General features: G+C 37.7%; 44 protein-coding genes (1 of these 44 running past the window's edge). 27 read left to right on the top strand and 17 right to left on the bottom strand.

What is annotated here, in order from left to right; genetic code table 11:
- The 20 genes from acnA to rmf all read left to right on the top strand — a co-directional run.
- Positions 1-2,004: aconitate hydratase AcnA (acnA, locus tag ACSHXM_RS01830; RefSeq protein WP_435687017.1), on the top strand; the 2,004-nt coding region annotated here is incomplete at its 5' end.
- A 13-nt stretch (positions 2,005-2,017) separates the two neighbouring features.
- A complete protein-coding gene (gene prpF / locus ACSHXM_RS01835; RefSeq protein ID WP_435687018.1) occupies positions 2,018-3,208 on the top strand; it encodes a 2-methylaconitate cis-trans isomerase PrpF in 1,191 nt (396 codons plus the stop codon).
- A 2-nt stretch (positions 3,209-3,210) separates the two neighbouring features.
- Positions 3,211-3,441 carry a cysteine-rich CWC family protein gene (locus ACSHXM_RS01840; RefSeq protein WP_435687074.1) on the top strand — a complete coding sequence of 77 codons (231 nt, stop codon included), beginning with the start codon at positions 3,211-3,213 and terminating at the stop codon, positions 3,439-3,441.
- A gap of 119 nt (positions 3,442-3,560) precedes the next feature.
- Positions 3,561-4,208, top strand: coding sequence for an SIMPL domain-containing protein (locus tag ACSHXM_RS01845; RefSeq protein ID WP_435687019.1), 648 nt, complete (start codon positions 3,561-3,563; stop codon positions 4,206-4,208).
- Positions 4,209-4,248: 40 nt separating this feature from the next.
- A complete protein-coding gene (locus ACSHXM_RS01850) occupies positions 4,249-4,728 on the top strand; it encodes a GAF domain-containing protein (protein ID WP_435687020.1) in 480 nt (159 codons plus the stop codon).
- A complete protein-coding gene (locus ACSHXM_RS01855; RefSeq protein WP_435687021.1) occupies positions 4,729-5,016 on the top strand; it encodes a hypothetical protein in 288 nt (95 codons plus the stop codon).
- A 22-nt stretch (positions 5,017-5,038) separates the two neighbouring features.
- Positions 5,039-5,671 carry an RNA chaperone ProQ gene (proQ, locus tag ACSHXM_RS01860; RefSeq protein WP_435687022.1) on the top strand — a complete coding sequence of 211 codons (633 nt, stop codon included), beginning with the start codon at positions 5,039-5,041 and terminating at the stop codon, positions 5,669-5,671.
- Positions 5,672-5,675: 4 nt separating this feature from the next.
- On the top strand, positions 5,676-7,721 hold the full coding sequence (gene prc / locus ACSHXM_RS01865) for a carboxy terminal-processing peptidase (protein ID WP_435687023.1): 2,046 nt from the start codon (positions 5,676-5,678) through the stop codon (positions 7,719-7,721).
- Between the two features lie 70 nt (positions 7,722-7,791).
- Positions 7,792-9,129 carry a sodium-dependent transporter gene (locus ACSHXM_RS01870; protein ID WP_435687024.1) on the top strand — a complete coding sequence of 446 codons (1,338 nt, stop codon included), beginning with the start codon at positions 7,792-7,794 and terminating at the stop codon, positions 9,127-9,129.
- A gap of 29 nt (positions 9,130-9,158) precedes the next feature.
- Positions 9,159-10,637 carry a Na+/H+ antiporter NhaC gene (nhaC, locus tag ACSHXM_RS01875; RefSeq protein WP_435687025.1) on the top strand — a complete coding sequence of 493 codons (1,479 nt, stop codon included), beginning with the start codon at positions 9,159-9,161 and terminating at the stop codon, positions 10,635-10,637.
- Between the two features lie 62 nt (positions 10,638-10,699).
- Positions 10,700-13,291: an aminopeptidase N gene (pepN, locus tag ACSHXM_RS01880; protein ID WP_435687026.1), complete on the top strand. Its 2,592-nt coding sequence runs from the start codon at positions 10,700-10,702 to the stop codon at positions 13,289-13,291.
- Positions 13,292-13,317: 26 nt separating this feature from the next.
- The gene (locus tag ACSHXM_RS01885; protein WP_435687027.1) at positions 13,318-13,539 is read left to right on the top strand and encodes a DUF2835 family protein; all 222 of its coding nucleotides are present in this window, start codon (positions 13,318-13,320) and stop codon (positions 13,537-13,539) included.
- Positions 13,540-13,911: 372 nt separating this feature from the next.
- Positions 13,912-18,750 (top strand): NAD-glutamate dehydrogenase, encoded by a 4,839-nt coding sequence (locus ACSHXM_RS01890; protein WP_435687028.1) that lies wholly within the window; start codon positions 13,912-13,914, stop codon positions 18,748-18,750.
- 65 nt (positions 18,751-18,815) lie between these two features.
- Positions 18,816-19,823, top strand: a complete 1,008-nt coding sequence (pyrD, locus tag ACSHXM_RS01895; protein WP_435687029.1) for a quinone-dependent dihydroorotate dehydrogenase — start codon at positions 18,816-18,818, stop codon at positions 19,821-19,823.
- A gap of 103 nt (positions 19,824-19,926) precedes the next feature.
- The gene (locus tag ACSHXM_RS01900; protein WP_435687030.1) at positions 19,927-20,460 is read left to right on the top strand and encodes a cell division protein ZapC domain-containing protein; all 534 of its coding nucleotides are present in this window, start codon (positions 19,927-19,929) and stop codon (positions 20,458-20,460) included.
- A gap of 119 nt (positions 20,461-20,579) precedes the next feature.
- Positions 20,580-22,679 carry a bifunctional 23S rRNA (guanine(2069)-N(7))-methyltransferase RlmK/23S rRNA (guanine(2445)-N(2))-methyltransferase RlmL gene (rlmKL, locus tag ACSHXM_RS01905; protein ID WP_435687031.1) on the top strand — a complete coding sequence of 700 codons (2,100 nt, stop codon included), beginning with the start codon at positions 20,580-20,582 and terminating at the stop codon, positions 22,677-22,679.
- Between the two features lie 4 nt (positions 22,680-22,683).
- The gene (locus ACSHXM_RS01910) at positions 22,684-22,914 is read left to right on the top strand and encodes a glutaredoxin family protein (RefSeq protein ID WP_435687032.1); all 231 of its coding nucleotides are present in this window, start codon (positions 22,684-22,686) and stop codon (positions 22,912-22,914) included.
- The gene (uup, locus tag ACSHXM_RS01915; RefSeq protein WP_435687033.1) at positions 22,911-24,812 is read left to right on the top strand and encodes an ATP-binding cassette ATPase Uup; all 1,902 of its coding nucleotides are present in this window, start codon (positions 22,911-22,913) and stop codon (positions 24,810-24,812) included. The genes ACSHXM_RS01910 and uup overlap by 4 nt, the downstream gene beginning before the upstream one ends.
- Before the next feature lie 24 nt (positions 24,813-24,836).
- Positions 24,837-26,564 carry a DUF3466 family protein gene (locus ACSHXM_RS01920; protein WP_435687034.1) on the top strand — a complete coding sequence of 576 codons (1,728 nt, stop codon included), beginning with the start codon at positions 24,837-24,839 and terminating at the stop codon, positions 26,562-26,564.
- Between the two features lie 277 nt (positions 26,565-26,841).
- Entirely contained in the window at positions 26,842-27,018 is a 177-nt protein-coding gene (gene rmf / locus ACSHXM_RS01925) for a ribosome modulation factor (RefSeq protein WP_435687035.1), read from the top strand.
- 52 nt (positions 27,019-27,070) lie between these two features.
- On the opposite strand, the gene fabA is transcribed toward rmf, so the two are convergent.
- Complete coding sequence (fabA, locus tag ACSHXM_RS01930; protein WP_235310645.1) at positions 27,071-27,589, bottom strand: 3-hydroxyacyl-[acyl-carrier-protein] dehydratase FabA; 519 nt, start codon at positions 27,587-27,589, stop codon at positions 27,071-27,073.
- Between the two features lie 196 nt (positions 27,590-27,785).
- Here fabA and ACSHXM_RS01935 point away from each other — a divergent pair, with 196 nt between their 5' ends.
- The gene (locus ACSHXM_RS01935; RefSeq protein ID WP_435687075.1) at positions 27,786-27,965 is read left to right on the top strand and encodes a hypothetical protein; all 180 of its coding nucleotides are present in this window, start codon (positions 27,786-27,788) and stop codon (positions 27,963-27,965) included.
- A gap of 8 nt (positions 27,966-27,973) precedes the next feature.
- Positions 27,974-28,693 (top strand): heparan-alpha-glucosaminide N-acetyltransferase, encoded by a 720-nt coding sequence (locus ACSHXM_RS01940; RefSeq protein WP_435687036.1) that lies wholly within the window; start codon positions 27,974-27,976, stop codon positions 28,691-28,693.
- A 45-nt stretch (positions 28,694-28,738) separates the two neighbouring features.
- On the opposite strand, the gene ACSHXM_RS01945 is transcribed toward ACSHXM_RS01940, so the two are convergent.
- The 5 genes from ACSHXM_RS01945 to ACSHXM_RS01965 form a co-directional block, all read right to left on the bottom strand.
- Positions 28,739-29,791, bottom strand: coding sequence for an SMP-30/gluconolactonase/LRE family protein (locus ACSHXM_RS01945; RefSeq protein WP_435687037.1), 1,053 nt, complete (start codon positions 29,789-29,791; stop codon positions 28,739-28,741).
- Between the two features lie 74 nt (positions 29,792-29,865).
- Positions 29,866-31,194, bottom strand: coding sequence for an MFS transporter (locus tag ACSHXM_RS01950; RefSeq protein ID WP_435687038.1), 1,329 nt, complete (start codon positions 31,192-31,194; stop codon positions 29,866-29,868).
- A gap of 52 nt (positions 31,195-31,246) precedes the next feature.
- The gene (locus tag ACSHXM_RS01955) at positions 31,247-32,401 is read right to left on the bottom strand and encodes a mandelate racemase/muconate lactonizing enzyme family protein (RefSeq protein WP_435687039.1); all 1,155 of its coding nucleotides are present in this window, start codon (positions 32,399-32,401) and stop codon (positions 31,247-31,249) included.
- Positions 32,402-32,413: 12 nt separating this feature from the next.
- Entirely contained in the window at positions 32,414-33,082 is a 669-nt protein-coding gene (locus ACSHXM_RS01960; RefSeq protein ID WP_435687040.1) for a GntR family transcriptional regulator, read from the bottom strand.
- Positions 33,083-33,354: 272 nt separating this feature from the next.
- Positions 33,355-34,647 (bottom strand): NAD(P)/FAD-dependent oxidoreductase, encoded by a 1,293-nt coding sequence (locus tag ACSHXM_RS01965; RefSeq protein WP_435687041.1) that lies wholly within the window; start codon positions 34,645-34,647, stop codon positions 33,355-33,357.
- Positions 34,648-34,962: 315 nt separating this feature from the next.
- Between ACSHXM_RS01965 and ACSHXM_RS01970 the strand changes: the two genes are divergently transcribed.
- From ACSHXM_RS01970 to ACSHXM_RS01980, 3 genes are all read left to right on the top strand, one after another.
- Positions 34,963-35,175 carry a hypothetical protein gene (locus ACSHXM_RS01970; RefSeq protein WP_435687042.1) on the top strand — a complete coding sequence of 71 codons (213 nt, stop codon included), beginning with the start codon at positions 34,963-34,965 and terminating at the stop codon, positions 35,173-35,175.
- A gap of 160 nt (positions 35,176-35,335) precedes the next feature.
- Entirely contained in the window at positions 35,336-36,175 is an 840-nt protein-coding gene (locus ACSHXM_RS01975) for a universal stress protein (RefSeq protein ID WP_435687043.1), read from the top strand.
- Positions 36,176-36,396: 221 nt separating this feature from the next.
- Complete coding sequence (locus ACSHXM_RS01980) at positions 36,397-37,692, top strand: tyrosine-type recombinase/integrase (RefSeq protein WP_435687044.1); 1,296 nt, start codon at positions 36,397-36,399, stop codon at positions 37,690-37,692.
- Positions 37,693-37,698: 6 nt separating this feature from the next.
- On the opposite strand, the gene ACSHXM_RS01985 is transcribed toward ACSHXM_RS01980, so the two are convergent.
- The 10 genes from ACSHXM_RS01985 to smc form a co-directional block, all read right to left on the bottom strand.
- Complete coding sequence (locus tag ACSHXM_RS01985) at positions 37,699-39,033, bottom strand: cytochrome P450 (protein WP_435687045.1); 1,335 nt, start codon at positions 39,031-39,033, stop codon at positions 37,699-37,701.
- A gap of 11 nt (positions 39,034-39,044) precedes the next feature.
- Entirely contained in the window at positions 39,045-41,138 is a 2,094-nt protein-coding gene (locus ACSHXM_RS01990; protein ID WP_435687046.1) for a di-heme-cytochrome C peroxidase, read from the bottom strand.
- Positions 41,139-41,422: 284 nt separating this feature from the next.
- Positions 41,423-43,030 (bottom strand): FAD-dependent oxidoreductase, encoded by a 1,608-nt coding sequence (locus tag ACSHXM_RS01995; protein WP_435687047.1) that lies wholly within the window; start codon positions 43,028-43,030, stop codon positions 41,423-41,425.
- Positions 43,030-44,535, bottom strand: coding sequence for a glycerol kinase GlpK (gene glpK, locus ACSHXM_RS02000; RefSeq protein WP_435687048.1), 1,506 nt, complete (start codon positions 44,533-44,535; stop codon positions 43,030-43,032). The genes ACSHXM_RS01995 and glpK overlap by 1 nt, the downstream gene beginning before the upstream one ends.
- A gap of 122 nt (positions 44,536-44,657) precedes the next feature.
- Positions 44,658-46,109: a DUF7133 domain-containing protein gene (locus ACSHXM_RS02005; protein ID WP_435687049.1), complete on the bottom strand. Its 1,452-nt coding sequence runs from the start codon at positions 46,107-46,109 to the stop codon at positions 44,658-44,660.
- Positions 46,110-46,120: 11 nt separating this feature from the next.
- Positions 46,121-47,437: a c-type cytochrome gene (locus ACSHXM_RS02010; protein ID WP_435687050.1), complete on the bottom strand. Its 1,317-nt coding sequence runs from the start codon at positions 47,435-47,437 to the stop codon at positions 46,121-46,123.
- 181 nt (positions 47,438-47,618) lie between these two features.
- Entirely contained in the window at positions 47,619-47,951 is a 333-nt protein-coding gene (locus ACSHXM_RS02015; RefSeq protein WP_435687051.1) for a DUF3392 domain-containing protein, read from the bottom strand.
- Complete coding sequence (ligA, locus tag ACSHXM_RS02020; RefSeq protein ID WP_435687052.1) at positions 47,952-49,991, bottom strand: NAD-dependent DNA ligase LigA; 2,040 nt, start codon at positions 49,989-49,991, stop codon at positions 47,952-47,954.
- Between the two features lie 85 nt (positions 49,992-50,076).
- Positions 50,077-51,525, bottom strand: coding sequence for a cell division protein ZipA (gene zipA, locus ACSHXM_RS02025; RefSeq protein ID WP_435687053.1), 1,449 nt, complete (start codon positions 51,523-51,525; stop codon positions 50,077-50,079).
- Between the two features lie 32 nt (positions 51,526-51,557).
- A complete protein-coding gene (gene smc / locus ACSHXM_RS02030) occupies positions 51,558-55,049 on the bottom strand; it encodes a chromosome segregation protein SMC (RefSeq protein WP_435687054.1) in 3,492 nt (1,163 codons plus the stop codon).
- A gap of 192 nt (positions 55,050-55,241) precedes the next feature.
- Here smc and cysZ point away from each other — a divergent pair, with 192 nt between their 5' ends.
- The gene (gene cysZ, locus ACSHXM_RS02035) at positions 55,242-55,967 is read left to right on the top strand and encodes a sulfate transporter CysZ (RefSeq protein WP_435687055.1); all 726 of its coding nucleotides are present in this window, start codon (positions 55,242-55,244) and stop codon (positions 55,965-55,967) included.
- A 32-nt stretch (positions 55,968-55,999) separates the two neighbouring features.
- Here the strand turns inward: cysZ and ACSHXM_RS02040 are convergent, their stop codons facing one another.
- On the bottom strand, positions 56,000-57,058 hold the full coding sequence (locus ACSHXM_RS02040; RefSeq protein WP_435687056.1) for a 2-dehydropantoate 2-reductase: 1,059 nt from the start codon (positions 57,056-57,058) through the stop codon (positions 56,000-56,002).
- A 218-nt stretch (positions 57,059-57,276) separates the two neighbouring features.
- Here ACSHXM_RS02040 and ACSHXM_RS02045 point away from each other — a divergent pair, with 218 nt between their 5' ends.
- Positions 57,277-57,671: the 5' portion of an endo-1,4-beta-xylanase gene (locus tag ACSHXM_RS02045; RefSeq protein WP_435687057.1), read on the top strand. Its footprint extends 1,834 nt past the window's final position; only the first 395 of its 2,229 coding nucleotides appear in the window; the start codon lies at positions 57,277-57,279; its stop codon lies off the right edge, out of view.

A 57,671-nucleotide genomic window follows, 5' to 3' on the forward strand; every position in this document is an offset into this window, starting at 1 on the left:
AGTCATACTCCTCATATCAATTCACTAGGTGTAATTGCTATTGGGGTAGGCGGCCTGGAAGCTGAAACTGTGATGTTAGGCCGACCATCAATGATGCGCATGCCGAATATCGTAGGTGTAAAAATTGTTGGTCAGCGAAAAGAAGGGATTACAGCCACTGACATCGTTTTAGCCATTACCGAATATTTGCGAGAATCAAAAGTTGTGTCTGCCTACTTAGAGTTTTTTGGTGAAGGTGTAAAGAATTTAAGTATAGGTGATAGAGCAACAATTTCTAATATGACGCCAGAATACGGCGCCACGGCAAGTATGTTTTATATTGATGAACAGACCCTAGATTATCTTAAAATGACGGGTAGAGAGCCGGCGCAAATTAAGTTAGTTGAAACCTATGCGAAACAAACCGGATTGTGGGCAGAACAGTTGGCTGGTGTTGAATACCACCGAGTTTTAGAGTTTGATTTATCTTCAGTAAGCCGAAATGTAGCGGGTCCATCAACCCCTCATAGTAGAATAGCGACAAAAGATTTGGTTAATAAAGGGCTTGCGCCAATTAGTCAAAAAATAAATGACGTTGAAAAAGGAAATAAATTACCTGATGGTGCGGTTATCATAGCCGCGATCACAAGTTGCACAAATACGAGTAATCCTAGAAACGTTATTGCCGCTGGTTTATTAGCGCGAAATGCAAACAAGTTGGGTTTAACAAAAAAAGCATGGGTTAAGTCTTCTTTTGCTCCAGGTTCAAAGGTAGCAGAGTTGTATTTGCAACAAGCCGGCCTTCTTACAGAAATGGAAACGTTGGGCTTTGGTATAGTGGGTTTTGCCTGCACCACTTGTAATGGTATGAGTGGTGCCTTAGACCCAGAAATTCAGCAGAAAGTTATTCAACAAAATGTGAATACAAGTGCGGTGTTATCAGGCAATAGGAATTTTGATGGACGTATTCATCCTTACGTTAAACAAGCTTTTTTAGCCTCGCCCCCGTTAGTAATTGCCTATGCAATTGCAGGAACTGTTCGGTTTGACATTGAAAACCATATTTTAGGAACAGGACCTAAAGGTGAAAACATTACTCTAAAAGACATTTGGCCTAGTGATAGTGAAATAGACGAGCTTGTTAACACTTGTGTTAAACCCAAGCATTTTCAAAAGGTATATACACCTATGTTTGATATCGCTTCTTTTGAGCCTGCAGAAAGCCCATTATATAACTGGCGTCCATCGAGTACTTACATAAGAAAACCTCCTTATTGGCAAGGGGCGTTAGCACAAAAACGTAACATGCAAAATATGCGCGCCTTAGCAATATTGGGAGATAACATAACGACGGATCATTTATCTCCTTCTAATGCAATTATGTTAGATAGTGCTGCAGGTGAATATTTGCACAAAATGGGTCTAAAAGAAGAAGATTTTAATTCTTATGCCACCCACAGAGGTGATCATCATACGGCGCAAAGAGCAACATTCGCCAATCCTAAATTAATCAATGAAATGGTGGTAGAAAACGGCTTGGTAAAACAAGGTTCTTTCGCAAGACTGGAGCCTGAATCAAAGATTATGAGGATGTGGGAGACAATCGAAACTTATATGCAACGTAAACAACCTTTAATCATTATTGCAGGGGCTGACTATGGTCAAGGCTCATCTAGAGATTGGGCAGCTAAGGGAGTCCGACTAGCGGGAGTGGAAGTTATAGTTGCTGAGAGTTTTGAACGTATCCATAGAACCAACTTAGTTGGTATGGGAATATTACCTTTAGCGTTCCCACCTGGTATCAGTAGAAAAACCTTAGGATTAACCGGATCTGAAACTTTTAATGTGTCTGGCAATTGTTTAGCCGGCGAAACGATGTTGTTGAATTTTGTTAGAGAAAATGGAGAGTCAGTTGAAGTGCATATGACCTGTAGACTAGACACTGATGATGAGGTGAAGGTCTATAAGGCTGGCGGCGTATTGCAAGGGTTTGCCAAAGACTTTTTAGCTTCAAACCCTCATTAAAGCTCAAATGAATATGAATAATTATCAACAACAAAAAATTAACGCGACATATATGCGTGGTGGCACCAGTAAAGGTGTATTTTTTAATAAATGTGATCTTCCCGTTGAAGCTCAAACTGCGGGCGAAGAAAGAAACAATATTGTATTACGAGTGTTAGGCAGCCCTGATCCCTATGGAAAACAAGTTGATGGTATGGGAGGAGCAACCTCAAGTACCAGCAAAGTGGCAATTGTTTCCAAAAGCAAAAGAGAAGGCCATGATGTAGACTATTTATTTGGTCAAGTTTCTATAGGCAAGCCTCTCGTGGATTGGAGTGGTAACTGTGGTAATTTAACAGCCGCAGTAGGTGCCTTTGCCATCAATCATGGCCTAATTGATCAAGATTTAGATACCACAACTCGAATAGTCAAAGTAAGAATTTGGCAAGTTAATATCCAAAAAACTATTATTGCCAATGTGCCAGTCTGTAATGGGCGTCTAGTTGAATGTGGTGACTTTGAATTGGACGGCGTAACCTTTCCTAGTGCTAAAATTAACATTGAATTTATCCAGCCAGTGGATGTAAATGACGCACTGTTTCCAACGGGCAATAAATTAGAGCGATTAGAAGTGCCCGAACTTGGCAGTTTTGATGTGACTATGATTAATGCGGGTATTCCGACCATTTTTATTAAAGCCAGTGACCTAGGTTATTTAGGCACAGAGTTACAGGACGATATCAACAATTCATCACAGGCCCTTGAACAATTTGAAACAATTCGAGCCTATGGTGCACTAAAAATGGGGCTAATCAAAAATTTACGAGAAGCCGCTACTCAACAACATACTCCCAAAATAGCTATGATTGCAGAACCGCAAACTTATGACGCTTCAAGTGGTAAAAAGATTTTAAAAGAACACATTGATTTATCGGTTAGAGCCTTGTCCATGGGAAAGCTGCATCACGCCATGATGGGGACAGCAGCAGTCGCTGTTGCAGCTGCTAATTCTGTACCTGGAACCTTAGTCAATTTAATGTCTAAAGGGGAAAACTCTAACGTAACCTTTGGTCATCCTTCAGGTACGTTGAAAGTCGCGGCGAATACATCGTTAGTAAAAGAAAACTGGACAGTTAACAAAGTAGTGATGAGTAGAAGTGCTCGAATACTGATGGAAGGGCAGGTACGTATACCTAGTTCATATCAATTGGTGGATAAAGTTTGACTGTGAAGCTAGTTGTAGAAACCAATCCACTCACTTGTCCTTTTTGTCACCAGGCCAATTACTGTTCGAATAATGAGAACAGAGCTTGCTGGTGTTTTAATACTAAGGTGCCACAAGAATTAATCGAACTTTTACCTAACAGTGTAATAAACAAAAGCTGTATTTGTAGTAAATGTGTGGATAATTTTCGTGAATCTCCTTCCTTATTTAAAAGCACTTATTCGCCTCAGTAACAGTCGTTTACATCTTGTTAAGGGAATATTCAGTAAACAGGTTTACTATTAGTGTTTTATAATTTGGATGAGAACTTTTTATGACTAAATTCTATTCTATATGTTTAGTAGCCTTGTTAATGACTAATACTAGCTTTGCTAGCAGTGACGTTAGACAAATTTCAGTTACAGGGATAGGAAGTGTTGCCAGTACCCCTGACACATTTAATTTTACCGTTCAGCTAGAAGAAAAAGGTAAACTAGCAGGTGAATTAAACAAAACTATAGAGCGCAAAACACTAAACATTGTAGAAAAATTGCTAAATTTAGGAATAGAGAAAAAGTCTATTCAAGCATTACACGTTAGATTTACCCCTTGGGTAGAATACAAAAGAGAAGGCAACGAACATAAAGGAGTGGTACTAACTCGAAAAATAACAGTTACTTTAGATAACTTGGATATATATGGAAAATCTATAGATACCTTACTTAATATTGGTATTACGCGAATTGACGGGTTTAGTGCTTCTAATAGCCAAGGTAATGCATTATACGAAAAGGCGTTAGAGCTAGCTTTGTTAAATGCCAAAACTAAGGCTTCAAAAATGGCACTAACATTAGGCTTGAACTTAGACCAAGTCATGACCATATCAGAACAATCGAGTCATCAAGTTATGCCAGTACAAATGGAAAGCCTGAGAATGAATTCAGCTAAATCATCGAGTTATCAACCTGGTGAGATGCAAACACAAGCAAAAGTGTCTGTTGTGTTTAGGCTAGTTGATTAAAAATTACAATATTTATCATAAATTAGGGATCTACGATTTAATGTCGCAGAATAAAATTACACATTACAACGAGTTGACTCAACAAATTGAATCGTTGATTTGTGGAGAGACAGATTACATTGCCAATATGGCAAATATAAGTGCATTACTTTATTGGCATCTAAAAGACGTTAACTGGGCTGGATTTTATTTGGCTAAAGGAAACGAATTGGTACTTGGGCCATTCCATGGACAACCAGCCTGTATTCGTATTCCAATGGGCAAAGGCGTTTGTGGCACAGCGGCTGCAGAGCAAAAAATACAGCTAGTCGAAGATGTTCACCAGTTTTCTGGGCACATAGCCTGTGATGCCAAGTCCAACTCAGAAATAGTCTTACCGATATTGATAAATGGAAAACTATTTGCAGTTTTGGATATCGATAGTCCTAAAATTGCTCGTTTCGATTCTGATGATCAACAAGGGTTATCTAAAATAGTCGACATATTTCAAAAATCATTTGAATCTGGAGAAAATTCTTAAATGAAAAATATGGTTGATATTCAAGTGGCTTTAGCCACAATTGAAGATATGGAATTTTGGGAAGATAGGGCTGAAGAAGCAACAGATCGACTCAATATTTTGTTACACCTGCTTTACGATCAAGCTGATGAAGATATAAATTCAACGAGTTTAGAGAATATGATCCAGTTTATTTGGGAAAATTGGCGAGAAGATAGCCATTTACTCGATATAGATGAAGATGATTTGTATGACTGGGTTGACCAACTTCTAGCAACTTGGGATGATGAGCAACAAGAACCTCTTTAAACAAACAAAACTAGAAGACTTAATGGACAATCCACAAAAATTTTCAAACAGTAAAGAAGTAATTAACTTCTTAGTCGAGACCTTTCCCGCTTGTTTCAGCAGCAAAGGTGATGCAAAACCACTAAAAATTGGTATTTTCCAAGATTTAGCCGTTCGCCTAGAAAACGAAGAGCGAGTTAGCAAAACGTTATTACGTTCTTCGCTGCGTCATTACACTAATAGTTGGCGTTATCTGCATAGCATTAAAAAAGGTGCTGAACGAGTTGATCTTGATGGCAAAAATATAGCCGTGATTGAAGATGAACATGTTGAACATGCCAAAAAGCAGCTAGACGAAAGCAAAGCGAAAGTAGCTGAAAAGCGCAAAGAGCAAAAACAACAAGCAAATAAAAAAGCTAAGAAAGATATTCCCAAATTTAAAACAACTAAGAAAGTTGATAAAAAAGAGCAGCCTAAAGCTAAACTTCCTCCAGCTGAGAAGTTGAACGATGAACAAGTAAAAGTAGGAACCGCCGTCACGGTTAAAGTTGGCAAAACTCCAATGCCAGCGACAATTACTGATGTTGCAAAAGATGGTATTCAAGTCCAACTAGATAGCGGCATGGTAGTTAAGGTTCAATTAGACAACTTAAGGTTGGCTCGTACAAAGAGGTAATTAAATGATTAGATCAATGCGTGTATCAGTGTTAGCAGCATTAATGGTAACTAGCCCAAATTTAGTAGCCATTGAAAGCAGTACTAGTAGTAAAGAATTGCCTGTACTCAAACAAGAGTCACAACATATAGCTTCTGCGAAAAGGATTTCTTCGCAATTTTTACGAGCACACTATAAACAAGTTGATCTTAATGATGAATTGTCTCACAAAATCTTTGAACGTTTTATACGCTCATTAGATTTTAATAGAAATGTCTTTACCGCTAAAGACATTTCAAGTTTCTCTAAGTTTAAAGACAAATTTGATGACGCTATAGAACGCGGAGACTTGTCAATTGCCTATGAAATTTACCAAGTTAATATGCAAAAACGTGCCGAACGTTATGAATATGCTCTTAGTTTATTAGATAAGTCCTTTGATTTTGAACAAGCTAACGACAAGTTTATCTATGATAGAGAAGAGGCCGATTGGGCCAAAAATACTGCTGAATTAGATGAATTGTGGCGTCAAAGAGTTAAATATGATGCTTTAAATTTAAAGTTAGCGGGTAAAGACTGGGAAAAAACGCAAGAGTTATTAACCAAACGTTATAATCGCGCCATCAAAAGGTTAACTCAAACAACCAGTGAAGACGTCTTTCAAACCGTCATGCATTCTTTTGCACGCAGTATAGAAGCACATACTAGTTATTTGTCACCAAGAAATGCAGAACGTTTTAAAATGGAGATGAATCTTTCATTTGAAGGGATCGGTGCTGTTTTATTAAGCGAAGATGACTATACGGTAATACGTAGTGTCGTTCCTGGCGGTCCTGCAGAATCATCTGGTAAAATCAAACCAGAAGATAAGATCGTTGGTGTAGCTCAAGATGATGACGAATTTGTTGACGTTATAGGTTGGCGTTTGGATGAAGTCGTTGAACTGATTAAAGGGCCAAAAGGAAGTGTGGTTAAGCTACAAATGGTTAAAGGTTCTTCGGAATCAACGGTTCCAGAAGTGGTTACCTTAACCAGAGATAAGATTAAGTTAGAAGATAGAGCAGCAAAATCCGAAGTTTATGTACCGAAAGATGGACCCAACAAAGATCGTAAATTGGGAGTTATTTCCATTCCTTCTTTTTATAATAATCTACATCAAGACGTCAAAAAAGAAATTGCCACTCTTAATGAACAAAATGTACAAGGTTTAATTATCGATCTTAGAGGTAATGGCGGAGGGTCATTGACTGAAGCGACCTTATTGTCAGGCTTGTTTATTGATAAAGGACCTGTAGTACAAATTCGAGATGGGGCAGGCCGTATACGTTTAGAAAAAGACGTCGATGGAAAAGTATACTACGATGGTTCTTTAACGGTATTGGTCGACCGATACAGTGCGTCAGCTTCAGAAATTTTTGCAGCGGCGATGCAGGACTATAAGCGAGGTGTGGTTATTGGGGAACAAACCTTTGGTAAAGGAACAGTACAACAACATAGACCTTTAGGCAGAATCTACGACTTGTATGAAAACCCGTTAGGAAGCGTACAATTTACCATTGCTAAGTTTTATCGTATTAACGGTGGAAGTACACAACATAAAGGAGTTATTCCTGACATTTTGTTCCCATCTGTTATCGACCCCAAAGAGTGGGGCGAAAGCCAAGAAGAAAATGCCCTACCTTGGGATAGTATTGTTCGTGCGAATTATACAACCTTTGGTGAAAATAATGATGTGATTAAAAGTCTGACCGACAAACATCAAAGCAGAATTAAAAATGAGTTTAATTACATTTATGAAGATATAGAGCGTTTTAACGTTAAGAAAGAAGACAAAACTATTTCTTTAGTTGAATCTGAAAGATTAAAAGAAAAGAAAGAAAATGAATTGCGCTCACTAACCCGAGTAAACGAAAGATTGGGGCGACTTGGGCTTCCTAAAGTAGAAAGTTTAGAGGATGATCTACCGGAAGAACTAGAAGAGTTAGACCCATTTTTAGATGAAGCGGCCAATATTACCTATGATGTGTTAGCTGCTGGTAAATACGCAATAAATAACGAACAAAAACGTTAATATCATTAATACAGGCAGTGCCAATTAAACAGGCACTGCTGCTCCTATAAAAATAATAAAAGGGCTGCTTATGAATGCTCGCGGTGAATTTTCGTCTCGATTAGGGTTTGTATTAGCTGCTGCAGGGTCTGCGGTAGGGTTAGGCAATATTTGGGGGTTTCCTACCCAAGTCGCAAGTAATGGTGGCGCGGCGTTTGTCTTAGCCTACATTGTATTGGCCTTTTTATTGGCTTACCCCGTATTAATGGCTGAATTAATAATTGGTCGTGCAACACGTTCAAACATGGTTTCCGCTCTAGGTAAAATTTCTGGCAATTTCACAGGCAAAGCCACTGGTATTTGGGGATTTGTGACTGTATCTCTTATTTTGTCGTTTTATGCCTTGGTAGCGGGCTGGATGTTGTCCCACTTTGTACAAACCATTACAGATATGCTTAGACAAGAATCTTGGTCCACCTGGCTAGTAACGTCTTCAGTGACTCGTGATGTTGTATTTTCAGCTATTTTCCTTACTTTAACCGCCTTAATTGTTACAGGTGGTGTGAGCAAAGGCATCGAAAAATGGTCTGTTCGATTAATGCCAGCATTATTTATTATCATCGGCCTTCTTATTGCTTACGTATCTATGCTCGATGGCGCTTCTGATGGTTGGAGTGCTTATGTGTTGCCTAATTTCAGTTTACTCATGGATCCAGAACTTTTAGTTGACGCTATGGGGCAAGCATTTTTCTCTATGTCTTTGGGCGTAGGGACTATGTTAGTTTATGGATCTTATGTGAGCCAAAAAGAAAACCTCCCCACATTGGGCGCGTCTGTTGCCTTAGTGGATATCGGTGTTGCTGTATTAGCCGGAATGTTAATTATTCCAGCTATGTATGTAGCCTTACACAACGGCATTGAGATTTTTACTGAGTCTGGTGATTTAATAGAAGGGCCTAACTTAATATTTGCTGTATTGCCTTCTTTGTTTGAATCCATGGGTAGTATTGGTGTTTATATAGCATTTGTATTTTTTGCTCTAATGTTAATCGCGGCCTTAACTTCATCGATATCTATGTTAGAAGTACCCGTAGCTTATGTTGTTGAAAGCCATGAGATTGAGCGTAAGCCAGCTGTTTGGATTCTGACAGTTATTGTATTTTTAATAAGCTCAACAATCGCTTTAAATTTTGAACAGTTATTTGGTTTGGTTATTGATTTAACGACTAAGTACAGTCAACCGTTATTAGGTTTGGTTTTATGTATATTTGCAGGTTGGGTTTGGAAACGAAACGAAATTTTAAAAGAGTTACTTCAAGGTAATGAAAATGCCGAGCAAGGGATATTTTGGAAGGTTTGGCCATGGTATGTGAAGTTTGTTTGTCCGGTAGTCATTGCGGTTATGTTTTATTTTAAAATAGCTAGTTAATCAAATAATAAGCTAAGCAGGAAAACAATATGTCGACAGAAAAACAATATAAAGAAGCTTCTTTATTGGATGCCATTATTCCGATTGTAATTTTAATTATTTTATTGGGATCTTCTGTATACCTGTTTGGAGACAACTCTTCATTTGGACCAAATCAAATTGCATTGTTAGTTTCAATGGGCATTGCAGCCATTATTGGTATGAAGAATGGTTACAGTTGGGAAGTCATCGAACAGGGCATCATTAAAGGTATTTCACGATCTTTAGGTGCTATGTTGATTTTGCTTGCCGTAGGCTCATTAATTGGAACTTGGATGTTAGCGGGGACTGTACCCACCCTCATTTATTATGGTTTAGATCTTTTAAATCCATCCATGTTTTATGCGGCTACTTGTTTGATTTGTGCCGTCGTTGCTATGAGCATTGGAAGTTCTTGGACTACAGCCGCTACCGTTGGTGTTGCACTAATGGGGGTTTCAATTGGAATGGGAATGTCAGAAGCAATTACAGCCGGAGCTGTTGTATCTGGCGCCTACTTTGGCGATAAAATATCTCCTTTATCAGAAACGACAAACCTAGCCCCCGCGATAGCTGGCACCAATCTTTTTGAACATATCCAATATATGTTGTGGACTACAGTTCCCAGTATTGTAATTACACTTACATTGTTTGTGTTTATTGGTTTTGGGGCTGAACATTCTGACTCAGCTAGTAAAATAGCTGAAATGCAAACCTTGTTACAGCAAGAGTTCAATCTCGGCATTCATATGTTAATCCCCTTGTTTGTTTTGTTAACTCTTGCTGTTAAAAAAGTGCCAGCTTTCCCATCTGTTTCTATTGGTGCTCTTTTAGGTGGCGTTTGGGCCGCCATATTTCAACCCGAATTAATTGCAGACTTCGCAGATGAAAGTATTGCATCAATTCAAGGCACTATTATTGTCATTTGGTCGGCGTTGTTTGATGGAGTTTCATTTTCAACACCTAGCGATACGTTAAATGATTTATTAAGTCGTGGCGGTATGTCGAGCATGCTAAATACAATTTGGTTAATTATGTGCGCCATGACATTTGGGGCTGTTTTAGAAAAAGTTGGCTTACTTAAACGCGCAGTTAAGGCATTTTTAAAAGGCGCTCATTCAGCTGGCGATATGGTTACCAGAACAATTTTCACATGTCTTGGTACCAATATTATTACTGCAGACCAATACATATCGATTGTTATGCCAGGTCGTATGTATAAAGAAGAGTTTGAAAAACGAGGGCTAGATCAACTTAATTTATCACGTAGTTTAGAAGATGGAGGAACCTTAACTTCTCCTCTAATACCTTGGAACACCTGTGGGGTATATATGCATGGCGTGTTAGCGGTAAACCCATTTGATTATATTTTCTATGCTTTTTTCAATCTAATTAATCCAATCTTAGCGATAATATATGCTTATTTAGGCATTAAAATTTTACGTATTCCGGTGCCAGAGCACCTTTCAAGCGAAAAAACTAATGTGTAGCAATACCCCTTTAGTTTAATAATTCAGTTACTAAGTACTTAGATATTCATTTTGAGAAAAATATGCAAATAGATAATCCAACGGTCAAACGCAGAGAAGACTACAAAGCCCCCGACTTTTTAATAGAAACCGTTGATTTGCATTTTAGTCTAGATGCCCATGAAACCTTAGTGACTTGTAAGACAGCGGTTACGCGTAATGGAAAACATCAAAGACCACTGGTACTTGATGGAGAACAATTGGAGCTATTGGCTGTTGACCTAAATAACCAAGCATGGACAGATTATAGCCAGGACGAAAATTCTTTAACTATTAACACACTAGAAAACCAGTTTGAGTTAACTATAAAAAATAAAATTGACCCAAAGGGAAACTCTAGCCTTGAAGGTCTTTATCAATCAAGTGGCGCGTTTTGCACCCAATGTGAAGCGGAAGGTTTCAGAAAGATAACTTACTTTTTAGATAGACCAGATGTTTTGGCCATCTATAACGTGACTATCGTTGCAGACAAAGGAGCTTATCCATACCTTTTGTCAAATGGAAACAAGGTTGATTCAGGTGAGTTAAATAATAATAGACATTGGGTTAAATGGTCAGACCCATTCAAAAAACCTTGTTACCTTTTCGCCTTAGTTGCAGGAGACTTTGACCTATTAGAGGACACCTTTACCACTCAATCTAATCGACAAGTTAAACTAGAGTTATTTGTTGATAAAGGTAAGGCTGAGCGGGGGGATCATGCTTTATCATCCCTTAAGAAATCTATGGCCTGGGATGAGACCGAATTTGGCCTAGAGTATGACCTAGACATATATATGATAGTCGCAGTGGATTTCTTCAACATGGGAGCTATGGAGAATAAAGGACTAAACGTATTTAACAGTAAGTTCGTTTTGGCTAATAATCAAACGGCTACTGACGAAGACTTTTTTAATATTGAAGCCGTGATAGGACACGAATATTTCCACAATTGGACCGGTAATCGTATTACCTGCAGAGATTGGTTTCAGTTGAGTTTAAAAGAAGGGTTAACCGTATTTAGAGATCAGCAATTTAGTAATGACATGTCTTCACCTATAGTGAATCGAATTAAAAATGTCAGGATCATGCGAGAACATCAGTTTGCAGAAGATGCCAGTGCTATGTCGCACCCCATAAGACCTGATGAAGTTATAGAGATGAACAATTTTTATACAGTCACAGTTTATGATAAGGGAGCTGAAGTAATCCGCATGTTAAATACCATGCTCGGTAAAGAAGGTTTTAGAGCGGGAATGGATTTGTACTTTGAGCGCTTTGATGGTCAAGCTGTAACCTGTGATGATTTTGTACAATGTATGCAAGATGCAAATAATAAGGACTTAACTCAATTTAGACTTTGGTACAGTCAATCAGGCACCCCAATACTTAGTGTGACAGACAAATTTGATAAAACTTCGGGTACCTATGACATTACGTTTACTCAAGTCACTAAACCTACGTTTGACCAAAAAGACAAACAAAGTTTAGTGATACCGATGAAGTTTAGTTTGTTATTGAGCGATGGTAATAACAAGGTTGAAGAGAAAGTCATTAAGCTACATCAAGAGAGTCAAACATTAGAATTTAGCGGCTTGAATGACAAGCCTGTGCCTTCCTTATTACATGATTTTTGCGCGCCTGTGAAACTAATTTATGATTATGGTACCCAAGATTTAGTGCGTTTAATGCTAGGGTCACCAGATGAATTTACCCGTTGGGATGCGAGTCAAAGACTTTTTAGCCAATGTATACACGGTCTTGGGAGTTTAAACAAAGAAGAGCAGCTTAAGTTAATAAACAATACCCTTGCCGTATTTGAAAATGTAATAAACGATAAATCTATGGGGTTGGCTTTAAAAGCTGAATTATTGACAATTCCTAGTTTTGAAAGCTTGTTTCAACAAGTTGACATGGTCGACGTCGAAGAACTTCGCCAAAATCGAGTCAAGCTATTAACCAATTTTGCACACAGGTATCAATTAGAATGGCTAGACGTGTTCAAAAATATCCAGATAGCAGAATATGAATATAATATTGAACAAGTTGAGAAAAGAAAATTACGTAACCTAGCGTTAAAATATATATCAGCTGCTAATCACCCAGAGTCACAACATTTACTCACGCAGCAATTTTTAACGGCTGATAATATGACGGATACACTTGGTGCACTTAATGCCGCACAGCATGGTAAGTTGTCTTTGTTTGATGAGTTAATGACTAAATTCGAACAAAAATGGCATTCAGATTCACTTGTTTTAGACAAGTGGTTTGCCCTGCAGGCCAACACTGATAGGCCAGATATTTTAGCTATTCTAGAAATGTTAAAAGGTCATGACCAATACACAATCAATAATCCTAATAGAGTAAGAGCGTTAATTGGTAGTTTTGCATTTTATAATGTGTCGGGATTCCACAACTTAGACGGCAGTGGTTATAAGTTTGTAGCCGATTACCTTATTCAACTTAATGACATTAACCCACAAGTGGCCTCGCGGATCATTACGCCGTTAATTCAATGGCAAAAGGTTGATGCAACACGACAAAAACTCATGCAACACCAACTCATGCGTATCGGTAATACAAAAGGGCTGAGTAAAGACTTGTATGAGAAAATTACGAAAAGTTTGCCTTAATTAGGTAGGCTAGATCGACAATTAATATGCAGTCTTATTTTTTTACACTGTCGGTGAAGTATGATTTCTGTGAACAATTTTACCAACCAGGTATTAATACAGTAGTAATAACCTCTGACGATGGAAAACGCATTCAACTTCCCGTTACGAATCTAAGGCCTCATGTTAGCCCAATCGGAATTCAAGGACGCTTCCGGTTAATAATTGATGATTCAAATAAAATTAAAAGTTTCGAGAAAATTACTTAACACTGCTCGCTCACCTAAATTACAGACAAAAAAATACAAATATTCCTAAGTGCTTAATGTTTAGTCATTGGCCCATCACAGTCAGCCCATCGTTAAAAAATAATGTTTCGCATATTTATTTAAAAACATGTCAATAAACAGTCCATTCATGGGTCTTAATCTTACCTTATTGCATAAGTATGTATTTTGTAAAAAATATGTTAATAAGCTCTATTAATATGTGTCATTTTTAGCGAGAATAACTTTCAATAGTTAAAAACTGTATATATCTCAGTATATTGACTAACCTAATTATGATCGTTTCTAAAACACTAAAGTGTAAATGGACTTTCAAATTCTACTATTAATGCGTTAATCAAGAATGGGTGACACATGACGGTTGCAGATAACCAACATTCAGTTTTACTTGAAAATGTTTATAAATTGATTAGTAAAAAAGTTGAAGCCTCTCAGGTTGAACGAGTAACTAATTTTTCCAAAATATTATTTAGAAATATTTCCAATGATGACTTAGATAATCGAAATGCTAGTGATTTATATGGCACAACGTTAAGTTTGTGGAACGAGTTTGTAGAATACTCTAGTAAAGAGGCTTTTATCCGGGCATTTAATCCAGATATAAGCAAACATGGATGGCAGTCAACACATACCATAATTGAAATAATCGTCACAGATATGCCATTTTTAGTTGATTCAGTGCGTATGGCTCTAAACCGCCTAGGTATTACGGCTCATTTATTAATACATTGTCCAATTAGTTTAACCCGTGATAAAAATCGTAAGTTTAGAGACTTTGAGCTTGCTACAAGCAAGAAAAAGGAACTTGAACGCCAAACTGTATTTATGATTGAAGTGGATCGTCAAACCTCTAAAAAACAGTTAGATAGACTCAGTTCTGAGTTAATGTCAGTTGTAAACGATGTCTCGTTAGTCGTAGATGACTGGAAATCCATGAGTGACAAACTTGATAAAAGTATTGACCAGTTTAAAAGTAATCCTTGCCCTGCAACACAGCAAGAGAAACAACAAACTGAAAAGTTTCTAAATTGGCTTAATAATCACAATTTCACTTTGATGGGATACAGAAGTTACCAAGCTAAAGGTATTGAAGGCGATTACCGGTGGGTGGCGGATAATAATTCTAGTTTGGGTTTAATGAAAAACTCTATTACCGATCGAGAAAGAGTTCTATCAAACATTCCTACTTCTGCTCGCGAAGAGGCATTAAGTGTTAATCCTTTAATGCTGACTAAAACGAGCAGTCCATCTCGGGTTCACCGACCAGCCTACCTTGACTATGTTGGGATTAAGCGATTTGATAAACAAGGTAATGTCATAGGTGAAGACCGCTTTATAGGACTATATTCAGCGTCATTTTATAATAGTAGTGCTACCCAATTACCAGTTTTAGAAGAAAAAATAACTGCAATATCCAAGATGTCAGGTTTTGAACCAGGCACACACGGCCATAAAACATTTTTAAACATTATTGAAACCTACCCAAGGGACGAGTTATTGCAAGGCAGTGTTAAAGAACTGGCTCAGATCGTGTTGGGTATATTTCAAATGCAAGAGCGAGGCTTCTCAAAACTGTTTGTACGAAAAGACGTGTTTGGACGTTTTATATCTTGTTTGGTATTTGTTCCTAGAGAGAGATACAACACGCAGTTAAGGAAAGATACACAAGCTTTGCTGCAGAAGTCTTTTGCTAGTGATAAAAAAGTCGAGTTTACTACCTATTTTTCAGAATCTGTATATGCGAGAACGCATTACATTGCCAGAGTGAATAACAATAACGCGGAATATAATGTGAAGGAAATTGAAAAGAACATCATTGAACTAAGCAAAAGTTGGGATGACCAATTACAAGCAGCCATAAGAGCTAACCATGGGGAGGCTAAAGGAAAACGCCTAGAACAGCGATATGTAAACGCTTTTTCAAGTAGTTATAAAGAATGTAATTTACCTACAGCCGCGTTAGTAGATATTGACAAGTTAGAGGTACTTTGTAATGAAACCTCTCTTAATATGCTGTTTTATCGTCCTCAAGAGGAAGGCCCTGACAGTAAGCGAGTTAAACTAAAATTATTCCATAAAAACGAACCCATACATTTGTCCGCTGTTTTACCCATGCTTGAAAATTTCGGGTTGCGGGTAATCGATGAAAGTCCGTATCAGGTATCTTCAGCAGACAATGAAGTAAATTGGATTATGGATTTTTCAATGCTTCATAACACTAGTAACGATATGGATATGGAGGAGGCGCAATCACTGTTCCAAAATGCGTTTTCGAAGGTTTGGTATGGTGCCCTTGAAGATGATCCCTTTAATAGATTGGTGTTAGGTGCTGGGTTAACCGGGCGAAATGTTACCGTGCTGCGCTCCTATGCCAAATACATGCGTCAAATTGGTAGTTCATTTAGCCGAGACTATATTGCAAATACACTCGCCAACTACCCAAATATCGCGACAGATTTAGTTTCATTATTTGGTCAAAAGTTTGATCCTAAGTTAAAGAGAAATGTTAAGGCTGAAAAGTCTATTCTTGGCAATATTAAACAACAACTAGATAACGTATCTAACCTGGATGACGATAGAATTATCCGCCGTTATTTAGATTTAATTCAAGCCACGTTAAGAACAAACTTTTATCAGAATGACCAAGACGGTGCTGAAAAGTCCTATGTGTCTTATAAGTTGTTACCTGAACTTGTTCCAGAAATGCCATTGCCACGACCAAAATTTGAAATATTTGTTTATTCACCAAGAATTGAAGGTGTGCATCTAAGAGGAGGTAAGGTAGCTAGAGGTGGATTACGTTGGTCAGATAGACAAGAAGATTTCAGAACCGAAGTTTTGGGTTTAGTTAAAGCACAACAAGTTAAGAATACGGTTATTGTGCCTGTTGGTGCAAAGGGTGGCTTTGTTTGTAAAAATCTTCACCAAGCTAAAACCCGAGAAGAATTTCAAAAAGAAGGCCAAGAGTGTTACAAAATTTTCATCCGAAGTTTATTAGATATCACAGACAATATAGTCGATGGAAAAGTTGTTCATCCAAAAGACGTCGTACGTTTAGATGAAGATGACGCCTATCTGGTTGTCGCTGCAGACAAAGGTACAGCAACATTTTCTGACATTGCGAATGGTATTTCCGATGAGTTTAATTTTTGGTTAGGTGATGCTTTCGCGTCAGGTGGCAGTATTGGTTATGACCACAAAAAAATGGGAATTACAGCCAGAGGTGCCTGGGAATCTGTAAAACGTCATTTCAGAGAAATGGGCAAAGATTGTCAAACTACAGATTTTACCTGTGTGGCAGTTGGTGATATGGCTGGTGATGTCTTCGGTAATGGCATGTTGTTATCGAAACATACACAACTGGTATGTGCGTTTAACCATCTACATATATTCTTTGATCCTAATCCCAATGTACAAACAAGTCATAAGGAACGCAGTCGATTATTTGAAAACCCAACCTTAAGTTGGGATGACTACGACCGTTCAATTATTTCTAAAGGAGGAGATATTTTTAGTCGCTCTGCTAAATCTATTACGCTAACCCCCGAAATGAAAAAATGGTTAGGTACTAAACAATCAAGCATGACTCCAAACGAATTGATTCACAATGTATTAAAAATGCCAGTTGATCTAATTTGGAATGGTGGGATTGGAACCTATGTTAAAAGTACCAAAGAGACCCATGCTGAAGTCGGTGATAGAGCTAACGACGATGTAAGAGTTAACGGTAATGAGTTAACTGCAAAGATTATCGGTGAGGGCGGTAACTTAGGTACTACGCAGCTTGGAAGAATTGAATTTTCAGCGAACGGTGGCCGAGTAAATACTGATTTCATTGATAATGTGGGTGGAGTGGATTGTTCGGACAACGAAGTTAATATCAAGATTTTACTTAATTCACTTGTTAATGCTGGGGACTTAACGGTCAAACAAAGAAATCAATTACTCTATGACATGACCGATGAAGTGGGGGATTTAGTAATACAAGATTGCTATCGTCAAACAGAATCCATTTCAATTTCTGAATTAGGTGGTGTAAGCCAACTTAAAGAACAATTAAGGTTTATTCATGGCTTAGAAAGAGAGGGGTATCTAAACAGAGAGTTAGAATTTATTCCTAATGATGATGAAATATCTGATCGCCTAGTTAACTCCAAAGGGTTAACTAGACCAGAGCTTTCTGTCTTAATTGCTTATGGAAAAATGGTAATGAAAGAGGACCTAAACATTCCTCAAATTACCGATAATAAATTCCATGGAAAATTATTAATTGAAGCTTTCCCAGCTCGTTTACAAAATAAATTTGCTAAACAAATGCAAGATCATCCATTACGTAGTGAGATTATTGCCACAAAATTAACGAATAACATCATTAATGATATGGGCATGAATTATGTATTTAGGATTAAAGAAGAAACTGGGGCTAGTGTAGACGAGATCGCAGCGAGTTATGCTGTAGTAAAAGGTATCTTTGATATGGACACGCTTTGGGCTGAGGTAGAGTCTTTAGATAATAAAGTATCATCAGACGTTCAACTGCATATGTTAGATAGTATGCGCAGAACATTACGTAGAGCATCACGTTGGTATTTAAGACATGGTGACAAGACAACTGATTTACAAAAGTCTATTGATAGTTTTAGCAAAAGTTACCAAGACCTATTTTCAAATATAAAGCGTTACCTAGTGGAAGATGAATTTAAGCAACTAGACCAAGCTTGCAAAGATTTAACAAAACAAGGGGTTCCAAAAGCCATCGCTTTAAAAGTTGCGGCTTTAGGAAATATGTTCCCTTGTATGGACTTGGCGCAAATAGCGGAAACTGAACAAAAAGAAATCTCTTTGGTATCAAGTTTGTACTTTACACTTGGCTCTAAGCTTGAATTACATTGGTTCTTAGAACAAATAGATAAACAAGCAGTGAGTAACCATTGGCAGGCTTTAGCTCGCGCATCTTATCGTGAAGAGTTAGATTGGCAACAAAGAGCCCTCACAACAGTGTTACTTGCATCAGCTGGTAAAGCTAAAGATCCAGCTATTATTATAAAAAATTGGATGGACAATAATAAAACACTACTCGATCGCTGGTATCATATGATGTCTGAGTTTAAAACCAGTAGCACCCATGAGTTTGCAAAGTTTTCAGTCGCCTTGCGAGAACTGATGTTATTAAGCATCAATGCAAGTAACTGATACAAACCATAATTCAATGGCCCTGGGATAAGTCCGGGGCTTTTTTTTGTTTAAGAGAAATAAATATGTATTCCGTAATTCAAAAATTATTATTTACCCAAGATGCAGAATGGAGTCATGACTTCAGCATTAATTGGTTAAGACGTAGTCAGCACAATTTACTTAATAATATCTACAAACAGCAAATAGTAGATAAGCCAGTAGAGGTGTTTGGGATTAAGTTTAAAAACCCAGTTGGGCTGGCCGCAGGTTTAGATAAAAATGGGGAATGTATAGACGCGTTTGCAGCAATGGGATTTGGTTTTATTGAAATAGGCACCGTCACGCCTAAACCTCAACCGGGTAATGAAAAGCCTAGAATGTTTAGATTACCAGCAGGGCAGGCGATAATAAACCGTATGGGTTTTAACAACAAAGGGGTCGATAACTTAGTTGAAAATGTAAAGAAGTCCAAATACTCAGGAGTGCTTGGAATTAACATTGGTAAAAACAAAGATACCCCTGAAGAAAACGCATTAGAAGATTATCTAATTTGCCTAAATAAAGTATACAACCATGCGAGTTATATCACGGTAAATATTTCTTCTCCTAATACACCTGGCTTACGAAATTTACAACACGGTGATGCCTTAGACACTTTACTAATCGGTCTTAAAAAACAACAAAGAGTGCTGGAAAAGCAATACAAAAAGTATGTTCCGATTCTAGTTAAGATCGCACCAGATCTTACCGACGAAGAAATTGTCGACATGTCGAATTCTTTGATCAAAGCCGAGATCGACGGAGTCATTGCGACGAATACAACATTAGATAGAGATCTCGTTGCCGGCCAAGAATTTTGTGACCAAGCTGGAGGGTTAAGTGGTGAAGTATTGTGCGCTAAAAGCCAGGCGGTTGTTAGTAAGCTGTGCGATCACATTGCAGGCAGAATGCCCGTTATAGGCGTAGGGGGTATTCACTCCGGATCAAGTGCTAAAGCGCGGATCGAGGCTGGATCCAGTTTGATCCAAGTTTATTCTTCGTTGATCTATAAAGGGCCAAAACTGATCAAAGAGATCGTGGATTTCATATAATGATCCTGCATTGATCTGGAAATTTTAGACTAAATAAGTATGTGCATTAGACACTCATTTTATAAAAACATGTGTTAACTTTTAATTAGGTTTAATCTATTTAATGAGTGCTATGTTGCAGCCCATGTCAAGTTGGTTTTGGTTCACTGAAAATAGTCAACTTATGTTGTCTATGGGATCGGAGTGGCAATGCACAACTGCTTATGGACAAAAACAAATTGTCGATTTACCTGATTCAAAAGAACTATTTAACCTGAGAGATACCGAATGGTATTTATCTATGGAAAACAGTTTACAAGACAGCGGAACAAACTTATCAGATGCACAAATAACACACATCCTAATAAACGCCACTGCAGCTCTACGGTTTCATAAACCAGTATCACCAAAAAGTTGGTTTTTACATCAAGTGGAAAACTTTGGCGTTCATCATAAATTAGCCCGTATTAGTAACGACTTAAATAGTGGAGTAGTTTTAGTCCTGTTAGATGACGGAGTATTAGCTACTTGTATGTTGATATCTAATCAACTGATGTTAAATGAAACTAAGGTCATTAATAAGTTTGAACTGATAAAACTTGCCAATAACCGCCTCGAACCTTATTTTGCTAGCCAAGATTGCCAACTATCAGCTTAATAGGACTCTTTGCACAACAATTTATTTTTAATAATTTTATTCAATCATTTATGTAATAAACAAGCGCTTAGCTTGAATTTACCGTATAATCGCGCCCGTTTTTAACTGCGAGTAATACTATGTTTGAATTTTTAATTACCACTTCAAAAGGAATGGATTCTCTTTTATTGGAAGAGATTGCACAAATTTGTCCTGATGTGGCTCTGAAGAACAAACCTGGTCAAGTATTATTCACCGGTAAGTTAGAAGATGCTTATCAAGTTTGTTTATGGTCTCGTTTGGCCAATCGCGTACTTATTAAACTCGCAGAGGGTGAGGTTAATACCGCAGAAGATGTTTACCATATTGCAGACAAAGTGAATTGGCCTACTCAATTTGCCATGTCTAATACATTTATGGTTGATTTTAATGGTACCAATCAAAGTATAAACAACACTCAATTTGGTGCGTTAAAAGTAAAAGACGCGATAGTGGATCAATTCACAACCTTTTTCGACCAAAGACCTTCCGTTAGCAAATTGTCTCCAGATATTAGAATTCAAGCTCGTATGTGGCGAAGTATACTAGGTATTTACATTGATTTAAGTGGCCAAAGTTTACACCAAAGACATTATCGCCTAAAAACGGGTTTAGCACCTGTTAAAGAACATTTAGCAAGTGCGATGTTAATTAGAAGCGGTTGGAGTAAGCAAAAACACGCTACATTAATCGATCCTATGTGTGGCGCCGGAACCATTGCCATCGAAGCGGCAATGATGGCGGCGAACATCGCACCGGGAATAAAGAGAACAGCATGGGGATTTGATAGTTGGAAACAACACGATTCAGAGCTTTGGAACAACCTACAGTCCAAAGCTGAACAAGAATCAACTCAACCACAATGTGTCATTAAAGCAAACGACATTGATGGTGCAGTGCTGTCTATAGCCCGAGAAAACGCTGAGACTGCAGGTGTAAGCCAGTTTATTGAGTTTACCCAACAAAATGCATGTGAGTTAACACCTGGTGATGTAACGACAGGATATCTTGTCAGTAATCCACCTTATGGTGAACGCCTGAGTGATACAAAGCAGTTAGTTCCTATGTTTCAAAAATTAGGTATCCAACTAAAACAAAGTTTTAAAGAATGGCATATGTCTTTGTTAACCTCAGATCGTAATCTATTACGTGAAATGAAGTTAACTTCTAATAAAGAATACAAGTTAATGAACGGTAAACTAGAATGTTTACTGGTTAACTACCAACTTGATGAAAAGAATTGCCAAATAAGGGAAATAAAACCGTTATCAAACGATTTTATTAATCGTTTTTCTAAGAATGTACAAAAAACCAATAAATGGTTAAAGAAACAAAATACCAATTGTTACCGAATATATGATGCTGACTTACCTGAGTACAATGTTGCTATTGACCAGTATGCAGATCACCTAGTGGTACAAGAATACTCAGCACCTAAGGATGTGCCAGAACATAAGGCAAAAAAACGTGTTAATGAAATCATGCAATCTCTGGTACAAGTGACAGGTCTTGATTCTGACAAAATAGTTTTGAAAGTAAGAGAGCAACAAAAAGGCAAAAACCAGTATCAAAAAGTTTCTCAACGTAAAGAGCGTATAGAAGTGTTTGAGAACGGTGCTAAATTTCAAGTGAACTTGTTTGACTACTTAGATACGGGTCTATTTTTAGACCACCGAATAACTCGTCAAATGATTCAACAAAAGGCTAAACAAAAAGACGTCTTAAACTTATTTGCCTATACAGGTAGTGTTTCTGTACATGCTGCCCTAGGCGGCGCTAAATCAGTGACTACGGTCGACATGTCGAATACTTATATTGATTGGGCTAAAGACAACTTCAGTTGCAATAATTTGCGTGGAGCTTACGAATTTATTCAAGCCGATTGCTTAACCTGGCTTAAACAACATCAAGGTCATTATGATTTAATCTTTATTGATCCTCCGTCTTTTTCAAATTCTAAACGAATGGAGTCGACTTGGGATGTTCAGCGAGATCATGTTGCATTAATTGCAGATGCCGTTAAGTGCCTGAATAAAGGAGGTGAAGTGATATTTTCTAATAACCTTCGCCAATTTAAGATTGATACGGCTCAGGTTGAAGCATTAGGTTTGGCTATAAAGGATATCTCTAGACAAACTTTACCAGAAGATTTTAAACGTAACCCTAAAATTCATCATTGCTGGTCTTTGGTAAAACTATAATCTTATGAATATTATTTTGTATTCAGGTAAAGATTGTTGTTTATGTGACCAAGCTGAAGACCTAATCAATGGTTTGAACAATAACACCATTATTTTAAACAAGGTTGATGTTCGTTCTACGAGCGATTTATATCACCTATATGGCGCTCGTATACCGGTAGTGTTTCGAAGTGATACACAACAAGAATTACCTTGGCCATTTGATAGTCACCAATTAAAAGAGTTTTTATTTTGAGTTTAATGCAGTTAAAAAATGCCAGTATTATATTAGGCCATCCTCCTTTATTAAATGGTATCGAGTTAGTCATCCATCCAGGCGAACGTTTGTGTTTAGTTGGTAGAAACGGCTCTGGGAAATCCACTTTACTTAAAGTAATTGAAGGCGATATTAAGTTAGATGATGGTCAACGTATCGTTAACAACGATGTGAAGATTTCTCGATTACCTCAAGACCCGCCTTCAAGCGTAGAAAGTACTTTATTTGACTATGTTGCAGAAGGACTTGCCGAAGTAGGGCAATATCTAAAAGCCTATTTTCATACGGCTGATTTGGTGGCAGAAGACCCGTCAGACGCTAACTTAAACAAACTAGAGCAATTACAGCACAAAATTGACCATCACAACGGATGGCAGTTTGAGCAGCGTATTCAACAAGTACTCACAAAATTACAATTAGATCCCCATCAGCAATTAAGTAATTTGTCTGGCGGCTGGAGAAGAAAAGCTGCACTTGCAAGAGCCATGGCAAGTGACCCAGATATATTACTCCTAGATGAACCGACCAACCACCTAGACATTGATATGATCAAATGGCTAGAAGAAGCCGTTAAAGGGTATGAAGGTGCAGTTGTCTTTGTTAGCCACGATAGAGCATTTATTAGAAGCGTAGCCAGCAGGATTGTAGACTTAGACAGAGGAAACCTTGTTAGTTATCCAGGAGACTACCAAGCTTATTTAGATCAAAAAGCTCACGACCTTGAAGTTGAAGAGAGTCAAAATGCCTTGTTTGATAAAAAACTTAGCCAAGAAGAAACCTGGATAAGGCAAGGTATTAAAGCACGACGTACCAGAAATGAGGGTAGGGTGCGTGCACTCAAAGCTTTGCGAGTAGAACGTTCACAAAGAGCCAATAAATTAGGTAGAGCAAAAGTTACTGTTAGTGAAGCTAAAAGTTCTGGAAAAATCATTTTTGAAACAGAAGATTTGCACTACGTTATTGAAGATAAACTGATTGTAAAATCCTTAACCAGTACCATTTTACGTGGTGAAAAATTGGGATTAGTTGGCCCAAATGGGTGTGGTAAAAGTACCCTGATTAAGTTGTTCTTAAGTAAACTACAGCCCACGTCTGGAACAGTGAAATCCGGCGCAAACATAGAGGTGGCATACTTTGACCAGCATAGAGATCAGCTTGACGGTGAGTTACGCGTAATCGATACAATTGCTGATGGTAAACGAGAAGTGACTGTCAATGACAAAACTCGTCATGTCATGAGTTATCTTCAAGATTATTTGTTTACACCAGAGCGCGTTAATTCACCCGTTAAGTCACTTTCAGGTGGTGAAAAGAATAGACTGTTACTGGCTAAACTCATGCTAAAACCTAGTAACTTATTAATATTAGATGAACCTACAAACGACTTAGATGTAGAAACATTAGAACTATTAGAAGATACTATATCCAACTATCCGGGCACTGTAATTTTAGTCAGCCATGATAGAGAGTTTGTGGACAATGTTGTGACCAGTAGTCTGTATTTTGAAGGTAAAGGTGAAATTAGAGAGTTTGTAGGTGGATGTACAGACATTTATAGCTGGTATAAAGACCAAGCTGCACAAAATAAAACAAAAACTGAAACTAAATCCAATTCAAAGAGTCCTAAACCCAAAGCTTCTGAAGCAAAAGGTAAAAAGCTTTCATATAAGCAACAACATGAATTAGAATCGTTACCTTTAGAAATTGAAAAACTTGAAGAACAGATTTCTCATTTGCAAAACGAAATGAACGAACCTAGTTTTTTCAAGCAAGAAGAATCCAAAACCGCACCATTAGTAAATGAGTTGGCTGAAAAAGAATTACTGTTAAGCCAGTCTTATGAAAGATGGGACGAAATAGAAAGTATGCTCGAATAATATAAGTAGTAAGCAGGATTATAAATGATTAAAACAAGGTTGGCCGTTGCATTATCTTTGGCCCTATTAAGTGTATCGAATGTTTACGGTGCAAAATACAAAGTAGTTGAATTACCTGTTGTTGATAAAGGCTACAATAGTTTTCCTAGTGCGATTAACGAAGCTGGTGAAATTACAGTTAATGTTAGAACACCTTATAACTCGCCTATTGATATCGACTTACTTGATTTTGAGGAAGAAGCATTTACCGCTAATTTAACGGATATAGATGCTGCCATGGCAGGTAACTTCAATCTGGCAGACTATTCGTACGTAATGTCAGGCCTTTCAGACAATCAGTCCTCTCAATTTGTGCAAAAAATTGCCAACATTACCAGTTATGTTGCCACGCCTGAAGATACTGTTTTGATTCCTGGCTTTGGTAGTAAAAATAGTAATAATGAATACATGTTAGACACGGGTACTTTGGTCAATGATATAAACGATCTTGGTTATACAGTTGGCCGCAGTCAGGGTGGTTTTTATAAACTTCCTTATGTTTTCGCAGAAGGTACCGAGAATGAGCTAGCTGTCACCTTTATATTAAGTGATTTTTCTGCCCATGGCTTTGCCGATGTAAATGGTAACGTCGTAGACTTAGCACCTATTGATACTACTTTAGGTGGCGTGAGTGATGTGACAGGTATTAATAACAACAACCAAGTTGTAGGTTTCGGTACGACAGACTTTGACTCTGAAGGACTACAAGCCTCTATCGATGCTTGTATTGATGAAGAGCTAAATGATGAAGGTGTACTTCCTCGAGGCGATCTGCCAGTAGAATCATGTGTATCTTCTTTGTTTACCGGCTATGCATCTGAAGTTGCAAGCCACTCGCAAGTAAGAGGCCTAATTTGGCAACTTGATAACGATGGAAACATTATCGACACCAAAGAATTAGGTTTATTGCTTACTCCTGATGCTGATGATGAAACAAAATACTCTAGTTCTGCTAGTGCTATCAACGATAATGGTATTGCAGTTGGTCAATCTCCAGGTGAGTATGTTTCTGGTAGCACAACCGCAATTAGAAATTATGCAGTCGTTTATAACGGCGATGACGTGATTAATATTACGCCCGATGTAGAGTTGACTGTTGCTCGTTCTTCTTCAAGCCTAAGTACCGCAACTGACATTAACAACAGTGATTTGGTTGTTGGTTTTCAACCTAAGTCAATTAATGGCTCATTTAGAACTAAGTTTTTTGTATATGACGTTAATAGCGCTCAGTTAACTTTTCCTGATGACTTTTTCCTTGGTTCATCAAGTGTTGCGTTTGACATTAATAATAATGGTCAAGTAGTGGGTTATGGTGAAATAGAAGCAACTCAAACCACAAGGCGCACAGCTGGTTTTATTTATGACCATGGAACAAAAGAGTTTAGTAATTTAAATGAGCAAATTGGATGTGAGGCTGAATACTCCATCGTTCAGGCGAATGCCATCAATGATAATGGTGAAATAGCGGCAACCGCACTAATACAGGCGCCTTTGCGTAATGTACTCGGTGACTTACTGTTAGATGATGATGGAAATGAAGTGTTACGTGAGCAAGTTGTCGCAGTAAAATTAGAACCTATCTCAGGCGGAACAATCGATGATTGTGGAGAGATAGTAAATGAAGCCAATAGAGAACGACAAGGTGCCAGTCTATTCTGGTTAATGCCTATTACCTTGTTAATTCTATGGATCAGAAGACGTAAATTAAACTAAAATTTATCAGTAAACTAATATAAAAAAACCTGCAATTAGCAGGTTTTTTTATAACTATAGTTTGCACAATCAGACTATATTTCATTTTTGTTTCAAAACCCGTTTTTTATAAAAAATTGGTTTATAGTAAAAAAAAACAAGTTTTCAAAGAGTTAAAAAATGTCAATTAAAAAAGTTATTATTTACTATTGAACCTACCGGCACGATCCTCTATTTCTATTGATGTGGTTACTTGAACCATATAAGTCATTTATTTTTAAGAGAGGAAACTCAATCAATGAAAAGACAGAAGCGAGACAAACTTTCAAGAGCACATTCAAAAGGCTACCAAGCAGGCATTTCCGGACGTTCAAAAGATAATTGTCCATTTCAGACTTCAGGTGCTAGGTCTGAATGGTTAGGGGGATGGCGAGAGGCCATAGGTGATCGAAGTATAGGATTGATGACCAAATAAAAAATAAGCCCCAATTAGGGGCTTTAGTTTTTAGGATACAAAATATGGTGAGTTAGAAACTACTCGTATCTTGAAACAATCCTACTTTTAAGTCTTTCGCTTGATATATCACACGACCGTCTACTGCTACTGTTCCGTCACCAAGACCCATATATAATTTACGTTTAATAACCCGCTTCATATCGATTCTGTAGGTAACTTTTTTAGCAGTTGGGAGTACTTGTCCAGTAAATTTGACTTCACCCACACCTAACGCTCTTCCTTTACCCGGTCCACCGCACCATCCTAGGAAGAAACCAACTAATTGCCACATTGCATCTAGTCCTAAGCAACCTGGCATTACTGGGTCTCCTGGGAAATGACAATCAAAAAACCAAAGATCTTTATTTATGTCTAGTTCAGCAACAATGTAACCTTTACCGTACTCACCACCTTCTTCAAAAATCTCAGCAATTCTGTCCATCATTAACATGTTAGGAGCTGGTAATTGGCTGTTTCCAGGACCAAATAACTCCCCCTGGCTGCAAGATAAAAGTTCTTCTTTGGTAAAACTATTTTGTTGTATTGTCATTCTATATACTTAGGTTAATAATCTTGGTGCGTAATTTAGCGAACACTTGTACGCTAAACAACTCTGAACAGTGATTTTTTTACTTTTTTTTGTATAAATTTTAAAAGGACTCTCTTTGAGCAACAACTTAAAAGCTAAACGCAGTGCAAATGCCGAAAAACAAAAACGTTTTCGTGATAAACAAAAAGAGAAAGGCATGAAACAAGTAAGGGGATATGTATCTCCCGAAGCAATGCAGTGTTATAAAGAAATTTCCGACAAAACTAATTGGACGGATAGTGAAATCTTAACTAATTCTCTACGTATTACCTATGCAGCATATAAATGTGGACAAATTAAACTGTTAAATGAGTGGCTTAAAGACAATGATAAATAGGTGATGATATGAACAAACGTCAATTACCGATAAGGTCATTTCGAGTTTTTGAGGTTGACGTTTTAAGAGGGGCGGCTATCGTCCTAATGATTATGTTTCACTTCGGTTATGATCTTACTGCATTTGGTTGGACAAATTTTAAGACGAGTATTGAAATTGAGTGGCGTATCTTTAGAGTCGTAATTGTAACGGCGTTTTTGCTCGCGGTAGGCATGAGCAGTTATTTAAGCTATTACCAAAATATCTGTTTGAAAAAACTAACTAAATCGGTAACGAAATTATTGTCTGTAGCAGTTCTTATTTCAGCTTCTAGCTATTTTTTATACCCTAACAGTTGGATATATTTTGGGATCATACATTTTATAACCCTAGCTTTACTATTATCGGTAATCTTTGTTAACACTCCTAATTTAAGCTTAATCGTTGGATTATCGATATTATTTACTTGGTATCAAGGATGGTTATCCTTAACTCCGCTTTGGACTTGGAGTGTCGCCCATTTAGGTATACCTCAGCAAACAGTTGATTTAACCAGATTTTTCCCATGGTTTAGTGTGGTATTGTTCGGTATTTTCCTAATGCACAATAATTTGTTTGGCATTAAACTACCGAAGAATCGATTTAATAACAAAATGGCCAATTTAGGAAAACGCTCATTAGTGATTTATCTTATTCACCAACCCATATTGTTCGGCTTATTCATGCTTACCGATTTAATTGTTCGTTAAACATCAGCTAGCGAGCATAGCCATTAGGTAGAATATATCTACAATTTATAATGTTTTAATCGGCACACTCATTAGGAAATCATCAGCTGTTATAAACAGTTGGTCTTCGTTTGTCGTTAACGTGCAATTCGATGTGTTTTGGCCGGTTCTAATAATGGCTAATAGTTTAGCCTCTGGAGAAAACAACCAAACGCCCCCTGGGCCAGTCGCAAAAATCACTCCACTAGAATGGACCGACAAACCATCAGCACCGCCTTTATGCCCCTCAGTATTTGCTCGTTGATTACCATCATAAAACCGGCGTTTGTTTTCCAACAAGCCATACTCATTCACATCGTAAGCTACCCAATGTTGATCCTGTTTATCTGAAACAGCAACATAAAGAGTTTTTTCATCAGGTGATAAACCGATTCCATTTGGAAAGGTTAAGTCCTTATCAAGGAGACTAAGTTCTCCTTTATTATTTAATCTGTAAACGCCACTAAACGGCAACTGCTGTAATCGGTCTGGATCAGTTTTATTAAGACCATAAGTAGGATCCGTAAAGTAAATATCCCCATTGGTGTGTTGGACTAGATCATTGGGGCTGTTTAAACGTTTGTCACCAAAGTGGCTAACTTGTGGAATAAATTTATGTTTGGGAGCTGATATTGGCGCGTCCATGATGGCTATTTGCCTCGCCCCTTGTTGCATGAGTACTAACTGCTTATCGTTGTTAACTAAAAGGCCGTTCGAACCTCCGCCCTTATGATTCGGATCATAAGTTAAATATCCTGGGTTTAGCATATAAGTACTAAGCCCGTGTATTGGGTCATACTTCATAATTCGGTTCATAGGAATATCAGAAAATATTAGATAATTTCCATCTTCAATCCAAGTTGGCCCCTCGATCCAAGTGAAGCCTTCTGCTCGAATCGTTACTTTTAAATCTTTATCTATATATTTAAGTGCTTGTGTATCAAAAATTTCTACAAAACCCGCTTTCTTAGTTACGCCTGGCAAAGAATTGGGAGTGTAGTTAGTTTCTAGTTGAACTTGATTAGATTGACACGAGGAAATAGCAGTTGTAATAGCTAACAATATAAGTAACTTTTTCATGTAATGAGCCCACAGGTAAATTACTTTTATTTGGCTCAAGCCTGAGCCAAATAAAGTAGAGTAAACGAAATTGTTTAAGCTTCTTTAACAAGTGCTTTTTCACCAGGTAGTCTTACTCTTTCAATTTTCCCGACTAAGAATAAATAAGAACAAAACCCGATACCTGCTAACGAAGCGATAAAGAATAGAGCAGGGCGGAAGTCTCCGTCTGTTACCAAGAAGCCAATAACTACAGGCACAATGACGCCAGCCAAACTACCGATGGCATTCATACACCCGCCGACTAAACCGATTAGTTGTTTAGGTGCCAACAAAGAGACAAAGATCCAAGCTATAGAAGATAAACCATTACCAAAAAATGCAATGGATAAGAATGTGATGATTAAGGTTGTATCGTCAGTGTAATTTGCACCTATGATAAACATTGACAACAGCATACCTAAAATCATTGGCGCTTTACGAGATACTTCCTTAGACACGCCTTTTCTAACCAAAAAGTCAGAGAAGAAGCCAGAAATTAACACACCACAAAAAGCCGCGATAAATGGAATTGAAGCCAAAAAACCTGATTTAATAAAATCTAATCCTCTATATTCAACCAAGTATGTGGGGAACCAAGTTAAGAAGAATATAAGTGTCCCACCTAAACAAAACTGACCAATATAAATGCCCCAAAGTTTTTGGTTTGAGAAAACTATTTTTAAATTTTCCTTCGTTAACTTAGACTCTTCTTTTGTTTCTGGTTGTTCTTCAACAACTTGTACTTCATCTTGATTTATGTGATCAAGTTCTGCTTGGTTAGCGCCTTTATGGTCTTCAGGGTCACGATAAAATATATACCATATTGCTGCCCACACAAATCCAACTAAACCTGAAACAATAAACAAACCTCTCCATCCGAAAGCATCTTGGATGACGACTAACAATGGCATCAAAAATGCTAAACCAATAAATTGGCCAGAAGTATAAATTGCAATGGCTGAAGCACGCTCATTTTCAGGGAACCAACTCGTGACAATTTTGTTGTTACAAGGGTAGGATGGCGCTTCAAACACACCTATGGCCATCCTTAAGCCAACTAGCGCACCAAAGGAGCTCACTAATCCTTGGATTAGTGTAGCAGCTGACCATAAGACTAAAATAACGGGGTATAGAATTCTTGCCTTTACGAAATCTACTACAATGCCACCAGGGATTTGACAAACAGAGTAAGTCCAACCAAATGCTGAAAAAATTAATCCCATTTGAATCGAGGTTAACTGCAAATCATCGGTTAACGCAGCGGCCGCAACTGAGATATTTGTGCGATCCATGTAATTAATAACGACACTTAAAAATATTAATCCTAATATTTGGAATCGTGTACGTGTTGGCTTGCTGTTATCTGTTGCCACTGTCTGCATAATGTTCACTCTTATTTATAGGTTTTTATTGAGGTGCGATATACTTTCTGACTTACCAGTTGGTATAAGATCCGTCTTTTTTGATTAATCTTGGAGCTTCCCAAAATTTAAAGTCCAAATTTTTAATTAAGTCTTCATTAACATCAATGCCTAAGCCAGGCTTGTCAATTACTTCAAATGCGTTATTTTTCACTAAAGGACGATCTACAAAAAATCGGTCGAAATCTGACATGTCGCCATCATATGGATTAAGCTCAAGCCAAGCCATATTGCCTATCGCGGCACAGTAATGAATAGAAGCGGCAGTACAAACTGGACTTAGTGGATTATGCGGCATCATGTCTATATAGTGAGATTCACACATAGCAGCAATTTTCATTGATTCAGTAAAACCACCGGCATTACAAATATCTATACGCCCATAATTGGTAATATTTTTCTCAACGTAAGGAGCAAAATCCCACTTACTTGTAAATTCTTCTCCTATAGCAAAAGGAACATCACACATTTGACGTAACGCTTCATATGCAGCAGGGGACTCATCGCGAATTGGTTCTTCAATAAAATCTAGTGTGCCTCTTGGCATACGCTTAATAAAAGAAACGGTTTCAGGTACCGATAATCGATGGTGATAGTCCATACCAAAGATAACCTCATCTCCTAAGGCCTCTTTAGCTTTAGTTAACCATTTAGCAATAAGTACTAAATTTTCGCTTGGTTCTAAAACAGTTGGTTTATCTGCTACTCCATTTAAACCATGAGTTGTTCTAATAACGTTCCAGCCTTCACTTTTTAACTTTAAAACATCTTCAATTAGCTCTGGCCCCATAGGTTTTGCACTAGTTGCAAATAATGGAATATGGTTTCTTTGTTTACCACCTAGTAATTGATATACAGGAACATTTAGACTTTTAGCCACTAAATCATGTAAGGCAATGTCTATCGCAGCAATTGCTGCGGCTAATACACGGCCTCCTTCAAAATATTGGCCTCTGTACATCTCTTGCCAAAGCGCACCAATTTGTCTTGGATCACGACCTATTAAGAATTCCCGAAAATGTTGTACAGCTCCTATGACTGCTTTTTCTCGGCCAGAGAGTCCAGACTCTCCCCAACCATATACGCCTTGATCGGTTTCTACTTTAACCAAACAAACATTGCGCATTCCAGCCCAAAAGCCATAAGCTTTAACATCGGTAATTCTCATTTAACACCCTAATTATTGAAAATGTTTTGACCAGTACTGGCCACTGTTATCTATATGTTTATTTAAGGTTGTCATTACAGCGTCTACGTCTCTATTTTCAACACCAGTTAAAATTTCATGATGTTCAGCGATACTTTGTTCAAAACGTCTTGCTGAAAAACCTAAATTTGCGTGAAACGCTTGTAACATCAACCTGTTTTTACACCACATGCCAAAGGCACGTTTGTTATAATGATGGCTATACATTAAGGCATGAAAATCCGCATCTAATTCACGATATCGCACAAAATCCGAAGGTGACATCTCAGACATTTGTTTTAGAATACCCTTCAAACTATCTAACTGTTCATTGGTATGTTCGTTCACAAACCATTCCATTAAATAAGGTTCTAGTAATTCTAAAATTTCAAATACATCTCGCATGGTATGAAATTCAAATTTAGTTACTCGAGAGCCACTGTTAGGTAACACGGTTACAAACCCTTCACCTTGTAACTGCTTTAATGCTTCTCGAACTGGGTTAATACTTGTGTTGTATTGTTTTGCCAGTTGCGTTGTAACTAACCTGTCACCGCTTACTAAATGTCCTTTAGCGATATCGCCTAAAATTTTTGTATAGATAGAGTCTTCTTCGGAGATCAACTTATTATCAGTTGGTACGATATAATCTCTTATCGTCATTACATTATCCTCAATGAATTACACACAATTTACTAGATCTTAAAAATAATCACAATTAAAAAGTCAGTTTTATTTATATAAAAACGAAGTTTTGTAACAAAAGTGACTAAAAACTTAAAGAATTGTAGCTTTATTGAAAGACTTAATTTTTTTATAAAAAAGTAAAATTAAGCAATACTTATTAAAAAGCACTAAATGGCTAAAATAATGGCCAATATTGGTCATCTACAACCTCTTAATGACCAATATTACATTATCTTGATGGAGGAGGGTTAGTGTAACTTTAGTTTGGTCCCTACTAAGTTACTTACCTTTCGACTGAGTAGTACCAATATGCCCTTAAACCAGCCATGCACAGCAAATTGATGCATATTATAAAGTGAAATATACACCAACCTAGCTAATCGACCTTCTATAAACATACTACTGTTAGATAGACTACCCATTAATGAACCAACCGTACTGTATTTACTTAAATGTACTAAAGACCCGTAATCGGTGTACTTATAAGATTTTAAAGGTTTTTCTTTAAAGGTATTGATAAGGTTTGTTCCAACAACTGTAGCCATTTGATGGGCTGATTGGGCTCGTGGTGGTACCCAAGTTCCATCTAACTGTTTAAATCCACAACAGTCTCCAAGGACATAAATGTCATTATCCACTGTACTTGCTAATTGTTGTGTAACAAGGATTTGTTGTGCTCGATTAGTTTCAAAGATCCCCAATTCTTGAATGAAATCGGGAGCTTTAACACCTGCTGCCCACACCATTAAGTCAGCTTCGATCAATGTGTTTTCACTTGTCATAAAACCATTATCTTCAGCGCTAGCTACTCGGGTTTCTTCTAAGACATCTATACCAAGCTTTCTAAGTGCTCCTCTTGCTGAATTTGCAATGCGCTCCGGTAGTGCGGGCAGAATTCTTTCACCTGCTTCAATAATAGAAATTTTTAATCGATCTGCGGACATTTGAGGCATGCCATAAGAACGCGCTAAATTGGCAACATGGTGTAACTGTGCTGCCAACTCAGTACCCGTGGCACCACCACCTACAATGGCTACTTTTAAGTTCTTTGCATCATCTATTTGCTGATTGATCCTTAATAGTTGGTTTAATAACGCTTTATGAAAACGTTCAGCTTGCACTAAAGAATCCAAAAAATAGCAATGTTCACTAACACCAGGGGTTCCAAAGTCATTACTCACACTGCCGATTGCTAGAACAAGGTAATCATAGGTAACCGTTCTTTCAGGAAGGAGTAATGCTCCATTCTCATCAAAATGGGCATCTAATTTAATCGATTTTTCAGTAGGATTTATATGACTCATACATCCTAATTGAAATTGATATTTTAAACGAGCTGCATGAATTCTATAGTCAACACCGTCAGAGTTTTTATCAATTACGCCGGCAGCCACTTCATGTAATAGAGGTTTCCATACATGGGTGGGGTGGCGGTCTATCAAGACGATCTCCGCCAACTTTTGTTTTCCTAAGGTTTTACTGAGTCGGCTAACAAGCTCTAAGCCACCTGCGCCACCTCCTACAATTACTATTTTTTGCATAATAAGTCCTAAAGAGTTTTGAAAATAAAATTGTGGCAGTCAAGTTTCGTTGTTCAGCAGTAGAATGGAAAACAAGATAAGAAACGAAGATATTACGAATATTTGTGCCATCTAATGATGATATTTTCTAATAATTCCAGCGTAAAGTCCATGTGATTTAGTGTTGATAACGCCATTAACAAAATACTTACAAGTATGTTACACCTGATGTACAGCCCAATTTGAATTGTGAATACATTAATTCTTGAATTATGTATTGCAAATATTTTTGAAAAATGTACCCTATTTTCAAAATGCAAGTTTCGGGTATTAATAATGGAAAAAACTAAACGTAATAATATTTCTAAACATGGTGGTCAAAGGCAAGGGGCAGGGCGCCCAAAGATTGCCCAGCCGAAACAAAGTATTAGTTTACGGCTTCACCCTGAGGTTATTGCCTGGATTGATAGTCAACCAGATAATAGAGCTGAAGTAATTGAAAAACTTGTTAGGGCGCAAAAGGATGAGCAACTTGATATGTTTAATTAATAATGAAATCTTTAAAAACCCTAATAAAATTAACTAATTGACAAATATATTGATAGATTATTAGATGTTTATCAATTATGGTTTAAATACTATTATTTAAAATGTGGTTATTTTATTTTAACCTATTTATTAGACGAAAAAGATTGGATGAGACATTTTTATGAAGCAGATCCTAGTTGTAATTGAACATATAAGTAATGTAAAAAGTATGCTGCAAAAGGCCGTAAAATTTGCTCCTCAGCAGATTACGGTTGTATGTTTTACATCCAGCCCACAGAGTAACAATTCAACGAAAATTACAGCTGACATAGAAAAGTTGATTAATGATACGTGTGAAACGGACATACTGTTTGACGCAGCCACAACAACGGCAGCAAAAAGTGAGTATTTAAATTCACTACAAGCAAAATCTCAATATGATCTCACACTGTTGTATAGACCACATATTAAGGACGCTGAATTAGACTTTTCCTTAGTAAAAGCAAGTCTACGTTCGCAAATGGAGTCGCCTATATTATTATGCGGTGATAATAAGTGGAAAGGCCAAACCAAATTACTTGCCACAGTTGATATCTTGAATGAAAGTGAAGATCAACAGTTACTTAATGACAAAGTATTAGATACAAGTAAAGATTTGTCTGAACCTTTAGCAGCAGACATCAATGTGCTAACTGTAATCCCCATATCTAGGTTTAAAAAAGAACTAGATATTACAGAACCTCATGCCGTCCTAGCGCAACAAGGGGCAGAGACAAAATCGAATTTAGATAAAATGATTTCGCAAACTAATAAGCTTAGTGATTATACAAGTCATGTAAGCGCCGGTTCTGTTTCTTCTGAGATAACCTCAGTCGCCAGTAAAGTTAAAGCTAGTATTGTTGTTATGGGCAGTGTCGGACGAACTGGCTTGAAAGGTTTAGTGATTGGTAATACAGCAGAGAAAATTTTAAAACGTTTGACTGTAGACACTATCATCGTTAATAAACAAAGTAATGTGTAAACCTTAGTAATAACCTTAATACATTATCGGCACGCTACGTTGATGAAACAGGCTAGAATTTTATTCACGTAGCGTGGCATCTATGCGCCAAGGAAGATTGGTTTAATTGCCGCAGTAAAACACAGGATGTAAGCCCAAGATATAAGTCTATAATATCAATTCGTAATAATTGACATTATTACGAATTGACTAGGTGTATTCATAACGTTAAGATCCCCTTCATGAAATATCATCCAATTACAGATTCCATCAAGCTTATACCTGGGCAACTAGCCATGTTAAACACAGCTGAGTTTGCACAGGTTTACCCTTCGCTTCATTTATACCTAGAGCAACTTGAGGATTCGGGCATTAACGCTAAACAAGATCTTCAGATGTTGTTGCAATTTTTAACCAATGTTATTGGTAGTTCTATTGGTACTCAAAACAGGTTTAGAAATGAAGCCGAACGTTTTATGTTGTTTTGTTGGAATGAAAAACAAATATCCTTAAAAGATGTTGGCGTTGATGAAATTAGAGAATACATAGACTGGATCTGGTCTCCACCAAAACGACTCATAGCAGATACAACCATAGCTAGTCGCTTTAAAGCCAAGGCCAAAACTGATGTAAGATTGGTTAATAATAATTGGCGACCTTTTGTTTTACGCCAATCAAAAGCAGATAGAAAGAACCAAGCGCTGATAACAGCAAACAAAAATGAGAAACCTAAAAATATTTACCAATTGAATCAAACTTCTTTACAGAACTCTTATGCATCTTTAAACGTATTTATCAAAGAACTGACTGAACAGGAATATCTTACTAGAAACCCCGTCTTGTTGGTTAAAAAGAGCTGTAAATACCTAGTCAAAGGCAGCGTTTATAAGGCGCCTCATACAATTGACGATGATATTTGGCAGTTGTTTATCGATACTCTGACTACCGCTGCTGATGAAAACCCTAATTATGAGAGACATCGATTCTTAGTGCTTTCTTTAAAGGTATTGTTCTTAAGAATTTCTGAGTTAGCTAAACGAGACTTTAGAACACCTGTTTTTGGGCACTTTAGTCAGGATTTGTCAGGCGAAGGTTGGGTGTTAAATGTGATTGGAAAAGGCAAGAAAGAGCGCTTAGTGACAGTTCCAGATGGGTTTATCGATAATGTTTTAACCCGATATAGACAGTTTTTAGGGCTAACTCCCCTGCCCCAAATTGACGAAAACATGCCGATTATGCCATCTAAAAAAACCGGAGAAGCATTACATCAAGACAGTTTAAATAACATGGTAGAAGAAGCGTTTGATTTGGTAATCAAACAATTAGTTAAGCAAGGTAAAACTCAACAAGCTCAGTCAATATCAGGCGCTTCGTCTCATTGGTTAAGGCATACCGGGGCAACACAAGCCTTAGGAGAAATCACCGAAACTATGTTAGCAGAAGAGCTCGGCCATGCGAGTGTTAAAACAACGGTAGAAATATATGTAGCACCAGCTCATCGAGATCGAATAAAAGCAGGCACTACACGTAAACTTTAAGTAGAATTAGCTGTCCCATGAAACCTTGTATTTTTCCGGGAAAGGGCCATCTTCGTAGTCCATTTCAGATACAGCTTGTAAATTAGTAAGGCACATTATCTGTTTTACCATCTCTGGGATCATCGCCATTCCAACGTATTTCCCTAAACAATCGTGAGATGCAAAACCATAGTTAAAGTTATGATACCAGTTACGATCAGGGTTAAACTCGTCAGGGTTATCGTTAGCATAATTATCAAACATAGCGGATTGAGTTAAGGTTAAGACGTTTGTTCCTTTGGCAATAGTTGTCTGTCTATCAGTACCTTTTGCAATGGTGTAATCGCAACTCGCCTGCCTAAACATATAAGGGCTAATGGGCACAAAACGCAATGCCTCCCATACCAAAGCATCAATCTGGCTATTATCTTCTTTTGATGCCGCGTCCTTAGCCTGTTTTAGTAGAGCCGGGTCCTCAATAAACATACGGATCACTTGAGCTACAGCTTGTGAAGTTGTTTCCACAGCCCCAATAAGCAAGCCACCCGCATTAGTGCCAATTCTTGTTAAAGGAAAATCAACTTGCTGGGCAAAACTAGTTCGTAACATACGTTTAACTATGTCATCTTTTAACACTATGGGCTCTTGTTTTGCAATAAATCGCAGCAAATTAATGACTTTAATTCCCATTCCAAAGATACGATCTTTTATTTTTACGGTGACAAGTTTCCTAACTATAAGTACTGTCATATAGTCAACTAACTCTTTTGAACATTTGTCGTGTTCGTTAACAATCCTTTTATATTTCTCTTCTGAATTTAAGTCGAAAGGTTGATTATGAAAGGTGTTGTACTGGTTCCAGAATGACCATTTTAATAGCTTTTCAGGGGAGATCCCATCCAGGCCGAAATATTCTTGCACCATAATCGCCGGTACCATTCTGCAATAGTTATCGACTATATCCAATTGACCGTTGGCGTCTTTTAAAATTTCCTTTGCTGACTTGGCTATACCTGCTCTTACTTTCGGGATATCGTCTCTGTTTAACATGCCTTGCATAATAGATTTTTCACGATAATGTAAAGCATCGTCATCATGGGCCATTAAGTAACCTTCTTCTGTATCAGTTACGCCCATTTTGGGTTTGTATAGGTCTACCGTGAATATCTTCGGCATCTGCAAACAATCGCGAACATCAGTGAACAAAGCTAACAATGTACATTCTGGTGTCACTAAAATAGGTCTTTGTTCACGTAACTGTTTAAAAAAGGGTAAGGGTTCTGTTTTCATCCATTTTTGTACTAATGGATATTTCTCAGAATCAGTAGCAGCGTCATATTCTTTTAAATAATCTTTAGTCATGTTCCTACCCTCTAAAGTGTCTTAATGTATTCAATTAAGTCCCAACGCTCACTTTCGTTCAGCGCTGGCAATACTTCACCGTTTAATTGAGGTGTTCTACCAGCTCCATATTCATGCCCTGTATTTTTATCACCTACACGAAGCGTTCTGTATCTAAACCCGTCGTAACCTTCAGTCCTAAAACCAATCTTAACGGGATCAAACTCTCGACTACCTACCATAAATTCGCTTGGACGCTCTTCTTGGGGGAGAAGTAAATCGTATAAACTAGGTACTGAACCATTATGTAAATAAGGGGCCGTAGCCCAAATTCCATTTAATGAGCGTGCTTTATAGGCAAGCAGTGAGTTATACGGAGATGAGGTGGTATCTGACTTATAGTTACCACTCTTAATGGTATTAGGAATAGTATTATCAAAGAAAGATGCGCCAATATCGTAAATTCTGTCTAACCATCGGCGTATAAACATTTTGTCTGCGTCAGGTGTGGCTATAACCCCTTTGGTCGCTGAGGTTAAAATTTGAATTACCGGAGCATTTTCTTCAATAACTAAATCTCCCACATCTGTAGCTTGTACAGTATGTTTTAGATTTCCAGATTTACCTGAATACGCCACTCCGTTAACAGCCGCGGCTTTATCAGTCCCAATAAAGTCAATGTCCGACATTTTGGCAACAACCAAACGATCCCAATTATTTCTATCTATAACTTCATGGCATGATTGGCAATATTTGGCGTAAATAACCTGGCCTCTCTCAGCTTTTTGCTTATCTATTTTTCCTAAAATTTCTTGTGGCCATACAGGAGACTTTAAACTTTTTAAGTGTGATTCTAAACGGCGCAAATTGGTCAAATCTATAGACGAAGTAAAATCTACCTGTTGTTTAAGTTTGTCTTGCCCTGTGAGCTTTGCTGATAAACTAAAACCATCTGTCTGGTGAGACGTCCAATCTAAGATGCCAAATACACCAATTACTTCACCAGTATTTCGACCTAATGGACCCACTCCTGAATTATTAGCCACCCCATTCCACTGCACATAATCTGATTGAGCAATGTCCCAAAGGAATGGATAACTTGTCGGCGCATTCGCTTCATTAAAAACTTGGTTTCTTACTCGTAATAAATTTCTTTGATTGAGACCAGGGTACCCACTTTCTTTTGAAGCAAGTCTCTCAAAAACCAAACCAAATTGTTTATCAACAATAATGTTTTCACCAATACCTTCTAATACATTTTCAATTTGTTGATTCGTTAAAATCCGTTTACCTGTTGGTGATACGGTTAATTTCATTGCCGTTGCTAGCTGAGGTTTATTAATCATGTGTTGTAAAACACGATTGTAAATGCGACCAAATGCGTCCAACCGAGCGTAGCCGTAATCTATGTGACTATGGTTGACAGTATTGTAAAGCCGAATTGTCCGAGTCCATTGTTGAAGACTTTCAATTACCTCTTCTTTAGTTGAAAAATCGTTATTCAATGCCAATACACTATCTACAAAACGGGCATTTTTATCTTGATTGTTTAAGGTGGCAAGCATGGACTTTTCAAGGCCTGATAAAAAGCCCACCATATCAGCCATGGCAGGCCCACCATCTATTCTAATAGCTTGGCCATTATAGTTAACTTGCCCTGTATGACAGGCTGCACAGGTATATCCCATGTAATCTTTGCCTTGGTAGGTTTCTTTTACAAACCCAACAGGAAACCCATCAGGGTTAAAGAATGTAGGCTTTTGAGGGAGGTATCGATAACGATCTATATTCTTGTTATCGCGAAATAAACTATTAGAGTCAGCCTGTTCTAAGGCGATAAAAATGTCATAGGGTAATAGCGCAGAGCCTTGGGTTGTATTGTAAAACCACAAACTGTCATTTGCAGACCAACCTTGTTCTAAATAGGTAGGTGTAGAATAGTTGTCTCCAAATGCTCCGTTTTCAATGGGGATAGCTCCTCGTGCGGGATCGTCGTCCCAGCCTTGGTAGGTCTTGCCAATGATTAATGCAATGATTGCCAAAAGGACTATGACAATTATTAGTAATTTTATATTTTTGATTAGATAAAATAGTGACGCGAAGATCTGCTGAAATATAGTAGCCATGACAAAATTCCCTCTGACATTAGTTATTATTTAGTGCTACTGCAATGTTTAAACACTTATAAAGTTAATACTAAGTGCAATGACTGTTTTCTACTCCCTTCGAAAACAATACACCTTTTGTTTGTTCTACCGAGTGAATTAACTGTTACCGATTAATTCAAAATCTCTAGAACCAATAAAACTAATTATTGTGTATTTACTTTAGACGAAACTCATTTGATTTTTAAGTAATTTTTTACTCATAGGCGAATAAAAATTCTACAACCTTGAGATTATGTTGCAGATTAATCAAAGCTAGATTTGTACTCGGCAATTTTTTCTTGGGCTTGTTCACCAAACAGTATTTCACATGCTTCGATTAATCCAGGATCAGATAATATATCGGCATTGCTTAGTACCAATGACATTTTAGAACGACGACGCAGGAAATCTTCTAACTTAGTTATCATTTCCCGCTGTGCTGCATGCTCTATTTCTACCCGCAAGTACTCGGAGTTTTTAATTAACAACTCACCATTTTTGGGATTCTCTCTTACCCTTTCTAACATGTTAATGGCATTACGGCCGTATCTTCGCCAAAACCTTTGAGTTAAGGGTTCTGAAGATGACTCTGGAGTTAATGCGTCAAAGTCCATAAGTTTAGCGCGATGCATAAACTCACGCTTTATGCTGTCATCGGGCTCGCCGTACCATTTTTGTTCGGAATACGTTAAAGGTATACCAAAGCTTTCGATGTTTTTTGCTACTTCATTGCCAACATTAATACAGTCAGTCAACTTTCCACCAAAAATAGATAGGTATTGGTTTTGCTGATTTATGTCAATGGCGTGTTTTCTGGATAGTTGTACCCAGTCTGCCTTACCCTCTTTGTCTTTAATCGCTAATGGTCTAACACCACAACGCTCAGAGATAATGTCGCTATTTACCAATGGTTTAGCTAAATCTAACAATTTGTTTGCATTATCTAGTACAAATTGGCGATCTTTGTCAGTCACATGGGTAACAGGATCACTCACTTGTGAATCTGTGGTGCCAATACAAGTGCGAGTTCCCATAGGGATAACAAAAAACAATCGCCCATCGTCAGCAAAGAAAGTTAATACTTTATTGTTTTTGGTGATCTTATTAACAATTAAATGAATGCCTTTCGAAAACAAGTGATTATGTTCTGTTCGTTCGCCAATCTTTTGATTTATTGAATCTACAAAGGGGCCACAAGCATTAACAATACAAGTGGAACTGAGCTTAAATTCTTCACCTGTGATGGAATCTTTTACTTGTGTGATCCATTTCGTCCCTACCCTTTTAGCCATTACAAGCTCTACATAGTTCGCCGCAATACAGCCGTAACTCATACTAGAGCGAATGAAGTTAAATACAAAACGTGCATCATTGTCGTACAGGTAACAATCTGAATATTCAAAGCCCCCAGTAACGTTTTGGGTATTGATGACTTTTTCCATTTGTTTAATTTTATTGGAGGTTAGATAGTTTGGCATTTTGGTAGAAAAGCGTCCCATTAACCAATACAAAATGGTCCCCAAATACACAAAGAATGGCGAAAATCTAAAGCCTTTTTGAATACTGGTTAAAAAACGAATTTCTTTAACGGTAGAAGGAAAACTTACCATTAAATGATTTCGACTTTTGCATAGTTTATTGACTAGTGAAAACTCGTAACTCTCTAAATATTTAATCCCACCCCATGCTAAATTTGATGAGTTAGAGCTAGTGGAACCTGCAAAATCGCCTTTATCAATAAGGGCTACTTTAACGCCTTTTGCTGCCAATGAAGCGGCTGATACTGCACCATTAATCCCTCCCCCCACTATGAGTACGTCAAAGTGTGTTTTAGATAGTTTAGTTAGATTACTGCTACGTAAATTTGACATTAATTATGGCTTTTATTGGTAATCTCTTCACTTCTCACTCTGCCGACTGCATCTTTCCAACCTTGGTAAAGTTTAGTTCTTAAGGCTTGATCCATGTCAGGCTTAAATATTTTATTGCATTTCCATAAACCAGATATATCTTTGAGAGATTCATAAATCCCCAAATGTAAACCACATAAAAAGGCAACACCTAAGGCTGTGGTCTCAGTTATATCAGACCTTTCTACGTTGATATCCAATACATTCGCTAAAAACGCCATTGTCCAATTGCTATTGGACATGCCGCCATCTACTCGTAATACACTTGGTTTTAGACCATCATGTTCCATAGCTAGTTGTAAGTCTTTGGTTTGATAACATACAGACTGCAAAGCGGCACTGGTAATTTGGTTTATGCCAGAGTCTCGAGTTAAGCCTAGAATTGCTCCTCTTGCATCTGCATCCCAATATGGCGCACCTAAACCGGTAAAGGCCGGCACCATATAAACACCATGCTCTATTGGAACTTGTTTCGCCATCTCTTCACTCTCGCTTGCATGGGATAAAATTTGTAGCCCATCTCGTAACCATTGCACTGTTGCACCCGCCATAAAAATACTGCCTTCAATAGCATACGTAACTTCGCCCTTTAATCGATAAGCAAGGGTGGTCAATAGTTTATTATTAGAGCGTAATGCCCTATTTCCTGTATTTTGCATGACAAAACACCCCGTTCCGTAAGTACTTTTAGTCATACCCGGTGTAAAACAAGCTTGGCCAACTAAGGCCGAATGTTGATCACCCGCCATTGCACATATTGGGATCTTTCTACCTAACCAATGTTCATCGGAGATACCAAAATCAGCTGCTGAGTCTTTAACTTCAGGTAACATAGATTTAGGAATAGAAAACAGTGCTAACAACTCAGGATCCCAACATTGTTGGTGGATATTAAAAAGCAGTGTCCGAGAAGCATTTGTTGCATCTGTACAGTGGGCTTTTCCTTCGGTTAATTTCCACAATAGATAACAATCTACTGTGCCGAACGCCAAATCTCCGTTCTCAGCCTTTTCTCTAGCACCTACAACATTATCTAAAATCCATCTTATTTTAGTAGCCGAGAAATATGGATCAATTAACAGACCAGTCTTATTAGTGACCATACTTTGGATTTCTGATTTACAAATGGAATCACAATATACTGCGGTTCTGCGGTCTTGCCAAACAATGGCTTTATAAATGGGCTCGCCAGTTAATTTATCCCAAACTAATGTCGTTTCTCTTTGATTGGTGATCCCTATTGAATGGATTGAATTGATATCAATATTGCTTTTATCAATTACTTGTTTACAGGAGTTTAAAACTGAAGACCAAATGTCACTTGGCTCATGTTCAACCCATCCGTCTTGAGGAAAGTATTGAGGAAATTCGTGTTGAGCCATGCCAATACGTATTGCGTTTTCATCAAATAACATCGCTCGGGAACTTGTTGTGCCTTGATCAATCGATAGAAAATAACCAGACATATCCGATGGCCCTTAGTCAAACTACTATTGGTTATTTGTAGCACAAAAAAAGCGTTAGTGACTACATAATATAAATGGAGTCAATAACGCTTTTTATTGAATAAGTGTTTAAATTAAAAGAACTACTTAACCAATTGATTCAGGGTGTAATACACTTTATCTACGCCCGTATGACGTCCATTTACATCTTTAAGTCCGGTAAAATCAACTTGTACAACCTTGTCTGCCACTAAAGGCATGTCAATCGTTACTGTACGTTGATCCTTAGATAAAGACACTTTACTCGGCGTGATTGGTGCTAAATTCATTTTAGGTGAACCATAGTTACCACTGTATTTATAATTCCAATCTTGTGCAGTAAAACTATCTAAAGTAACTGACTTAGCATCTATCTTGTCGGTAAAAGTTAATTTAAACCCCGTTTGGGTCAAATTAATACTATATAACTCAAATGGATTAGTGCCATCCCAGACAACTTTTTGTAAACCAAAAGGTTTGCCTCCTTTAGCACCCCACCCCCTTGCAGTTTGGCCTATCCAAAGTTGTCCTTTAATATCAAATTCAGCACGAATGTTGCCACTTTGAAAACCATTCATAAAGTTGATTACCGCGCCTTGGTATACGCCATTAACTTTATCCAATAACACTCTGAAAATATTAGACTGTGTTTGGTCTCCAATAAAAATTTGTCCAGAAAATGGCCCAAATTGACCTTTACTTATATCCCACGCAGGGTTTCCCGGTGAGTTAGCTACTTCAAGATGAGGGATATGTGCTACCGGTTTTTCTCGCATTTCATCAAATACTTCAACTGCAGTATTAGTGATAGATTCTTTGGTATAATCAGGGCGTTGTGCTAACGAAACAGGGTGTCCATAAAACTTACCTTCTTGTAAAAAATGAAAGGTAGAGGTAGGAACCCAGTCACCCTGATTATCCGTATAAAACAACTCACCTGTTGGACTACTTCCAATACCCGCAGGCGAACGTAATCCCCATGCATAAGGGCTAAATTCACCATCTTTATTAACTTTAAAAGCAAAACCTCGATAACCACCAGAACTCCCCATAGCACCCAGTGAAAAGGCGTTAGGATCACCATGGCTCAAGTTTAATGTACCGTAATAATTACCCTGTTTATCTTTAACTGGACCAAAGGTAAATTCGTGATAGTTATCATGGAAATCCCAGTCACCAGCCAGCATTAAATACTCGTCAGCTTGACCGTCATTATTAGTATCAATTAGGCGAGTAAACTCTGGTTTTTGGGCAACAATAATACTACCGTCATCATCAACTAATAAACCAGTAGGCTCATGTAAACCTTCAGCAAATTTTGTCCAGTTATCACCATTTAGTTTCCAAACATCGCCAAAACGTGTTGCCACATAAACGTCACCTGTGGGTGTAGAATCTAAGCCTGTAGCGTGAAACCTGACATCTTTTGGCGTTTCTATAGTGACAATACTATAACCATCTGGTTTATAATTGTTTTTTGGTGCACCTTGAGAATAAACCGTCGTAGAGGTTATTAATAACAAGGATAAACCTAATGTTTTCGTTATTTTGTTCATTGGGTTACCCACTATTTAGTTGAAACGTTAATTGAAAAAGATTTTTTATTAGGTTTAATAGTTAAACTATGACCCTCGATTTTTCCATCTGGACTACTCATAGTGACCTTGCCATTATTTGGCAGGTTAAAGACTAATGGCGAATTAAGATTGGATAACACTTGGTAATTTAGTGTCAAACCGTTATTGGAATGGTTAGAGGTGGTTAACTTGTAATCAACGTTATCTTGGCTATAGAAAAATGCTGGAACACCTGTGTTAGTCATCTTCTGATAACTGCATTTACCTGCACCTTTTGATGTAAACGAGTCATTTTTGTTAATCAACCAATCACCTAAAGCGATACTGCCATCTTTGCCTCTACTTTCTACATTAGGACCAACATTTAGTAGGTCTCCAGTCCAGAGTCCAACCACATCACAACTTCTGGTGTTAAAGGCATAATTTATCTTTTCAGGGAAACCAACAGAGATTGAATAGGTCGGTAGATTATGGATCTTTTTACGTTGAACGACAGGTTTGTTCTTTGCCAAAACATGAATCTTTTTATCCAACATTATTTTTTGACTACGAGTAGAAATACCAAATAACTTGATACCTAGATCTTCTGTGGTGACAAATAATGCTAGGTTTCTTTTCCAGTTTTTACTTATATCGCTACCCACAATATATTGAAATTTAATGTGCTGTTTACCTGGCTTTAAGGTCCATGTGGCACCATTTGGATTTTGTTTTGTTACTTCTTTACCGTCAATATGCAAAGTGGTCGGATTTAACTTCCACGCCTCAATATGCAATTTGCTGGGATCTTTAGGGGCATATAAATCGGCCTCAAATTCGATGGCATAATGTTTAATCTCAGGCATTTCAAAATCCATTAGATTTTTGGGTAAAGCGCCTGATTTGATTAACTTGCCGGCAGTTACCTGCCGATCGCTTACGTCGTTCATTTGATAAATTTTGTAAGTTAAGTTGGCTAAACCTTCTCTTTTTGACAGGATAAAGGCGGCCACGTTTTTTAATTGCTCATCGGAAAACATGGCACCAAAAGCAGGCATACCTTTACTATTAAACCCTTGTTTTATATTGGCCAAAATTGCGGAAGGGGCTTCACCGTGTACCCACTCACCGTCTTTCAAATTAAAGCCTGTGGCTCCAGTTAAATCTTTATTATGGCAAGCAGCACAAGCTTGCATATACAACTGTTCCCCAGCTTTAGTTGCTTTTGAGTTGTGACTTAGTGCAGTAAGAGACTCATCCTGAGTATTGGCTAAAGCGTTGCCAATACTTAGAGATATAACTAATGGAATTAATCCGAATTTTTTCATCTAATTGCCTTTAAAATTGCTATTTTGGGCGATTGAAAAACCTAATGTATTCAATACCCATTGTTAACAACAAAGTTACAATATTTACACCTGAATTTCTACATGCATATATAATTTCGTAAAGGCAATAGTGAAGTTAGATAATACTGAAACGAAATATAGGCAGGAATTTTACAATCAATTAGATGTAACGTCTGTGTTCTGCTAAATAACCTAATGACAAAAACACTCCGATGATGCAAACACCTCTATATTCGTGTGGGATCATTAGAATTAATTGTTTGACGTAAGGCGTGGCAATTACCAATAGAAATCCGTAACCAAAGGCACAGACTAAAACAAAAACTAGTGTGCGTATAATAAAGTGATAAGGACTGATCATACGTTTAATGTGTTTGTTTATTACATCACCATACACAACCAGTATTGTTGCAAGAATGGTGATTGAAATTTCAGAATAGTAAGGCGCTAACAGACGTGTGACGCCTGCCAATGCTTCTAACAACCATAGCATCTAGATCTCGCCACCTAATTCAGACAATAAATCTAACATGCCTTGTTCATTCAACACTTTTATTCCTAGGGATTCAGCTTTTGCCAATTTAGAACCGGCTTTTTCCCCGGCGACTAAACAACTGGTTTTAGCTGATACGCTACCGGCCACCTTAGCCCCTAGAGCTTGTAACTTTACTTTTGCTTCACTTCTACCCATTTGGTTCAGGGTGCCAGTTAAAACAAAAGTTTGTCCCTCTAGCGGAAGTGTTCCGGCTTCAATTTTTTCGATTACGGGCCAGGTGATACCGACTTCTAACAATTCATCAATCACAGAAAGGTTATGTTCTTCAGCAAAGAAATTAACTAAGTGTTGAGCCACAATTACGCCTACATCATCCACTTCTTGTAGGGCTTCAATATTTGCTTCTTTTATTTTGTCTAAACTACAAAAATGCATCGCCAGATTATTTGCAGTGGCCTCACCCACTTCTCTAATACCCAACGAATAGAGAAACTTCGCTAACGTCGTCTTCTTACTGTCTTCTAAGGATTTTAATAGATTAGCGGCGGATTTTTCTCCCATACGATCTAGATTAGCTATTTGAACTAGCTCCAACTTAAAGAATTCAGCGGGCGTTTTAACCAAATCTAGGTCAACGAGTTGTTCTATGATCTTGTCACCTAAGCCGTCAATATCAAAGGCCTTACGTGAGGCGAAATGCTTCATAGCTTCTTTTCGTTGAGCGCCACAATATAGTCCACCGGTACAACGAGCTACAGCTTCGTCTTCTAATTTTTCAATAGCTGATTCACATACTGGGCAGCTAGATGGAAACATTACATCTTTAACCTCTGTTGGGCGTTTGTCTAAAATGACAGAGCCAACTTGAGGGATCACATCCCCTGCTCTGCGGATGATCACAGTATCTCCAATTTTTAGCCCTAAACGTTCAATTTCATCTTGATTATGTAAGGTTGCATTAGAAACGGTTACACCGCCAACAAAAACGGGGGCTAGACGTGCTACAGGGGTAATTGCACCGGTTCTACCCACTTGAAACTCTACGTCCAGCACCTTAGTCATTTCTTCTTGTGCGGGAAATTTATGAGCTATAGCCCAACGTGGAGCTCTAGCAACAAAACCCAGAGATTGTTGTACATCGGTACTATCGACTTTAAACACTACACCATCGATGTCGTAATTTAATTTATCGCGTATATCTCCAAGGTATCGATAATAATCAAGGCAAGCCTCCGCTCCTTTAGCAGTTTGAAGTTCTTTGCTTAAAGGAAATCCCCATTCCGCCAATTGCTTTAACCTATCTGAATGATTGTTAGCAAAAGTCTGGTGCTCATTTTCAACTAATCCTAATGAATAGGTAAAAAACAACAATGGGCGAGTTGCAGTGATCCGAGAATCTAATTGCCGTAAACTGCCTGCAGCGGCATTTCGAGGGTTGGCAAAAACCTTTTTACCTTTTTCTTTTTGACTTTGATTGAGTTTATCAAATCCATCCTTACTCATAACGACTTCGCCGCGCACTTCCAGTCGCTCTGGATAACCACTGCCTCTCAACTTAAGTGGGATGTTTCGAATAGTACGTACATTGGTAGTGATGTTTTCACCAACCCGACCATCTCCTCGTGTTGCGCCCCTAACAAGTAGGCCATTTTCATATAATAAACTTACTGCCAATCCATCTAGCTTAGGCTCGCAGCTATAGGATATTTCACTTGAATCTTTTAAGCGATCTTGCATCCGTTTTTCAAAAGCATGGAATGACTCATGATCAAAAACGTTGTCTAAAGACAACATAGGTACTTCATGTTCCACTTGTTTAAATTCTGGCAGTGGTACGTCACCCACTTTTTGACTAGGAGAGTCAGAAGTGACTAATTCAGGGTATTCAGTTTCAATTTTAACCAATGCTAACATCTGCCTGTCATATTCAGCGTCAGGCACACTAGGTTCATCTAATACATAATATTGATGGTTATATTCGATGATTGTTTGTTTAATTTGTAGCAGTGTATTAATTGTGTCTTGCGAGGCTGCCATAAAAGCATTCCATAAAGAAAAGAGTAATGTGTGCCCCACCGTTTATAATAAAAATTCTGCGCAGGGCAATGAAAGTTGTTAGCGTCTAACGATTAACTATACGTTGACGTTCAAATTCACGAATTTTTTCAACGTATTGTTGCAAACTTTGTTTGGTTAGTAATGAACGTCTAGCATCATAAATCTGGGCTGAAAATTCATCGGCAATTTTACGAGCTGCGTTATGCATCATATTAAAAACCTGATGTGGTTCACCTTCAATAGGTAAAATCATAAACAATGACACACCTTGAGTGGTAAAGTTTTCCAGATTATCTATGTCAAAATTACCCGGTTTAAACATATTCGCTAAGCTAAACAAAACTGGGCCTTTGCCATTCGAGTTAACGTGGCGATGAAAAATATCTTGGTCACCAAACTTAAAGCCTAGAGTCAGCAACATAGGTAATAGTGCCGAGCCGGCAATACTTGTACCATCAGCTACTTTAACATTTAATACAAGTACCTCTTGTTGTTCGCTTGGTTTTTCTTGTGATGCCTGTGTTTTAATTTCATTGTCTGTCGAAATAGGCTCATCTTCAAAATCAATGCGCATTTGATCATCATCAATTTTTGGCTCTTTCTTTTTTCTTGCACTAACTGCTTTTTTACGTTTAACCAAGTTACGAGCTTGCTCGGTTAAACTCTCTTTAAAGCTAGATTTAACGTCTACTTCTTTCGTATTGGTAACTTGGCTGGCTGTTACGATGGATTTTTCAATACTTTGGCTATCTGCATTTTGTTTAACTGAACTTGGGTTAGCCGTGCTCTGGTTGGCATTACCTTCAGCGTTAGCTTGTTTCTTTAATAAAAATGGAGGAGGTTCCGGTGCTTGATAATTTTCTTGTGGTCCCCCTGCGATTTTTGCTGGATTAAGGTCAGAATTGGATACTTGGCTTACATTAAAAGACATGTCTTTTTCAGGTTTACTCGTATTCTTTTCTTCTTTTGCGATCGCAACGGTTTCCGCTGCTAATGACTGGTACTTTTCAGCAAATTCTGGTTTAGGTTGGGTTACAACAGAAGCGTAAATCTTTCCGCTGGCTTCTTTATCTGCGTGTTCTTTTGTCGTTTGAACAGGAACACTTAGATCTTTTTCTTGTTGCGTATCACCTTTGTTTACCGCTGTAGTATGAGTTGAAGCTTCCTCTGAAGCAGACTCTTTATTACTAGAAACAACTCTTACTGCACCAATACCTAGATCGTCAAACTGCTCCGCAGAAGTAATAGGTGTAGCTGTATCAGCAGTAAATTCAACATCCTGTGAGTCAACATCTATATTAAAATCTGAGATATCATTAGTATCTTGATTTTCAGTATCTTCTTCACCTATTGTCCATTCTTGGTGTGTTAGTTCTAACTCTGTATCGTCTTCTACCTTATCAGTGCTTTTACCTTCGCTATTTTTTCTAGAAAGCCAAATTCCGTGTGCAGCTACCCCGACAATAATACATCCACCGATAACCAACAAAGACCAACGTAATACATCTTCCATCAAAAACTTACTCTTATTATTGTTAATTTCTATTAAGCTTGCGCAATGGCAACTGCTTCATCTACATCGACCGCAACCATTCTAGAAACACCAGGCTCAGCCATTGTTACCCCTGTCAAATGTGTTGCCATTTCCATCGCAATTTTATTATGGGTAATATATATAAATTGAACACTTTTTGACATTTCTGAAACCAATTTACAGAAACGCCCTACATTTGCATCATCTAGTGGAGCGTCGACTTCATCTAATAAACAAAACGGCGCTGGATTGAGTCTAAAGATAGCAAACACCAATGATAAAGCGGTCAGCGCTTTTTCTCCACCCGAAAGCAGGTGAATTGTACTATTTTTCTTTCCTGGCGGCCTAGCCATTATTGTCACGCCTGTTTCTAACAAGTCATCGTCTGTTAATTCTAAGTAGGCAGCACCACCACCAAAGACTTTTGGAAACAACATTTTAAGGTCTGAATTTACTTGCTCAAATGTTTCTTTAAATCGTGTTCGTGTTTCTTTGTCAATTTTACGTATAGCCTGCTCTAATATGTCGAGGGCTGATACCAAATCATCGTTTTGTGTGTCGAGATGACTCTTACGTTTTGCTTGTGTTTCGTATTCTTCTACGGCAGCTAAATTCACAGCTCCCAAACGACCAACAGAAGCCGTTGTTTTTTCTAACATGTTTTGCCAGTTATTTTCTTCAGCTTCTGCTGGCAAATCATTAATCACATGTTTAATGTCTTGATGCATTTCCTTCAACTGCTCAAGAAAGCCATTCGCTCTTACTCGGTAACCTTCACATTCAAGCTTAATGCTTTGTAAGTCTGTTAACATGAGTTGGATTTTATTGGTGACGCCTTGTTGGCCTTTTTCCGCCACAGAAAGATTTTCTTCAACCACTAACAACTCTTGCTTTAGTTGAGTTTGCACTAATTCTATTTCTGCTTTTTCCTCAAGCAATGTTTGCAGCGTTTCTTCTTGTTCTTCAAGTGGCAAAGCAAGTTCGGCTAACTCTGCTTCTAATAGTCCAATTTTATCCTGCATATTACTCATTAACAGGACTTCTCTTTGTACATTACTTTTAAGTCCGTCGTATTGACTTTGAATAGTTTGTACCTGTAAAGCAAGTTGATGGATCTTGTTTTTGTTTGCCTCTAAATTAATTCGAGATTGATTTACTTTTTGTTGCTCTTGTTCTTTCTTTTGTTCATGGCCTAACACATTTTCTTGCAACTCTTCCAGATTGAGCTCTAACTCTTCAGCCTGCATACTAAGTTCTTCTAATTCCTGCTTTTCACCCTCAAAGGTTTCTTGTTGACGTGTTAATTCTCCACTTAACTTATTGTTACGACTGAATATTTGTTCTTTTTGCTGGATTAACAAACTTAGCTTGCTTTTATTTAGCTCCAGGTTACGCGTAGCCGTATCCAGGGATTCTTTATGGCTGGTATTTGAAATACTTACTAGCTCTAAGGCTTTATTGGCAGGTTCAAGTGTTTCTTGAACTAAGAGTAATAAACCTTCTAGTTCTGTTTTTTCGCCGTTTAAGGCTTTTATCTGATTTGTTCGTTTTAAAACACCTACCTTCTCATCTAGATTAGAAGCAATTAGCCACTGATGACTCAACCAATTTCCGTCTTTTGTAACGACACTTTCGTTTTCTTTAAGGTTAGGTAGTAATTTTTCTGCTTCTAACAAAGTGTCTGTGACTAAGATCTGGGTTAACCAAGAAGGAACAGAATCAGTATTTAATTTACTTGCTATGCTCGTCAAAGGTATTTCTTTGCAATACTTACCTTCAAATATCCAGGACGTTCCAAGCTGCTCAGCTAAACTTTGCATTTCTAACTTATTAAGATCTTCAGTATTATTGATTAGATTAGCTTTTTGCCATTGACTAGTTATCGTTTCAAATGCAGTTTCCCAGCCCGGTTGTATATCTAATGTCTGTAACCAAGGTTGGGTTATTATGCCACTAAGTGACTGAGTGTCTTCTTCTTCATTTAACCCTAACTCTGATTCCTGGATGACAGTAAGAGCGCTTAATTGAGCATTAATACCTTGAAGTTCACCTTGTTTAGTAAATATTTTATTTTCTATTGTTTTGACATTTTCTTGGGCGTTGAAAAGGTTATCTTCTTGAGTTTGGGTTTGTTCACTTAGTTCTTCTACTTGATGTTCCAGATTAAGTATTTGCTCTTGTCTCTGTTCTATCTCAATATCTAAATCATCATTCAGTTCGTCATTCAGTTCGTCTTTTAGTTCACCGATCCTTTGTTGTGTGCGTAACTGGATTTGCATTAAGGATTGAATTTTACCGTGACAAGACTGGGCCTGAACTTTGTTTTGATTGAATGTTTGTTCTTGATGACGCCATTGATTTTGGAAATGTGTAAAACTTTCTTCAGCTTCCAACAAACTCATATCTAGCTGCTCAATTTGTTCATCAAGTAACTCTTTTTCAGGTAATAATATCTCTAGCTGCGCAGATAACTCATCAATTTTAATTTTAGAGTCTTGGTGATGGTTTTCGTGTTCTTTTACAGAGGCAGCTGAAGATATTATTTCTTGTTCAACTTGTTGGCGCCTTTGTTTCGTATGAATTTGGTTTTGTTCAATACGTGTTATATCAGTGCCCACTTTAAACACTTGTTCTAGGTAACGTGATAACGTTTGTTTAATATCTTGTTGCTGCTCCTTATACAAGGTGATGTCTTTTTCTTCACCTCTTTGTTGTGCAACATACGCCTCTATTTCAGAGTTTTTTTGCTCAATATCGGTTTCTAGTAATTCAATCTTTTTACTGTGTTTTAGCCAACGAATTGCTGCAAGTTCAGCTTTATATTTACGTTCATTTTGTTTTAGTTCTTTAAAGCGTTTGGCTGCAGCGGCTTGTCTTTGAAGTTTTTCTAATTGTTGACCTAGCTCCCCTCTCACATCTTCTAAACGTTCCAGGTTCTCTTTAGTGTGGCGGATCCGTGTTTCGGTTTCTCGCCTGCGCTCTTTATATTTAGAAACACCCGCAGCTTCTTCTATAAACCCCCTCAGATCTTGCGGTTTAGATTCAATTAGGCGCGATATCATGCCTTGTTCAATAATGGCATAGCTACGAGGACCTAGGCCTGTCCCAAGAAACAAGTCAGTAATGTCTCTTTTTCTGCATTTTGTGCCATTAAGCAAATAACTTGATTGGGCTTCTTTAGTCACAACTCGCTTAACGGACAATTCATTATAACCTGCAAATTCACCTTGAATTCGGCCCGATGAATTATCAAAAACTAGTTCGACACTACATTGTGAAACGGGTTTTCTGGCGGTTGACCCATTAAAAATAACGTCCGTCATGGCGTCACCACGTAGATTCTTAGCCGAACTTTCGCCTAAAACCCATCTAACAGCGTCAATAACGTTTGATTTGCCGCAGCCGTTAGGCCCGACAACAGCGGTCATTTCTGATGGGAAAGGGATTGTGGTTGGATCAACAAATGATTTGAATCCAGCCAACTTAATCTTTTTTAAGCGCATAAATTAGCGAACAACAGCCCGTATATTATTATTTTTCTATTTAGTGATGTATGAATGTACCAAAAGTAATCAAGTGTAACAATTGGCGTTTTGATCTATCACACTTCCTACGTATAATAATTGATAATTGTTCTTAAAATGGCGTATTTTCAAACAGTTAATACCCAATCTGTAATTATATATAGGTGCATTGTGGATTACTTTCTTCAAGGGTTTACTCTTATTCGTACAAAAGGTTTAAAAAGATTTGTATTTATACCCCTCGCCATAAATTTAATTTTATTTTCAGTGGCTTTCTATTTTTTATTTGGTGAAATTAGCGACAGCATTCAATGGATAGTTAACCTAATCCCAGATTGGGATTGGCTAGCTTGGTTAAAACAAGGTCTTAGTTACATTATTTGGCCCATTGCTTTAATCAGCATCTTACTGGTTTTTGGGCTAATATTTGGCACTTTGGCCAATTGGATTGCGGCACCATTTAATGGCTTGTTATCTGAAAAGGTAGAACAACACCTTACCGGGCAAACGTTGAGTGATACGGGAGTAATGGATATTGTTAAAGATATCCCACGCACCTTAGGTCGAGAGGTTGCAAAATTGGTTTATTACTTACCTAGAGCGTTTGGATTTCTCGTGCTGTTTTTTATTCTTCCTATCATTGGTCAGGTATTGTGGTTCATGTTTAGTGCGTGGATGATGGCGGTGCAATATTGTGACTATCCTTTTGATAATCACAAAGTCCCCTTTAAAAAAATGAAGTTTGTTTTACGAGATAATAAATCGCAAAGTTTCAGTTTTGGAATTACTGTCAGTGTGTGTTCTTTGATCCCGATAGTTAACTTTTTAGTCATGCCCGTTGCTGTGTGTGGTGCCACCGCGTTATGGGTTGACGAGCTTAAAGAACAATCTATTTAACCAAAGCTCGGGTTAATTAAGTTTAGCTCGGATTATTTAGTTGTAACCAATTTATATAAAGCCTCACTGCTTATAGGTGAGGCTTTGTTTTTGCCATTATTCAATTCCAATGATTTTATCAGTTTTACAATCTTTTGATTGGCTGGACAGCTTAAACCATGAGCATTGCCTTGTTTTACTAAGGCACCATTCAAATAGTCTATTTCTGTAGGTTTTCCCTGGGATATATCCCACCACATAGACGTTTTCACGTTAGGATCGATGGCTAACATTTTATTGGCCAAACGTTTAAATAACCAATTAGGAAGTTTCAAAAGAATAGGCAAAAAGTTGGCTGGAATAGGAGTTAATTTTGGCAAATCTATTCCACTTGCCTTTGTCACAGCTAATAACTCCTGCATTAAAACTGCAATCACATTTCTGTAATTGGCTTGCTCTAACATAGCTTTAACGGGAGTATCAGCCAACGCACAAACAGCATTACTTAGGTTTAGTTGCAGTTTTGCCCACAACAAAGCCGTTATATTATCTGTTACACAAGTAGGCATTAAATCACAATTGATGGAATCAACAAGTTTAGTAGACGTTGGATTAGAAGCTGCTATTTGCTCAATTGTGAGTTGGCCTTCAGACCCCTTGTGATAATGCCCACGCTTTAATTCAACCACATTGAACGGCACCATCACTCTTAGTACAGAATTATTTGGAAAGGCCTTTTGCACCTGACTTTTGGAACCTAACCCATTTTGACAACACAAAATAATCGTATTGTCGGTTATTAGCTCTTTCATATCCAACAAAGCAGACGTTAAGCCTGTGCATTTAACGGTTAACCACAGATATTCAATCTGCGACGGTTTAGATAGATTTTCTATCTTTGTTTCTTCAAAAGTACAAACATTAACCTTAGAAACAGGTATTTGGTTTTCAAGATAATCCGTTAATACTAATCCATCTTTAAGTTTCGTTTTTACCTGAGCGCGACAAATTAAAGTGGTATTTATGCCTAAAGAAGTTAACACGCCACCTATATAACAACCAATAAGCCCTGCACCAAAAACCACGTGTTTTTTGTTTTTATCAATACTCATATGTCGCTACACCTAACGCTTTAAAACAAGAATATAACGGGAATTAACCTTATTAGCTAAAATAAAAATATAACCTTTAAAACAGCTTACGACATAACCTAGTCTCTAACCTTGGTTAAATTTCATAATACAATAAAATTAAAATGGCTATTGAACTTAAGGCCACTAAATGTAACCCTGAAAACGGTTACATTTAATTAACATATAGGTTCCCTTTGATGACAATAGTGAAGTCTCGCAGTATTTTAATCCCTCCATTGGCTACTATATTTGTAGCGTGTGGAGGCGGTGGTTCAACAAGTAACACGCCCCCACAAACGAATACCCCACCGGCTGCGCCGGCTAATGTGGCGCCAGTAGCCAATGCCGGGGACGACCAAACTATCGACGAATTAAGTGTGGTCAACCTAAGCGGAAGTGGTACTGATTCAGATGGCAGTATTAATAGTTATAGTTGGACACAAACGTCAACGGGCACAAGCATTACCTTAACAAACGCTAATACGGCCTCGGCGTCTTTTACGGCACCTGATGTTACAGCTAATGAAACAATCACTCTTGAACTAACAGTCACAGATGACGACAACGCCACTCATAAAGATTCTGTTGAAAT

It is taken from the genome of Paraglaciecola sp., assembly GCF_051252315.1.
Taxonomy (GTDB): domain Bacteria; phylum Pseudomonadota; class Gammaproteobacteria; order Enterobacterales; family Alteromonadaceae; genus Paraglaciecola.

What these genes read in the sequence shown, in the direction of transcription:
- prpF (WP_435687018.1), top strand. Translation starts at nt 2,018, where the DNA reads ATGAATAATTATCAACAACAAAAAATTAACGCGACATATATGCGTGGT.
- ACSHXM_RS01845 (WP_435687019.1), top strand. Translation starts at nt 3,561, where the DNA reads ATGACTAATACTAGCTTTGCTAGCAGTGACGTTAGACAAATTTCAGTT.
- ACSHXM_RS01850 (WP_435687020.1), top strand. Translation starts at nt 4,249, where the DNA reads ATGTCGCAGAATAAAATTACACATTACAACGAGTTGACTCAACAAATT.
- ACSHXM_RS01855 (WP_435687021.1), top strand. Translation starts at nt 4,729, where the DNA reads ATGAAAAATATGGTTGATATTCAAGTGGCTTTAGCCACAATTGAAGAT.
- proQ (WP_435687022.1), top strand. Translation starts at nt 5,039, where the DNA reads ATGGACAATCCACAAAAATTTTCAAACAGTAAAGAAGTAATTAACTTC.
- prc (WP_435687023.1), top strand. Translation starts at nt 5,676, where the DNA reads ATGATTAGATCAATGCGTGTATCAGTGTTAGCAGCATTAATGGTAACT.
- ACSHXM_RS01870 (WP_435687024.1), top strand. Translation starts at nt 7,792, where the DNA reads ATGAATGCTCGCGGTGAATTTTCGTCTCGATTAGGGTTTGTATTAGCT.
- nhaC (WP_435687025.1), top strand. Translation starts at nt 9,159, where the DNA reads ATGTCGACAGAAAAACAATATAAAGAAGCTTCTTTATTGGATGCCATT.
- pepN (WP_435687026.1), top strand. Translation starts at nt 10,700, where the DNA reads ATGCAAATAGATAATCCAACGGTCAAACGCAGAGAAGACTACAAAGCC.
- ACSHXM_RS01885 (WP_435687027.1), top strand. Translation starts at nt 13,318, where the DNA reads ATGCAGTCTTATTTTTTTACACTGTCGGTGAAGTATGATTTCTGTGAA.
- ACSHXM_RS01890 (WP_435687028.1), top strand. Translation starts at nt 13,912, where the DNA reads ATGACGGTTGCAGATAACCAACATTCAGTTTTACTTGAAAATGTTTAT.
- pyrD (WP_435687029.1), top strand. Translation starts at nt 18,816, where the DNA reads ATGTATTCCGTAATTCAAAAATTATTATTTACCCAAGATGCAGAATGG.
- ACSHXM_RS01900 (WP_435687030.1), top strand. Translation starts at nt 19,927, where the DNA reads ATGAGTGCTATGTTGCAGCCCATGTCAAGTTGGTTTTGGTTCACTGAA.
- rlmKL (WP_435687031.1), top strand. Translation starts at nt 20,580, where the DNA reads ATGTTTGAATTTTTAATTACCACTTCAAAAGGAATGGATTCTCTTTTA.
- ACSHXM_RS01910 (WP_435687032.1), top strand. Translation starts at nt 22,684, where the DNA reads ATGAATATTATTTTGTATTCAGGTAAAGATTGTTGTTTATGTGACCAA.
- ACSHXM_RS01920 (WP_435687034.1), top strand. Translation starts at nt 24,837, where the DNA reads ATGATTAAAACAAGGTTGGCCGTTGCATTATCTTTGGCCCTATTAAGT.
- rmf (WP_435687035.1), top strand. Translation starts at nt 26,842, where the DNA reads ATGAAAAGACAGAAGCGAGACAAACTTTCAAGAGCACATTCAAAAGGC.
- fabA (WP_235310645.1), bottom strand. Translation starts at nt 27,589, where the DNA reads ATGACAATACAACAAAATAGTTTTACCAAAGAAGAACTTTTATCTTGC.
- ACSHXM_RS01935 (WP_435687075.1), top strand. Translation starts at nt 27,786, where the DNA reads ATGAAACAAGTAAGGGGATATGTATCTCCCGAAGCAATGCAGTGTTAT.
- ACSHXM_RS01940 (WP_435687036.1), top strand. Translation starts at nt 27,974, where the DNA reads ATGAACAAACGTCAATTACCGATAAGGTCATTTCGAGTTTTTGAGGTT.
- ACSHXM_RS01945 (WP_435687037.1), bottom strand. Translation starts at nt 29,791, where the DNA reads ATGAAAAAGTTACTTATATTGTTAGCTATTACAACTGCTATTTCCTCG.
- ACSHXM_RS01950 (WP_435687038.1), bottom strand. Translation starts at nt 31,194, where the DNA reads ATGCAGACAGTGGCAACAGATAACAGCAAGCCAACACGTACACGATTC.
- ACSHXM_RS01955 (WP_435687039.1), bottom strand. Translation starts at nt 32,401, where the DNA reads ATGAGAATTACCGATGTTAAAGCTTATGGCTTTTGGGCTGGAATGCGC.
- ACSHXM_RS01960 (WP_435687040.1), bottom strand. Translation starts at nt 33,082, where the DNA reads ATGACGATAAGAGATTATATCGTACCAACTGATAATAAGTTGATCTCC.
- ACSHXM_RS01965 (WP_435687041.1), bottom strand. Translation starts at nt 34,647, where the DNA reads ATGCAAAAAATAGTAATTGTAGGAGGTGGCGCAGGTGGCTTAGAGCTT.
- ACSHXM_RS01970 (WP_435687042.1), top strand. Translation starts at nt 34,963, where the DNA reads ATGGAAAAAACTAAACGTAATAATATTTCTAAACATGGTGGTCAAAGG.
- ACSHXM_RS01975 (WP_435687043.1), top strand. Translation starts at nt 35,336, where the DNA reads ATGAAGCAGATCCTAGTTGTAATTGAACATATAAGTAATGTAAAAAGT.
- ACSHXM_RS01980 (WP_435687044.1), top strand. Translation starts at nt 36,397, where the DNA reads ATGAAATATCATCCAATTACAGATTCCATCAAGCTTATACCTGGGCAA.
- ACSHXM_RS01985 (WP_435687045.1), bottom strand. Translation starts at nt 39,033, where the DNA reads ATGACTAAAGATTATTTAAAAGAATATGACGCTGCTACTGATTCTGAG.
- ACSHXM_RS01990 (WP_435687046.1), bottom strand. Translation starts at nt 41,138, where the DNA reads ATGGCTACTATATTTCAGCAGATCTTCGCGTCACTATTTTATCTAATC.
- ACSHXM_RS01995 (WP_435687047.1), bottom strand. Translation starts at nt 43,030, where the DNA reads ATGTCAAATTTACGTAGCAGTAATCTAACTAAACTATCTAAAACACAC.
- glpK (WP_435687048.1), bottom strand. Translation starts at nt 44,535, where the DNA reads ATGTCTGGTTATTTTCTATCGATTGATCAAGGCACAACAAGTTCCCGA.
- ACSHXM_RS02005 (WP_435687049.1), bottom strand. Translation starts at nt 46,109, where the DNA reads ATGAACAAAATAACGAAAACATTAGGTTTATCCTTGTTATTAATAACC.
- ACSHXM_RS02010 (WP_435687050.1), bottom strand. Translation starts at nt 47,437, where the DNA reads ATGAAAAAATTCGGATTAATTCCATTAGTTATATCTCTAAGTATTGGC.
- ACSHXM_RS02015 (WP_435687051.1), bottom strand. Translation starts at nt 47,951, where the DNA reads ATGCTATGGTTGTTAGAAGCATTGGCAGGCGTCACACGTCTGTTAGCG.
- ligA (WP_435687052.1), bottom strand. Translation starts at nt 49,991, where the DNA reads ATGGCAGCCTCGCAAGACACAATTAATACACTGCTACAAATTAAACAA.
- zipA (WP_435687053.1), bottom strand. Translation starts at nt 51,525, where the DNA reads ATGGAAGATGTATTACGTTGGTCTTTGTTGGTTATCGGTGGATGTATT.
- smc (WP_435687054.1), bottom strand. Translation starts at nt 55,049, where the DNA reads ATGCGCTTAAAAAAGATTAAGTTGGCTGGATTCAAATCATTTGTTGAT.
- ACSHXM_RS02040 (WP_435687056.1), bottom strand. Translation starts at nt 57,058, where the DNA reads ATGAGTATTGATAAAAACAAAAAACACGTGGTTTTTGGTGCAGGGCTT.